General features: G+C 37.4%; 57 protein-coding genes (2 of these 57 cut by a window edge). 51 read left to right on the forward strand and 6 right to left on the reverse strand.

Annotated elements, in window-relative coordinates; genetic code table 11:
• The 19 genes from NST46_RS15510 to NST46_RS15600 all read left to right on the forward strand — a co-directional run.
• Positions 1 to 439, forward strand: partial view of an ABC transporter permease/substrate-binding protein gene (locus NST46_RS15510; RefSeq protein ID WP_303449752.1) — the 3' portion only. 1,088 nt of this gene lie to the left of the window's left edge; only the last 439 of its 1,527 coding nucleotides appear in the window; its start codon lies off the left edge, out of view; the stop codon is at positions 437 to 439.
• Between the two features lie 13 nt (positions 440 to 452).
• Entirely contained in the window at positions 453 to 872 is a 420-nt protein-coding gene (locus tag NST46_RS15515; RefSeq protein ID WP_341137449.1) for a CoA-binding protein, read from the forward strand.
• A gap of 405 nt (positions 873 to 1,277) precedes the next feature.
• On the forward strand, positions 1,278 to 3,233 hold the full coding sequence (gene parE, locus NST46_RS15520; RefSeq protein WP_341137450.1) for a DNA topoisomerase IV subunit B: 1,956 nt from the start codon (positions 1,278 to 1,280) through the stop codon (positions 3,231 to 3,233).
• Between the two features lie 243 nt (positions 3,234 to 3,476).
• Complete coding sequence (gene parC, locus NST46_RS15525) at positions 3,477 to 5,927, forward strand: DNA topoisomerase IV subunit A (RefSeq protein ID WP_095308844.1); 2,451 nt, start codon at positions 3,477 to 3,479, stop codon at positions 5,925 to 5,927.
• 594 nt (positions 5,928 to 6,521) lie between these two features.
• A complete protein-coding gene (locus tag NST46_RS15530; protein ID WP_341137757.1) occupies positions 6,522 to 7,148 on the forward strand; it encodes a TetR/AcrR family transcriptional regulator in 627 nt (208 codons plus the stop codon).
• A 42-nt stretch (positions 7,149 to 7,190) separates the two neighbouring features.
• Positions 7,191 to 8,333 (forward strand): acyl-CoA dehydrogenase family protein, encoded by a 1,143-nt coding sequence (locus tag NST46_RS15535; protein WP_095308853.1) that lies wholly within the window; start codon positions 7,191 to 7,193, stop codon positions 8,331 to 8,333.
• A 24-nt stretch (positions 8,334 to 8,357) separates the two neighbouring features.
• On the forward strand, positions 8,358 to 9,992 hold the full coding sequence (locus NST46_RS15540; RefSeq protein WP_118890418.1) for an AMP-binding protein: 1,635 nt from the start codon (positions 8,358 to 8,360) through the stop codon (positions 9,990 to 9,992).
• Between the two features lie 10 nt (positions 9,993 to 10,002).
• Complete coding sequence (locus NST46_RS15545) at positions 10,003 to 11,343, forward strand: acetyl-CoA carboxylase biotin carboxylase subunit (RefSeq protein WP_341137451.1); 1,341 nt, start codon at positions 10,003 to 10,005, stop codon at positions 11,341 to 11,343.
• Positions 11,344 to 11,366: 23 nt separating this feature from the next.
• Entirely contained in the window at positions 11,367 to 11,579 is a 213-nt protein-coding gene (locus tag NST46_RS15550) for an acetyl-CoA carboxylase biotin carboxyl carrier protein subunit (RefSeq protein ID WP_095308858.1), read from the forward strand.
• 200 nt (positions 11,580 to 11,779) lie between these two features.
• A complete protein-coding gene (locus NST46_RS15555) occupies positions 11,780 to 12,562 on the forward strand; it encodes an enoyl-CoA hydratase (protein ID WP_095308860.1) in 783 nt (260 codons plus the stop codon).
• A 15-nt stretch (positions 12,563 to 12,577) separates the two neighbouring features.
• Positions 12,578 to 14,107 carry an acyl-CoA carboxylase subunit beta gene (locus NST46_RS15560; RefSeq protein ID WP_341137452.1) on the forward strand — a complete coding sequence of 510 codons (1,530 nt, stop codon included), beginning with the start codon at positions 12,578 to 12,580 and terminating at the stop codon, positions 14,105 to 14,107.
• Between the two features lie 244 nt (positions 14,108 to 14,351).
• Positions 14,352 to 17,981: a dynamin family protein gene (locus NST46_RS15565; protein WP_341137453.1), complete on the forward strand. Its 3,630-nt coding sequence runs from the start codon at positions 14,352 to 14,354 to the stop codon at positions 17,979 to 17,981.
• 15 nt (positions 17,982 to 17,996) lie between these two features.
• Positions 17,997 to 18,860, forward strand: coding sequence for a 5'-3' exonuclease (locus NST46_RS15570; protein ID WP_341137454.1), 864 nt, complete (start codon positions 17,997 to 17,999; stop codon positions 18,858 to 18,860).
• Between the two features lie 355 nt (positions 18,861 to 19,215).
• Positions 19,216 to 19,629 carry a PH domain-containing protein gene (locus NST46_RS15575; RefSeq protein WP_118890422.1) on the forward strand — a complete coding sequence of 138 codons (414 nt, stop codon included), beginning with the start codon at positions 19,216 to 19,218 and terminating at the stop codon, positions 19,627 to 19,629.
• A 26-nt stretch (positions 19,630 to 19,655) separates the two neighbouring features.
• Positions 19,656 to 20,579, forward strand: coding sequence for a cysteine synthase A (gene cysK, locus NST46_RS15580; protein WP_341137455.1), 924 nt, complete (start codon positions 19,656 to 19,658; stop codon positions 20,577 to 20,579).
• 184 nt (positions 20,580 to 20,763) lie between these two features.
• Entirely contained in the window at positions 20,764 to 21,405 is a 642-nt protein-coding gene (locus tag NST46_RS15585; RefSeq protein ID WP_341137456.1) for a helix-turn-helix domain-containing protein, read from the forward strand.
• A gap of 45 nt (positions 21,406 to 21,450) precedes the next feature.
• Positions 21,451 to 22,599, forward strand: a complete 1,149-nt coding sequence (rodA, locus tag NST46_RS15590) for a rod shape-determining protein RodA (RefSeq protein ID WP_341137457.1) — start codon at positions 21,451 to 21,453, stop codon at positions 22,597 to 22,599.
• A 26-nt stretch (positions 22,600 to 22,625) separates the two neighbouring features.
• Positions 22,626 to 23,744, forward strand: coding sequence for a putative lipid II flippase FtsW (gene ftsW / locus NST46_RS15595; RefSeq protein ID WP_341137458.1), 1,119 nt, complete (start codon positions 22,626 to 22,628; stop codon positions 23,742 to 23,744).
• A gap of 169 nt (positions 23,745 to 23,913) precedes the next feature.
• Positions 23,914 to 24,630 (forward strand): hypothetical protein, encoded by a 717-nt coding sequence (locus NST46_RS15600; RefSeq protein WP_341137459.1) that lies wholly within the window; start codon positions 23,914 to 23,916, stop codon positions 24,628 to 24,630.
• 138 nt (positions 24,631 to 24,768) lie between these two features.
• Here NST46_RS15600 and prli42 read toward each other — a convergent pair whose 3' ends face one another.
• Positions 24,769 to 24,906, reverse strand: a complete 138-nt coding sequence (gene prli42 / locus NST46_RS15605) for a stressosome-associated protein Prli42 (RefSeq protein ID WP_095308872.1) — start codon at positions 24,904 to 24,906, stop codon at positions 24,769 to 24,771.
• Positions 24,907 to 25,079: 173 nt separating this feature from the next.
• Between prli42 and NST46_RS15610 the strand changes: the two genes are divergently transcribed.
• Both NST46_RS15610 and NST46_RS15615 read left to right on the forward strand, forming a co-directional pair.
• Positions 25,080 to 26,207: a M20/M25/M40 family metallo-hydrolase gene (locus NST46_RS15610; protein WP_303449720.1), complete on the forward strand. Its 1,128-nt coding sequence runs from the start codon at positions 25,080 to 25,082 to the stop codon at positions 26,205 to 26,207.
• A 93-nt stretch (positions 26,208 to 26,300) separates the two neighbouring features.
• Entirely contained in the window at positions 26,301 to 27,554 is a 1,254-nt protein-coding gene (locus NST46_RS15615; RefSeq protein ID WP_095308875.1) for a DNA polymerase IV, read from the forward strand.
• A gap of 34 nt (positions 27,555 to 27,588) precedes the next feature.
• On the opposite strand, the gene NST46_RS15620 is transcribed toward NST46_RS15615, so the two are convergent.
• The 3 genes from NST46_RS15620 to NST46_RS15630 all read right to left on the reverse strand — a co-directional run bounded on the left by NST46_RS15620 (position 27,589) and on the right by NST46_RS15630 (position 30,810).
• The gene (locus NST46_RS15620) at positions 27,589 to 28,959 is read right to left on the reverse strand and encodes an aldehyde dehydrogenase (RefSeq protein ID WP_251658866.1); all 1,371 of its coding nucleotides are present in this window, start codon (positions 28,957 to 28,959) and stop codon (positions 27,589 to 27,591) included.
• A gap of 14 nt (positions 28,960 to 28,973) precedes the next feature.
• Positions 28,974 to 29,900, reverse strand: coding sequence for a ribonuclease Z (gene rnz, locus NST46_RS15625; protein WP_118890429.1), 927 nt, complete (start codon positions 29,898 to 29,900; stop codon positions 28,974 to 28,976).
• 184 nt (positions 29,901 to 30,084) lie between these two features.
• Positions 30,085 to 30,810, reverse strand: a complete 726-nt coding sequence (locus tag NST46_RS15630; protein ID WP_340001956.1) for a glycerophosphodiester phosphodiesterase — start codon at positions 30,808 to 30,810, stop codon at positions 30,085 to 30,087.
• 177 nt (positions 30,811 to 30,987) lie between these two features.
• Between NST46_RS15630 and NST46_RS15635 the strand changes: the two genes are divergently transcribed.
• Positions 30,988 to 31,800 carry an SDR family NAD(P)-dependent oxidoreductase gene (locus tag NST46_RS15635; RefSeq protein ID WP_341137460.1) on the forward strand — a complete coding sequence of 271 codons (813 nt, stop codon included), beginning with the start codon at positions 30,988 to 30,990 and terminating at the stop codon, positions 31,798 to 31,800.
• A gap of 38 nt (positions 31,801 to 31,838) precedes the next feature.
• Complete coding sequence (locus NST46_RS15640; RefSeq protein WP_095308881.1) at positions 31,839 to 32,162, forward strand: iron-sulfur cluster biosynthesis family protein; 324 nt, start codon at positions 31,839 to 31,841, stop codon at positions 32,160 to 32,162.
• A 77-nt stretch (positions 32,163 to 32,239) separates the two neighbouring features.
• Here the strand turns inward: NST46_RS15640 and NST46_RS15645 are convergent, their stop codons facing one another.
• On the reverse strand, positions 32,240 to 33,160 hold the full coding sequence (locus NST46_RS15645; protein WP_341137461.1) for an aldo/keto reductase: 921 nt from the start codon (positions 33,158 to 33,160) through the stop codon (positions 32,240 to 32,242).
• A 138-nt stretch (positions 33,161 to 33,298) separates the two neighbouring features.
• On the opposite strand from NST46_RS15645, the gene NST46_RS15650 reads away from it, so the two are divergent.
• The 20 genes from NST46_RS15650 to NST46_RS15745 all read left to right on the forward strand — a co-directional run bounded on the left by NST46_RS15650 (position 33,299) and on the right by NST46_RS15745 (position 50,631).
• Positions 33,299 to 33,844 carry an NUDIX hydrolase gene (locus NST46_RS15650; protein ID WP_095308884.1) on the forward strand — a complete coding sequence of 182 codons (546 nt, stop codon included), beginning with the start codon at positions 33,299 to 33,301 and terminating at the stop codon, positions 33,842 to 33,844.
• A 2-nt stretch (positions 33,845 to 33,846) separates the two neighbouring features.
• A complete protein-coding gene (locus NST46_RS15655) occupies positions 33,847 to 35,013 on the forward strand; it encodes an endonuclease Q family protein (protein WP_251658868.1) in 1,167 nt (388 codons plus the stop codon).
• Between the two features lie 87 nt (positions 35,014 to 35,100).
• Complete coding sequence (gene spoIIM, locus NST46_RS15660) at positions 35,101 to 35,739, forward strand: stage II sporulation protein M (protein WP_303449709.1); 639 nt, start codon at positions 35,101 to 35,103, stop codon at positions 35,737 to 35,739.
• A gap of 104 nt (positions 35,740 to 35,843) precedes the next feature.
• Positions 35,844 to 36,299: a ferric iron uptake transcriptional regulator gene (fur, locus tag NST46_RS15665; protein ID WP_095308886.1), complete on the forward strand. Its 456-nt coding sequence runs from the start codon at positions 35,844 to 35,846 to the stop codon at positions 36,297 to 36,299.
• A 598-nt stretch (positions 36,300 to 36,897) separates the two neighbouring features.
• Entirely contained in the window at positions 36,898 to 37,095 is a 198-nt protein-coding gene (locus NST46_RS15670) for a DUF4227 family protein (protein WP_095308889.1), read from the forward strand.
• A gap of 5 nt (positions 37,096 to 37,100) precedes the next feature.
• Positions 37,101 to 37,991, forward strand: coding sequence for a site-specific tyrosine recombinase XerD (gene xerD, locus NST46_RS15675; protein WP_095308890.1), 891 nt, complete (start codon positions 37,101 to 37,103; stop codon positions 37,989 to 37,991).
• 94 nt (positions 37,992 to 38,085) lie between these two features.
• Positions 38,086 to 39,264, forward strand: coding sequence for a phosphopentomutase (deoB, locus tag NST46_RS15680; RefSeq protein WP_095308891.1), 1,179 nt, complete (start codon positions 38,086 to 38,088; stop codon positions 39,262 to 39,264).
• Positions 39,265 to 39,279: 15 nt separating this feature from the next.
• Positions 39,280 to 40,101 carry a purine-nucleoside phosphorylase gene (locus NST46_RS15685; RefSeq protein WP_095308892.1) on the forward strand — a complete coding sequence of 274 codons (822 nt, stop codon included), beginning with the start codon at positions 39,280 to 39,282 and terminating at the stop codon, positions 40,099 to 40,101.
• Between the two features lie 38 nt (positions 40,102 to 40,139).
• Positions 40,140 to 41,444, forward strand: a complete 1,305-nt coding sequence (locus tag NST46_RS15690; RefSeq protein ID WP_303449704.1) for a pyrimidine-nucleoside phosphorylase — start codon at positions 40,140 to 40,142, stop codon at positions 41,442 to 41,444.
• 223 nt (positions 41,445 to 41,667) lie between these two features.
• On the forward strand, positions 41,668 to 42,855 hold the full coding sequence (locus NST46_RS15695) for a D-alanyl-D-alanine carboxypeptidase family protein (protein ID WP_445321740.1): 1,188 nt from the start codon (positions 41,668 to 41,670) through the stop codon (positions 42,853 to 42,855).
• 105 nt (positions 42,856 to 42,960) lie between these two features.
• The gene (spoIIAA, locus tag NST46_RS15700; RefSeq protein WP_095308895.1) at positions 42,961 to 43,314 is read left to right on the forward strand and encodes an anti-sigma F factor antagonist; all 354 of its coding nucleotides are present in this window, start codon (positions 42,961 to 42,963) and stop codon (positions 43,312 to 43,314) included.
• Positions 43,311 to 43,751, forward strand: a complete 441-nt coding sequence (spoIIAB, locus tag NST46_RS15705) for an anti-sigma F factor (protein ID WP_095308896.1) — start codon at positions 43,311 to 43,313, stop codon at positions 43,749 to 43,751. Before spoIIAA ends, spoIIAB begins: the two co-directional genes overlap by 4 nt.
• A 10-nt stretch (positions 43,752 to 43,761) precedes the next feature.
• On the forward strand, positions 43,762 to 44,520 hold the full coding sequence (sigF, locus tag NST46_RS15710; RefSeq protein WP_095308897.1) for an RNA polymerase sporulation sigma factor SigF: 759 nt from the start codon (positions 43,762 to 43,764) through the stop codon (positions 44,518 to 44,520).
• Between the two features lie 544 nt (positions 44,521 to 45,064).
• Positions 45,065 to 45,754, forward strand: a complete 690-nt coding sequence (locus NST46_RS15715) for a stage V sporulation protein AA (RefSeq protein ID WP_341137463.1) — start codon at positions 45,065 to 45,067, stop codon at positions 45,752 to 45,754.
• Positions 45,732 to 46,160, forward strand: coding sequence for a stage V sporulation protein AB (locus NST46_RS15720; protein ID WP_340001949.1), 429 nt, complete (start codon positions 45,732 to 45,734; stop codon positions 46,158 to 46,160). The genes NST46_RS15715 and NST46_RS15720 overlap by 23 nt, the downstream gene beginning before the upstream one ends.
• A 31-nt stretch (positions 46,161 to 46,191) precedes the next feature.
• Complete coding sequence (locus NST46_RS15725) at positions 46,192 to 47,655, forward strand: spore germination protein (protein WP_340003278.1); 1,464 nt, start codon at positions 46,192 to 46,194, stop codon at positions 47,653 to 47,655.
• Between the two features lie 97 nt (positions 47,656 to 47,752).
• Entirely contained in the window at positions 47,753 to 49,060 is a 1,308-nt protein-coding gene (lysA, locus tag NST46_RS15730; protein ID WP_340001948.1) for a diaminopimelate decarboxylase, read from the forward strand.
• A gap of 83 nt (positions 49,061 to 49,143) precedes the next feature.
• Complete coding sequence (locus tag NST46_RS15735) at positions 49,144 to 49,581, forward strand: peptidylprolyl isomerase (protein ID WP_095308902.1); 438 nt, start codon at positions 49,144 to 49,146, stop codon at positions 49,579 to 49,581.
• 25 nt (positions 49,582 to 49,606) lie between these two features.
• Positions 49,607 to 50,056, forward strand: coding sequence for a site-2 protease family protein (locus tag NST46_RS15740; protein ID WP_303449695.1), 450 nt, complete (start codon positions 49,607 to 49,609; stop codon positions 50,054 to 50,056).
• A gap of 191 nt (positions 50,057 to 50,247) precedes the next feature.
• Positions 50,248 to 50,631 carry a GNAT family N-acetyltransferase gene (locus tag NST46_RS15745; protein WP_095308905.1) on the forward strand — a complete coding sequence of 128 codons (384 nt, stop codon included), beginning with the start codon at positions 50,248 to 50,250 and terminating at the stop codon, positions 50,629 to 50,631.
• Positions 50,632 to 51,183: 552 nt separating this feature from the next.
• Here the strand turns inward: NST46_RS15745 and NST46_RS15750 are convergent.
• A complete protein-coding gene (locus NST46_RS15750; RefSeq protein ID WP_095308906.1) occupies positions 51,184 to 51,276 on the reverse strand; it encodes a YjcZ family sporulation protein in 93 nt (30 codons plus the stop codon).
• 285 nt (positions 51,277 to 51,561) lie between these two features.
• Between NST46_RS15750 and NST46_RS15755 the strand changes: the two genes are divergently transcribed.
• The 8 genes from NST46_RS15755 to resB form a co-directional block, all read left to right on the forward strand.
• Positions 51,562 to 52,311, forward strand: a complete 750-nt coding sequence (locus tag NST46_RS15755) for a segregation/condensation protein A (protein ID WP_095308907.1) — start codon at positions 51,562 to 51,564, stop codon at positions 52,309 to 52,311.
• Positions 52,312 to 52,396: 85 nt separating this feature from the next.
• A complete protein-coding gene (scpB, locus tag NST46_RS15760; protein WP_095308908.1) occupies positions 52,397 to 52,996 on the forward strand; it encodes an SMC-Scp complex subunit ScpB in 600 nt (199 codons plus the stop codon).
• Positions 52,997 to 53,241: 245 nt separating this feature from the next.
• Positions 53,242 to 54,342, forward strand: a complete 1,101-nt coding sequence (locus NST46_RS15765; RefSeq protein ID WP_303449689.1) for a D-alanyl-D-alanine carboxypeptidase family protein — start codon at positions 53,242 to 53,244, stop codon at positions 54,340 to 54,342.
• A gap of 1 nt (position 54,343) precedes the next feature.
• A complete protein-coding gene (locus NST46_RS15770; RefSeq protein WP_095308913.1) occupies positions 54,344 to 54,928 on the forward strand; it encodes a nucleoside recognition domain-containing protein in 585 nt (194 codons plus the stop codon).
• 2 nt (positions 54,929 to 54,930) lie between these two features.
• Entirely contained in the window at positions 54,931 to 55,461 is a 531-nt protein-coding gene (locus NST46_RS15775; RefSeq protein ID WP_095308914.1) for a spore maturation protein, read from the forward strand.
• 70 nt (positions 55,462 to 55,531) lie between these two features.
• Positions 55,532 to 56,275, forward strand: a complete 744-nt coding sequence (locus NST46_RS15780; RefSeq protein ID WP_118889601.1) for a pseudouridine synthase — start codon at positions 55,532 to 55,534, stop codon at positions 56,273 to 56,275.
• A gap of 52 nt (positions 56,276 to 56,327) precedes the next feature.
• Entirely contained in the window at positions 56,328 to 56,897 is a 570-nt protein-coding gene (resA, locus tag NST46_RS15785; RefSeq protein WP_095308917.1) for a thiol-disulfide oxidoreductase ResA, read from the forward strand.
• A gap of 36 nt (positions 56,898 to 56,933) precedes the next feature.
• Positions 56,934 to 57,671: the start of a cytochrome c biogenesis protein ResB gene (resB, locus tag NST46_RS15790; protein WP_341137464.1), read on the forward strand. 900 nt of this gene lie beyond the right edge of the window; the window shows 738 of its 1,638 coding nt (coding positions 1-738); it begins with the start codon at positions 56,934 to 56,936; its stop codon lies beyond the right edge, outside the window.

A 57,671-nucleotide genomic window follows, 5' to 3' on the forward strand; every position in this document is an offset into this window, starting at 1 on the left:
ACAAATTGAGAATGAGATTACTGCTGGGTTTACATTAGAATTTAACGATCGTTATGATGGATACGTGGGAATGCAAGACTTATATAATCTTCAAATCGCAGACGTAAAAACAATGGAACCAGGAATAAGAGAATCTGCGCTATCAAACGGTGAGGTTGACATCATTGATGCTTATGCCACGGATAGTTATATGGTAGAATTGGATTTAGTAACATTATCCGATCCAGAGAATCTATTTCCACCATATCAAGGTGCTCCTCTATTGCGTGAGGATACATTAGAGGAATACCCGGAACTACGAGATATTTTAAATCAGCTCGCTGGAAAAATAACGGATGATGAAATGCGTGAAATGAATTATCAAGTGGATTATGAAGATGAATCGCCAGAAGAAGTTGCAAGGGAATACTTAATACGAGAAGGTTTGATAACAAATTAAGGAGGGTGTTCAGGTGGCTTGGGAAAATCCAGCAAATGATGAATTAAAAGAAATATTAGAATCAGCAAAAACGATTGCAGTAGTAGGACTATCTAATAATCAAGATAAAACAGCCTATCAAATTGCAAAAATTATGCAGGAGGTCGGATATCGAATTATTCCTGTTAATCCGACAGTGGAAGAGGTGCTTGGTGAGAAGGCATATTCTTCGCTAACGGCTATTCCAGACAAGATTGATATTATAAACATTTTTAGAAGACCAGAGTATTTACCAGAAATTGCGAAAGAAGCAGCAGAGACTGATTGTCGTATTTTTTGGGCCCAGCAAGGAATTGTCAATGAAGAAGCCTATCATTACCTAAAAGAAAGAGATTTTACCGTAATTATGGATCTTTGCATTAAAGTGGTGCATGCTGTGCTTGTTAAAAAATAATGGTCAACAATTTAAAAAATGCTTGAAAAGGATGACGAACTTATGTCATCCTTTTTATTGGCAATTAAGCAAATAAACATTCGTCCACAGGGTTTCAAATGCGATTATAACTAAGAAAAAAACAATGCAAGTACGGGGGATATATTTACTTTTTCTTCCAAATTTAGTATGTTTACAATTTCACACGATTTAAAATTACGTAGGGAATATATAGCACGTATAGAATGTTTTTTAGCTGTTTTATGCATTAAAATGGCAATTGTAGTATACTTATTAGCATATTCTGCGATATGATGATTGAATAGAAGGTGTCTTATAAAAAAATGATTAATTTACAATTACGAACAATTGTTCTATTATAAAGAAAGTGGATTGTTTTTGTTTTTGAAAGGAGTAGTGGATTGATTGAATAATGAATTCCAATATTCGGATGATTCCATCCAAGTTCTAGAGGGTCTTGACGCTGTTAGAAAAAGACCAGGAATGTATATAGGAAGTACAGACAGCCGTGGGCTGCACCACCTTGTTTTTGAAATTGTGGATAATGCTGTTGATGAAGCTTTAGCAGGCTATGGAAATGAAATTAAAGTAACGATACATAAAGATAATAGTATTTCTGTTCAGGACAGTGGACGCGGTATACCCACCGGAATGCATAGCACTGGCAAACCGACAACCGAGGTTATTTTTACGGTGCTCCATGCAGGTGGAAAGTTTGGACAAGGTGGATATAAAACAAGTGGTGGATTACATGGTGTAGGATCATCCGTAGTAAACGCATTATCCGAATGGTTGGACGTAACAATACATCGGGACGGGTTTATATATTATCAGCGTTTTGAGGCTGGTGGAAAACCAGTTAGCTCGCTTGAAAAAAGAGGTCCAACAAGGAAGAAAGGAACTACTATTCATTTTAAGCCAGACCCGACGATTTTTAGTACAACAGATTATGATTTTGAGACCATTTCGGAACGTTTGCGTGAGTCTGCATTTTTATTAAAAGGTTTAAAAATAGAACTTATTGATGAGCGAAATAATGAAAAGGAATTATATGAGTTTCCAGATGGCCTCGTTTCCTTTGTCGAATATGTAAATGAAGAGAAGGATACATTACATCCAGTTGTATCTTTTGAAGGGGAACAGCATGGGTTAGAGGTCGAGTTTGCGTTTCAATTTAATGATGGTTATGCAGAGAGCATGCTTTCTTTCGTTAACCATGTTCGTACAAGAGATGGTGGAACACACGAATCTGGTGCGCGAAGTGCCATTACGAGAACATTCAATGAATATGCTAGAAGAATAGGTACATTAAAAGAGAAGGATAAAAATCTAGAAGGTACAGATATACGAGAAGGACTTACTGCAATTATTTCTGTTCGAGTGCCTGAGGATAAGCTTCAATTTGAAGGGCAAACGAAAGGCAAATTAGGCACTATTGAAGCTCGATCTGTTGTTGATGCAGTCGTATCTGAAAATCTAAATTATTTTCTAGAAGAAAACCCAGATGTATCTGGCATGCTCGTTAAGAAAGCAATAAAGGCGAAAGAAGCCCGCGAAGCAGCTCGTAAAGCACGTGAGGATGCAAGGTCAGGTAAAAAACGTAAAAGAAAAGATACGATTCTTAGTGGAAAGCTCACACCGGCACAATCGAAAAATCCACAAAGAAATGAACTCTACCTTGTTGAGGGTGATTCAGCAGGGGGTTCTGCTAAACAGGGAAGAGATAGAAAATTCCAGGCTGTTTTACCTTTGCGCGGAAAAGTAATTAATACAGAAAAAGCTAAGCTGCAAGACGTGTTTAAGAATGAAGAGATTTCAACTATTATCCATACAATTGGAGCTGGAGTTGGCGGGGACTTTGACTTGGATGATGTGCAATACGATAAAATTATTATTATGACGGATGCGGATACAGATGGTGCTCATATTCAAGTACTTTTATTAACGTTCTTTTATCGTTATATGCGTTCCCTTGTAGAAGCAGGAAAAGTATTTATCGCACTGCCGCCTCTATTTAAAATCTCTAAGGGTAAAGGAAAAAGTGAAAAAATTGTCTATGCTTGGGATGAGGCTGAAATGAAAGAAGCTCTTAAAGTGTTTAAAAATGGATACACGATTCAGCGTTATAAAGGTCTTGGTGAAATGAACGCTGACCAACTTTGGGAAACGACAATGAATCCAGAAACAAGAACATTAATCCGGGTAACCATTGAAGATATTGCAAGAGCAGAGCGTCGTGTAACAACATTAATGGGGGATAAAGTAGAGCCAAGAAGGAAATGGATAGAGGGACATGTTAAATTTGGTTTGGAAGAGGATACTAACATTTTAGAAAATGAAAGGATACATTCCGAACATTAAGTATATCGAATTTATTACGTATTAATGGGTTGTAATACCCCACGCTAAAATGGAGAGAAGTAAAAATGTGATGATGGGGTAAACATTCCGTAAGTTCCTGATTTTTTTCAAGGGCCTGCGGTTCTCCCTAGTGGTGCTGACATTAGTGGGAGAGAAAGTGAAACTCCCACTGAATTAAAGTTTCACTTTATAAAGCGATCCCAAAACAAGAATATAGATGGAAACAAGTAAGGGGGGATTGATTTGTCACAAACAGAAAAGTTTTTAGATCTTCCATTAGAAGAAGTAATTGGTGACAGATTTGGACGATACAGTAAATATATTATTCAAGACAGGGCTTTGCCAGATGCAAGGGATGGGCTAAAGCCAGTACAGCGAAGAATACTTTATGCGATGCATGAAGAGAAGAATACACATGATAAGCATTTCCGGAAATCAGCTAAAACGGTGGGTGTCGTTATTGGTAACTATCATCCACATGGTGATTCTTCAGTCTACGAGGCAATGGTTCGTTTAAGTCAAGATTGGAAAGTAAGAAATGTTTTGATTGAAATGCATGGGAATAACGGAAGTATTGATGGAGATCCACCGGCAGCTATGCGTTATACAGAAGCTAGGTTATCCAGTATCTCGTCAGAGCTTTTACGTGATATTGACAAGGAAACTGTTGAATTTATCCCAAACTTTGATGAAACGAGTTCTGAACCAGTTGTTCTACCAGCGAAATTTCCTAACCTGCTTGTGAATGGCTCGACAGGTATCTCTGCAGGTTATGCAACGGATATTCCCCCGCATAATTTAGCAGAGGTAATTGATGCTGTTATTATGCGTATGGATAATCCAGAAGTTACTGTTCAGGAATTGATGCAAGTAATGAAAGGTCCTGATTTTCCAACCGGAGGAATTATTCAAGGTATTGATGGTATCCGAAAGGCATATGAAACAGGTCGCGGTAAAATTATTATTCGTGGAAGGGCAGAGATTGAAGCTGTTCGAGGTAATCGAGAACAAATAGTCATTACGGACATACCGTATGAGGTCAATAAGGCCAATATGGTTAAGAAGATGGACGAGCTGCGAATCGATCGTAAAGTAGAAGGTATTGCAGAAGTACGAGATGAGACAGATCGTACTGGTTTACGTGTTGTTATTGAATTGAAACGAGATGCAGATAGTGAAGGCATTTTGAATTATTTTTATAAAAATACGGATTTGCAAGTGACCTATCATTTTAATATGGTTGCCATTCAGGACAAAACTCCGAAACTATTGTCATTACCTCAAATGCTAGATGCGTATATTGGGCATCAGAAAGATGTAGTTACAAGACAAACCAAATTTGATTTAAAAAAAGCCAGAGATCGTGCCCATATCGTAGAAGGCCTGATAAAGGCAATCTCTATTCTAGATGAATTAATTGCGACAATCCGTGCTTCAAAAGATAAATCTGATGCGAAGAAACAAATTATGGAAGCATACGGTTTTACAGAAGCGCAAGCAGAGGCAATTGTTACACTACAATTATACAGGCTGACAAATACGGATATTACACAACTACAAAGTGAAGCTGCCGAATTACTAAAAAGAATTGAACAATTAGAGGGTATTCTTAATAGTGAAAAGAAGCTACTTCAAACAATCAAAAAAGATTTGAAACAAATCAAAAAGACATTTGCTGAAGGTCGACGTACGATGATTGAAGCAGAAATTGAAGAGCTGAAAATCAATATTGAAGTAACTGTTGCAAGTGAGGATGTACTTGTTTCAGTAACGAAAGATGGATATATTAAACGCACAAGTTTGCGATCGTATAGTGCTTCAAATGGCGAAGATTTGGCCTTGAAGGAACATGATTATCCGATTAGTTTACTAGAAGTAAATACGACTGACAAAGTGCTTCTATTTACGAATAAAGGGAAATATTTGATCACTCCAGTTCACGAGCTTCCAGACATTCGTTGGAAAGACACTGGACAGCATGTATCAAATATTGCCCAGCTTGACAAGGATGAACGACTCATTCAATGTATTCCAGTACGCGATTTTAATGAGTCAATGAATTACCTGCTGTTCTTTACAAAAAACGGTATGGTAAAACGAAGCGAATTCAGTCTTTATGATGCGCAGCGGAAATCGAAAGCACTTATCGCATTAAATCTGAAAAATGGTGATGAGGTAGTTAATGTTTGTCAAACAGACGGAAATATGGATGTGTTCCTTGTTTCGAATAAAGGGTATGGATTATGGTACCATGAATCGGAAATCTCAGTAGTTGGACAGAGAGCTGCTGGCGTAAAAGCAATGATGCTCAAAGATGAGGAATTCATTGTTAATGGACAGGTATTTAATGAACTAACTAACCCTTCAATTGTTATTATTACACAGCGCGGAGCTTGCAAACGAATGAGAATGAGGGAATTTGAAAAATCAACTCGTGCTAAGCGTGGGTTAACCATGTTAAGAGAATTAAAAAGTAAGCCACATCGAATCAAAGGGTTTTTCGCAATAAATGAAAATGATACAATATGTTTTGAAACAAGTAATGGCAGTCTGCACAACTTATTCCCGCTTGAGTTATCTGCAAGCGATCGATCTAGTAATGGATCCTTTGTTATCGATTCGGATAACGAAGGTGAAGTAACTGAAGTGTGGAAAGAAGCGGTTTATCAAAAACCATTTGATGAAATAGAATAAAATTTCAGGGGTAGCTTTTAAGCTGCCCCTATTTAATGTTGTTTAACATTATTATTTCTAGTACTGAAAATATATAAACTGTGGATTAGTGTATTTAAATGGATTGTGCGTCTACCCGCTCCGGAAATATAATTCGCGCATCCAAAGGGGAGCTGGTGAGCCTCCTTGTGCTGCCGGACTGCGTAGTCTCACCGATGCTCTTCTTCCCACAGGAGTCTACGTATATTTCCTCCGCTAGTATATGCTCACCAATTATTACTTGTGGAATTAAAAACAATATCGATGCGCTACCAGTCCGGGTGAGCGGAGGGCGGTGACTCCAGTGGGAACAGCACGTGTCTGAAGACTCACCGGAAGCGGGTTTCTTCCGGAGCCGTGCCCACGGAAAGCATCCGCCCGAAGCGGTCCCGGAAGGCGATTATTGCACATACTTGAAGCAAACAGCCGGGAAGTTAGTTTGGAGTTTCTTTCAAATCTAATTCAATGAACCAACTTTATTTATAACTATGAAAACACTTTCTAAATTCAGATTAGTATGGTAAAGTAAGAGTAAATTTATTGAAGGAGGGCTTATAAACGGAATTACGAAATAAAATCATCCAGTCGTCTTTAATTTTATTTGAACAATACGGGTTTCATGGAGTTAGTGTGAATCAGATTGTTGAAAATGTAGGTACTTCTAAAGGTGGATTTTATCATCATTTCACCTCTAAAGATGAATTATTATTTGAAATTCACGATACATTTATAACGCATGTATTAGAAAAAGGGGTTTACGCATATGAAACGCATCATTCACCAACCCAAAAATTAAAAGCAATTGTGAAAGAATTTGTAAACGTTTTCGGCCTGTATAAAGCACATATTTCTGTCTTTTATCAGGAGAGTACGTATTTAAAGCAACAATATCAAAGGTCAGTGAAAGACAAAAGGGATCAATTCAAACAAATTGTCATGCGAACAATTGAAGAGGGAAAGAAGTCTGGTGAGTTTCGAGAAGAACTGTCCGTTGAAATTACAACAATGGCAATCTTAGGAATGGTGAACTGGATTTATAAGTGGTACCGGCAATCAGGTGCAAACACGATGGATGAAATTGGAGATATCTTTGTTGATTTAATTTTGCATGCAGTTCTCCAAACAGAAACGATTTCTAAAGATAATTATAAAGAAATACTGTTAGACTTGCCATTCTTTGCAAAAGGGAATCGAAATGGCTAAAACAGACCAACTAGTCGGTCTTAACTTATGAGGGGGAATAGCATGAATTTCGAATTAACGAAAGAACAAGCGATGATTAAGAAGATGGTTCGAGACTTTGCTGAAGAAGTCATCCGACCAAGAGCAGTTGAAATTGACACGAAAGCAGAATTTCCAAGCGATATTTTTGATCAAATGGGGGAGCTTGGCTTACTAGGAATTCCGTTTCCAGATGAGTATGGTGGATCTGGGGGAGATACAGTTTCTTATGCGTTAGCAGTGGAAGAGATTGGGCGTGTATGTGGAAGTACTGGATTAAGTTATGCTGCGGCAGTTTCTCTTGGTGCAAGTCCACTCTATTATTTCGGAACTGACGAGCAAAAAGAAACCTATTTAAAGCCCCTTGCTTCAGGGAAAGCGCTTGGATCATTTGGATTAACCGAACCAAATGCTGGATCAGATGCAGGAGGAACGAAAACGACCGCGATAATTGATGGAGAAGATTATATCATTAATGGTGAAAAATGCTTTATTACGAATGCAAGCTTTGCCAAAATCATTATTGTAACCGCTGTCACTGGTAAAAATGAACAAGGAAAAAGCATGATCTCTTCAATTATTGTTCCTGCAGATACGAAAGGGGTTACGATAACGAGCAATTACGATAAGATGGGGGTTCGCGGGTCGGATACGGCTGAAATTGTACTTGAAAATGTTCGTGTGCCAAGAACAAATGTATTGGGAGAAGAACATAAAGGTTTCAATCAATTTCTCTATACCTTAGATGGAGGGAGAATTTCAATTGCAGCACTTGGACTTGGAATAGCGCAAGCATCACTTGATAAAGCACTAGCATATGCAAAAGACCGGAAGCAGTTCGGTAATTCAATTTCTAAATTCCAAGCGATCCAATTCAAGCTTGCTGATATGGCAATGGAAGTTGAGCTTGCAAGAAATATGGTGCATAAAGCTGCATGGTTAAAGGATCAAGGAAAGCCTTTTGGAAAAGAAGCCGCATATGCCAAACTGTTTGCGAGTGAAACAGCATTCCGCTCAGCAAATCAAGCGATCCAAATTCATGGGGGCTATGGTTATATGCGTGAATATGAGGTGGAACGCTATTTACGTGATGCAAAGCTACTAGAAATTGGAGAAGGAACGTCTGAGGTTCAACGATTGGTTATTGCTAGAGAACTAGGCTGCTAGTCCAGATTAGAAAGGGGAGAATTCATGTCATTATTAGGCTTAACTGTTGGTGAGCTGCTTGAAAAACAGGTGGATTTATATCCAAATCATGAAGCAATCGTCTATCCAGAATTAAAATTACGGAAAACATATTCGGAATTTAATGAAATGGTCAACCAAGCCGCAAAAGGATTGATGGCCCTAGGTATTCAAAAAGGGGAAAATGTAGCAATATGGGCTGATAATAAACCAGAATGGATTACATCGCAATTTGCAACCGGCAAAATGGGAGCTGTCCTTGTAACGGTAAATACAAATTATCAAGCGAATGAATTAACATATTTACTAAAGCAGTCTGAAGCAACAACCTTAATAATGGCCGAAAGCTATAAAGGAACATCCTATGTTGATATTTTAAAACAGCTATGCCCCGAGTTAGGAGTTCAGGAAAAAGGAAAATTACGGTTAGAAACATTACCAAACTTAAAAAATATCATTGTAATTAGTGATGCGGAATATCATTATGCCTATACGTGGAAGGAAGTCATTGCAAAAGGTAATGGTATCAATAATGTTCATTTAGAGCAACGGAAACAATCGCTGAACGAAGATGATGTCATTAACATGCAATATACATCAGGAACTACTGGATTTCCAAAAGGGGTTATGCTAACACATCGAAACATTGTCAACAACGGCAATCAGATTGCTGATTGCATGAAGCTTACTCCTAACGATCGATTATGCATACCAGTACCGTTTTTCCATTGTTTTGGCTGTGTATTAGGCATACTTGCTGCGGTATCCAAAGGTACAACGATGGTTATACTGGAGCAATTTCACGCAGAGAAGGTATTGCAAGCTGTTTCAGAAGAAAAATGCACGGGACTTCATGGCGTTCCTACAATGTTCATTGCAGAATTAAATCATCCTCGTTTTCATGAATTTGATCTGTCCCATTTGCGAACAGGTATTATGGCGGGATCAACTTGTCCAGTAGAAGTAATGTCCAATGTGATGAATAAAATGGGCGCAAAAGAAATTACAATTGCTTATGGTCAAACAGAATCGTCACCGGTGATATCACAAACAAGAACAGACGATCCAATTGAATTGAAAGTAAATACGGTTGGAAAACCACACCCTAATGTGGAAGTAAAAATCGTTATACCTGGAACGGATACAGAACAAGAAATCGGTGTTCCAGGTGAGCTGCTAACTCGAGGGTATCTTGTGATGAAAGGCTATTACAATAATCCCGAGGCAACGAGGGAAGCCATTGATAAGGAAGGTTGGCTTCATACCGGTGATTTAGCGGTGTTGCATAAAAATGGCTATATTGAAATAACTGGACGAATGAAAGATATGATTATACGCGGCGGAGAGAATATTTACCCACGAGAGATTGAGGAGTTTTTATATCAGCATCCAGACATTCTAGATGTACAAGTAATCGGAGTACCTGATGAAAAATATGGAGAGCAAGTCATGGCTTGGATTATTTTAAAGGATAATAAACAGATAACAAGCGAAGAAATTAAAGATTATTGTAATGGGAAAATATCGAGGCACAAGATACCCAAGTATATCGAATTTGTCGATGTATATCCAATGACAGCTAGCGGGAAGATACAGAAGTTTAAATTAAGAGAGATTGCGATGCAGCAACTTCAATCCTAGGGGGGAGCATATGATAAAAAAGGTGCTTATTGCAAATCGAGGAGAAATTGCAGCACGAATTATTCGCACATGTAAGAAATTAGGAATTCAAACAGTAGCTATTTATTCAGAAGCAGATCAAGAGGCTCCATATGTATCGATGGCGGATCAGAGCTTTTTGGTTGGAGCTCCACGTGTAAATGAGAGCTATTTAAATGTTGAACGGATAATTGCTGTCGCAAAAGAAGCGAAAGCCTGCGCGATTCATCCTGGATATGGTTTTCTTAGTGAGAATGAAGCATTTGCTAATCGCTGTTTGGAAGAAGGATTGATATTCATTGGACCAACAGGGAGCGTCATAAAGCAGATGGGAAGTAAAATAGCGGCAAGAAATGCAATGAATAAAATTGGCATTCCTGTTGTGCCCGGAACGGATGAAGCGATTGCGGCGATAGAGGACGCAGTAAAAATGGCAGAGAAAATTGGTTATCCAATTATGCTCAAGGCCTCGGCTGGGGGTGGCGGAATCGGTATGCAGGTTGTTTACTCAGAAGAAGAGCTGGCCAAAGCATTTGAAGGGAATTCAAAGCGTGCACATACATTTTTCGGTGATGGATCCATGTTTATGGAAAAGAAAATTGAAAATGCCCGCCATATTGAAATACAAATTTTAGCAGATCATCACGGAAATGCAATTCATTTATATGAACGTGAATGTTCGATACAGCGTCGAAATCAGAAAGTTATTGAAGAGGCTCCGTCACAGTTTATTTCAGAATCCACAAGACAGCGTATGGGCGAAGCTGCAGTTAAAGCTGTCAAGGCACTTGAGTACACCAATGCAGGGACGATTGAATTTCTAGTTGATGAATTAGAAAATTTTTACTTTTTGGAAATGAATACAAGAATTCAAGTTGAACATCCCATAACTGAAGAAATTACAGGAATTGATATTGTGGAAGAGCAACTACACATTGCTTCCGGTAAGGCATTAACAATTAAACAAACAGATTTGCAAATAGATGGTCATGCGATTGAAGCGAGAATTTATGCAGAAAATCCAGTTACGTTCTTCCCTTCACCAGGTCATATTTCTCATATTGAATTACCTGAGGGACCGAATATACGGAATGAAGTAGGTGTGACTGCCGATTATGATGTAACACCGTTTTATGACCCAATGATTGGAAAATTAATTGTAAAAGGGTCTAATCGCAAAGAAGCAATCGCTATATTAAAGGAAGCTTTATCCAGTTATAAAATCGATGGAATTAAAACAAATATTCCTATGTTGCAAGAGATTGTACAGCATGAACAATTTATAAAAGGAAACACAACGACAGCTTTTATTGAAAAATTCTATCATAAATAAAGGAAACTGAGGAGGATACGGATATGCAAGAAGTGAAAGCGAGTATGGCAGGGAATGTATGGAAAATTGTAGTGGCTGTAGGAGAACAAGTGGAAGAAGGTCAGGATATTGTAATACTTGAGTCCATGAAAATGGAGATACCAATTGCAGCGGAAGCATCTGGGGTAGTAAAAGAATTAAAAGTTGCAGAGGGTGATTTTGTAAATGATGAAGATGTTCTTGCCGTTATTGAATAGGTTAGAAAATAACTAGGCTGCTTCATAGAAGTGAAACTTCATTCTTCACACATATTATTTCCCTCTTGTTTAGAGGTGGGAGTATAACAGACCATTAATGCATGAAAAAAAATGGCACGGACAGGTTGTGAAGGAAATGCAGATGATTGCGATTAGAATAAAAATAAGCCTAAAATAAACCTTCTAAAGGATGAGGATAAATGTCGGATTTAATTACGATCAACATACATGAGGAGCATGTAGCTGTCCTAACGCTGAACCGACCAGAAGCTGCGAATGCGCTATCGCATGCATTATTAGTTGCATTAAACGAAGCAATAAAAGAAATTAACCAAAACAAATCGATTTATTGTACGGTTATTACGGGGGCAGGCGAGAAAGCTTTTTGCGCTGGTGCAGATTTAAAAGAACGAAAGGGAATGTCAGAAGATGAGGTAATGAAGGCGGTTCGTTACATAGGGGAAACCGTAACCGCAATTGAAGGGATGAATATGCCCGTAATTGCGGCAATTAATGGTGCTGCTTATGGTGGTGGTTTAGAATTAGCCCTTTCATGTGATATCCGAATTGCTGCACAAAATATTAAACTAGGCTTGACGGAAACATCTCTAGCCATCATTCCAGGCGCAGGCGGCACTCAAAGGTTGCCTCGTCTTATTGGAACAGGGCATGCTAAGCGTTTGATATTTACTGCGAAACCAATCGATGCTTCAGAAGCCATCTCTATTGGCCTGGTTGAACAAACAGCTGAACAAGCAGACCTGTTAACAGATGCATTGGTGTTAGCGAAAACCATTGCTTCCAACGGGCCGATTGCTTTAAAACAGGCGAAAATAGCTATTAATAATGGTACGCAAACAGATATAAAAGAGGGATTAGACATTGAACGTGCATGCTATGCGGAAACCATTCCGACAGTAGATAGAGTGGAAGGGCTTCAAGCATTCAAGGAAAAAAGGAAGCCATTATATAAAGGTATTTAGTGAGGAGGATGCAACATGTCTTATTTAGAAGAATTGCAGGAGAGAATGCGTAAAATAGAAAAAGGCGGAAAAGACAAGTACCATAAAAGCAATGAAGAAAAAGGGAAGCTTTTTGTCCGAAAACGATTAGAGATTTTATTTGATAGCGGGATGAACATTGAAGATGCATTTTTTGCGAATTGCCTGGACGACGATTTACCATCTGATGGGGTTGTTACAGGAATTGGAAAAGTCAACAATCAGGACGTTTGTGTGATGGCCAATGATTCGACAGTAAAGGCCGGCTCGTGGGGGAAGCGAACGGTTGAAAAGATATTGCGGATTCAAGAAACAGCAATGAAGCTTGAGCTGCCAATGATTTATTTGGTAGACTCTGCAGGTGCCAGAATTACCGACCAAATCGAAATGTTTCCAGGCAGACGTGGTGCAGGACGAATTTTCCATAATCAAATTAAATTATCGGGAAGAGTACCACAAGTATGTTTGCTGTTTGGACCATCTGCGGCTGGAGGAGCATATATACCAGCGTTTTGTGATATTGTGATCATGGTTGATGGGAATGCCTCCATGTATTTAGGTTCACCAAGAATGGCAGAAAAAGTAATCGGAGAAAAGGTATCATTAGAGGAAATGGGTGGTGCAGTCATGCATTGTTCAGTTTCTGGTGTTGGTGATGTGTTAGTGAAGACGGAAGAAGAGGCAATACACTATGCACAGAACTATTTAAGCTATTTTCCGGCTAATTTCAGGTCGAAGCCGACTAATGTTGAAGCGAAACCTGTTCCAGCATTTGAAAAGTCGATCACTGATATCGTACCAGAAAACCAAAATGCTCCATTTAATATGTATGATTTAATTGACCGAATTATTGATGAAGGCAGTTTCTGCGAAATCAAGAAGAAGTTTGCAGCTGAATTAATTACCGGGCTTGCACGGATTGAGGGCAGCTCTGTCGGCATTATCGCAAACCAGCCACGCGTAAAAGGCGGCGTTTTATTTACGGATTCTGCTGATAAAGCAGCAAAGTTTATCCAGCTCTGTGATGCCTTTAATATTCCGCTATTATTCTTAACAGATGTACCAGGATTTATGATAGGAACAAAGGTAGAGAGACAAGGTATTATTCGGCACGGTGCTAAAATGCTTTCAGCGATGAGCGAAGTAACGGTACCAAAAATATCGGTCATTGTTCGGAAGGCATATGGTGCAGGTCTTTATGCGATGTCAGGACCAGCGTTTGATCCAGATTGCTGTTTAGCTTTCCCAAATGCACAAATTGCGGTAATGGGACCAGAAGCAGCAGTAAATGCTGTGGAAGCTAATAAAATTGCCCAATTACCGGAAGAGGATCGTGCCGCATTTATTAAACAAAAGCAAGATGAATATAAAGAAAATATTGATGTTTACCGACTTGCATCTGAAATGGTAATCGATGCCGTAATCGATCCAAATACATTAAGACAGGAGCTAGTGAACCGTTTTTCCGTTTATGCAGCTAAAAATGTAACATTCACCGAAAGAAAGCATGGTGTATATCCTGTATAAACAGGTGATTATAAAATTGAGATGACAAATAAAACCTAGAAACTAAGATAATCATGTTTCTAGGTTTTTAACTATGAATTCCTAATCATTTAGATTACCATAATAATATTATGTAAACTAATAAACAAACTTATCTTTGCGAATCAATAATAACCTTATTTGTGAAATCGCTTTTATAATTTGTGGCAATCCAATGACTAATTTCGTATAATAGACTTTAAATTGGGATGTGGAAGAAGGGGACATGAATACCGTGATCGTAAAAGATAGAAAAGAGTCGTTAAATGCAGAACAGCTAGTTGCTTTGTATGCCCAGATGAAACAAAACGGGGATCATTTAAATGCATCTAAAATCCTTGACATTTATGAAAAGTACCAAAAACAGGAGCTGATAATAAGTTTTGCTGGACACTTTTCAGCCGGGAAATCTTCAATGATTAATGCATTGTTAGAAGAAGAAATTTTACCGAAGAGTCCAATACCTACCAGTGCAAACGTTGTTAAAATTACTTCAGGTGATGCTGTTGCAAGGGTGTTTTTTACGACAGAGCAGCCTGTTGAATACAAAGAACCATATGATATTGAAATGATTAAGGAATATTCAAAGGATAAAGAGGCAATTAAAAAAATAGAAATAAGCACTGGTAAACAAATCGTACCTGTTGGATCTGCACTTATTGATACACCTGGTATTGATGCTGCAGATGATGCAGATCGAATTATGACAGAGGCATCCTTACATTTAGCTGACGTTTTATTTTATGTGATGGATTATAATCATGTACAATCAGAGGTTAATTTACAATTCTTGAAGTCAATTCAAGAGAAAAAATTGCCTTATTTTGTTGTTATTAACCAAATTGACAAGCATGATGAACAGGAACTACGTTTTGTATCGTTCGACAAAAGTATTAAACAAACGTTTGATCAATGGAACTTAAAGCCAAATAATATCTATTATACTTCACTAAAAGAACCGAATATAGCGCATAACGCATTTGAGCAAATCAAAGAAAAAATATTTATTATGATGGGGCCAGACCGTCCAAAATATCTTCATATTCAACAATCCGTACGACAAGTAATGGATGAGCACCGGTCATTTCTTGCAACAAAATATGAATCCCTGATTGATGATCTAACAGCCGGTGAAGCGACGAGATCCGATGATTCGTATTTAGATGAACTTGAAGCAACAGAAGAAAAATTATTATACCTAGAGAATGAACCGATAAAATTTGAGCGGGAATTTTTTGAAGAGCTGCAACAAACATTAAATAATGCCTATTTGATGCCAGCAAATCTTAGGGATAAAGCACAATTATTTTTAGAATCACAGCAATCCGATTTTAAGGTCGGGCTATTTGCATCGAAAAAGAAAACGAAAGAGGAAAAAAATACACGAGCAGAACAATTTCTCGCTCTATTAAAAGAAAACATGCACAAGTCTATTGAATGGAAGTTTCGCGATAAGCTACTAGTATTGTTGAAAAAATATGCTATACATGATACTTCCCTTCAAAATGAAATTAATGGGATGGTGGTTACATACGAGCTTGACCATCTACTGCAATTAATGAAGCCTGGTGCGAAAGTGAATGGAGATTATGTATTAAATTATACGAATGATGTATCGGCAAATATTAAAAGCATATATAAACAGCTTGCAAGAAAACAATTGCATGTTATGCAATCATTAATTGTTAAAAAGAATGAGGATGCAAAGAGAGTCCATGAGCATAATTTTACTCATTTCAAAAAACAACAGAATATAAGTGAAACAATAAAACAGCTGCAATCAGAATGGCAAGCAGCATATGCGAAGTTAGAGAGACAATATAGTGAACCAAAAGTTGATGCGTCCGGATGGGAATTAGTTAAGCAAGCATTAGAAAGGAAGCCCAAACCAATTAGGGTAGTGGCAGACAAAAGGACAGTCTCGACTATAGAATACAATAAACCTAGCGAAAAGGATTTCAAGAATAATGGTTTTACGAAGGAAATGAAAATGGAGGATGTCGTTGAGAGCATTGAATCGACGATAAAACTGATTCGTGAGTTGCCAGGATTTGAGTCTTTAAAGACAGACTTATCGGAGAAAGCAAATCGACTGAGAAACCGCTCCTATACGATAGCTCTTTTCGGGGCATTTAGTGCTGGTAAATCATCGTTTGCAAATGCGTTGATGGGTGAGAAAGTATTGCCTGTCTCACCAAACCCAACAACTGCAACAGTGAACAGAATTTGCCCTGTTAATGATAAACACCCGCACGGTACTGTTGTCGTTACCTTAAAAGATCAAGCAATGTTAGCCCGAGACTTACAAATGATTACAAAGAAGTTATCACCAAAAGGTTCAGAGTTTGACGAACTAATTGAATGGGTTAAAGCAAATGAACTTGAGAAGAGTGAGCAATTAAACAAGATGTATCAAGCTTATTTACATGCTATGTTAAAAGGTTACGAGGTTCATCGAAACTTTATCGGGAAAGATATTACGATTAACCTTGAACAGTTTGCAAGCTATGTAACAGACGAGACGAAAGCTTGTTATATCGAATCCATTAGCCTATATTATGATTGTGCACTTACAAGAGAAGGGATTACACTTGTTGATACACCAGGAGCAGATTCCATTAATGCACGGCACACGAACGTTGCCTTCGAGTATATTAAGCATGCAGATGCAATTCTTTATGTAACCTATTATAACCACGCTTTATCACGCGCAGATAAAGACTTTTTGATGCAATTAGGACGTGTAAAAGAAGCATTTCAGTTAGATAAAATGTTTTTTATTGTCAATGCGTCGGATTTAGCCGCTGACGAAGCAGAATTAAAGCTCGTAACGGATTATGTGCAAGGACAATTATTACAATTAGGTATCCGACTTCCAAGGCTCTACCCGGTTTCAAGCAAAACATCATTGGAACAAAAAATAGCAAAACAATCGCTTAACAAACAAATGCAGCAACTGGAAGCTGATTTTTACCAGTTTATATATCATGACCTTTCGTCTCTCACAATTGAATCAGCAATTCGTGATATGGGAAGAACGAGCCACACACTAGATAATTATATCCAATCCATAAACATGGACCATCAGGAGAAAGAAACTAGGGCAAATGATATAAAAACGAAGGCAAATAAACTGGTATCAGAAATTAATGCCTATGATGCTTCAGTTTATCAGGATCAAATTGCTCAAAAAATAGAAAAGCAATTGTTTTATGTTTTAGAAAGACTATCAATTCGTTTTCATGATATGTTCAAAGAAATGTATAATCCGACAACCATTACCGAATCAGGGAAGAAAGCACAAAATCAGCTAAGAGAAAGCTTGGATAATTTGCTCGAATACATTGCTTTTGAGCTTCATCAAGAGCTGCAAGCTGTGTCGCTTCGAATAGAGTCCTATATGCACGAGCAATTAAATGAATTCTTCCAGGCTTTGGCCGGTAAAAGTGTAGAGAGCGATTCATTATTTGAACTGCCAGATATGAAACAGCTGGAAATTGATACACCAGCCTTTCAAAAAGGTTTATCTGACATTGATTCCAATCAATTTAATGCTGTATTTTCTAAGTACAAAGGCACGAAAGCTTTCTTTGAAAAAAATGAAAAAGAATTTATGAAGGAACAGATGTATGCTATAATAAAACCTTGTGCACAGCAATATTTAGATACAAATCATTCTTTCATGCAAAGCTCTTACCAAAATCAATTGGATAGCCTTGTTGAAAATATTCGTGCGCAAGCGGAACGAAATGCCCACTTGCAAGTAGATAATTATTTAAAAATGCTGCAATCTACAGTGGATATACCAGTTCTGCTAGAAAAGCAGAAACAGTTAAAGTCGATTATAAAGCATTAGAGGAAGTGTTAAAATATGGATAAAAAAAATGTATTGCTCGTTGATGGAATGGCCCTTTTGTTTCGTGGCTTTTTTGCAACATCTTTTAGAGGGAACTTCATGCGAACGAGTAAAGGAATTCCCACAAATGGTATTTATCAATTTATGCGTTACTTTTTAGATGCAGTCGATACATTTAAACCATCACATGTAATATGCTGCTGGGACATGGGCAGCAAGACTTTTCGTACAGAGTTGTATGAAGGCTATAAAGCAAACCGAGATGCGCCGCCAGAAGAACTTATTCCACAATTCGATTTGGTTAAAGAAGTAGTGGAAGCATTTGATATGCCAAACATTGGTTTAGTAAACTTTGAAGCAGATGATTGTATTGGAACTCTCGCGCGCATCTATAGCAAAACAGATGAAGTAATAATTCTTACTGGTGATCAGGACATACTGCAGCTTGTTGATGAGGGCATCCGTGTTGCGATCATGAAAAAAGGACAAGGAAACTACGAAGTGTTTGATCGTCATAATTTTTATGAGAAAAAGGGAATTTCTCCAGAGCAAATTATTGATTTAAAAGGACTAATGGGTGATACCGCTGATAACTATCCAGGTGTTAAAGGCATTGGCGAAAAAACGGCATTAAAGCTCTTGCAGGAATATGAAACAATTGATAATTTGCTAGATAATATAGATAAGCTTCCAAAAGGTGTTCAAACAAAAATTAACAACAATTTGGACATGCTTCACTTATCAAGGTCATTAGCTCTGATTAAATGTGATGTTCCAATCAGCTGTTCATTAGACACGGCATTATGGAAATATGATAAAGATAGAGTTTCAATGAAATTTGAGGAATTAGAATTTAAAAATTTAGCAAAATTAATATAAAGCTTTATTTCGAATCAATCCTCTGTATGCAAATATACAGGGGATTTTTTTGACCTTTTACATTTCCGGTATACGGCAGTGGGGTATATAACAAAAAAGCTGGGGTATTTATTTCTCTGAAGAAAATGGTTTCTGTTGTAGTTAAGCGGGGTTGGAATGTTTTAAACCAAATTCGTTCTTTATTAAGAAACAAACTATTTTTCCAGATAGTTCGTTATAAAGAAATTATTTGTAATGAAGTAAGATCAAAGATTTTCATTAGATATAAATAATGGTAATGGCTGCAAGAAATGTCTATAATAAAGATTACAAAACAATAATTATTTAAGTACTACGTAGTGGAGGAGGAAATGGAATGTATTTCCCTTCGAAAAAGGATAAATGGTTAACGATTGTAATCTGGGGAATTGCTTTGCTCGGATTTATCACACCACTAATAAAAGCACAGCTGATTTCCGCTTTTATCATGCTGCTTTTAGGGCTATTTCTTTTATGGTTTTGGTTTAAAACTGGTTATAAAATAGAGGGTGGAAAAATTAAAATTCATTATGGTCCAATCCGCCAAACAATAAAAATAAATGAGATTGAAGTTATCATGAAATCGAAGTCACCTTTAACAGCGCCAGCACTATCGATGGATCGTATTCAAATTAGATGTGGAAGGTATGATATATTTTCGATTTCTCCACAAAATCAAGATCGATTTTTAGAGGTTATTACGGATATGAATCCAGATATTTCACTTGATACGAGGTTACTAAATAAATAATTCAGAATGGAAAGTAGAGGTTAATTATGCAAGTAGTACATAATGTAACAGAATTAATCGGTAATACGCCATTAGTAAAGCTCAATAAGCTAGTTCCACAGGGCGCAGCAGATATTTATATTAAGCTGGAAATGTTTAATCCAAGTAAGAGTGTGAAAGATCGTGCAGCAGCTAATATGATTAAAGTTGCAGAAGAGAAGGGACTTATTAAGCCTGGAGACACGATTATTGAGCCGACGAGCGGAAATACAGGAATTGGCCTTACGATGACTGCAGCTGCTAAAGGGTATAAAGCAATACTCGTCATGCCCGATAATAGTACAATGGAAAGAAGGAATATTTTAAAAGCTTATGGTGCAGAGGTTGTATTAACTCCAAGTGAAGAGAAGATGCCAGGTTCCATTAAAAAGGCACTGGAGATACAAGCGGAAATCCCTGGAAGCTTTATCCCGCAGCAATTTGAAAACACTGCCAATTCGGATATTCATCGAACGACAACTGCGCTGGAAATTATGGAGCAGACCGATGGGGAACTGGATGCATTCGTCTGTACAGCTGGAACTGGAGGGACAGTAACCGGAACTGGCGAAATATTGAAGCAGAAAATTCCTGGAATTCATATAGCAGTTGTAGAGCCAAAAGGATCACCAGTCCTCTCGGGAGGGAAGCCGGGCAAGCATAAATTAGTCGGAACCAGTCCTGGTTTTATACCAGATATATTGAATACAAGTGTGTATGACGAAATTATTCAAATCAGCGATGAAGAAGCGATTGGTTTATTACGGAGATTGGCACAGGAAGAAGGTATTTTTATTGGGCCTTCTGGTGCGGCAGCAGTTTATGCTGCAATAGAAGTGGCTAAAAAGCTAGGTGAAGGAAAAAGAGTAGTTTGTATTGCGCCTGATACAGGTGAACGCTATTTAAGTATGAATCTTTTCGATGGCGTTTAATAATCATTGTTAATATCTTATCGTGATAGAGACCCTTGAAAAGTTCAAGGGTCTCTTAATTATGCCTTAAAAACCGTTGACCCTTGTGTTGACTTTTTGTCAACGTGAAGGTATAGTACAACATAATGTGTATCCTTAAACACAGAATTTAATATGATTATTGATTGATAGAGAGGATGAGAGAATGGACATAAAAAGTGCAAATAATGAATTAGGTAAACGAATAAGAGAATTGTTACAGGATAAATCAATGTCAATGCGTCATTTAAGTAAGTTGACGGATATTGACACAGCGACAATATCACGAATTATTAATGGGAAAAGAAAAGCTAATTTAAATCATTTAGAAAACTTTGCCAAAGGCCTTGAAGTTCCAGTAGTCGATTTAATTGAAGCTGCTGGTTATCGTTCAAAAGATAACGAAGAAGAAAATCGTACTGGTGTTGAGGAGGAGCTTAAATATACCAAAAAATTACTTGCCGCATATCAGATTGAAGAGGAAAGACTGACAATGGAAAATATCGAGCAAGAATTAAAAGTGCATCAGGAATATAGTCAAACTGATGAGGGGCGAAGAATGATTATTACAAGCTTTAAAGAAAAGCTTAAAAAAGCTGGCTCTGCAAATTCGTTTGTTCAGCAATTGGAAGACATGTACCATCGATTTCGTCTGCAAAAGGGTACAAAAACAGAGGTTACACTTTTGGGTGGAGCTTTGATTTATTTTATTTTGACGATTGATATGATTCCTGATTATATGTTTGCTATCGGTTTTCTTGATGATGTACTAATTGTTAAATATACAATGTTTCTATTGAAATTTTAAGATGCTTTTTTGTTTTAAATTTTTGAAAGGGTAAAAGATTAGAACATGCAGAAAAAAAATAGTCCATTAGACTATCAGTTATTATTCATTATTTTAGTTCTTTTAATTTTTAGTTGTTTCGCTGTGTACAGTGGGTCTGGACAATATGGGGAATCAGGATACTATGTGCTTCGGCAAATTATCTGGTACTGCATCGGGATAGCAATCATGTTTGGAGTAGCAGCTTTTGATTATGAGCTGTTGGAGAAATTGGCAAAACCACTATATTGGATCGGGGTCTTTTCTTTACTGCTGGTTCATTTATTTGGTGTAGAAAAGAACGGATCACAACGATGGATTAGCCTAGGTTTCATTGAATTGCAGCCATCAGAATTTATGAAAATATTCTTGCTCGTGTATCTAGCTGTATATTTGAAAAAAATAGGTGAAGATAGAATTTCCTTCAAAAAGAGTATTCCGGTAGTAATAAGAATCGGCATCATAACCATTATTCCTATCTTATTCATTTATACACAGCCTGATTTGGGCTCTTCTCTAATAATAATCTCCATTGCTTTAACTTTATTTTTTATTTCCAGTATCTCGTTTAAGATGATTATGTTAAGTGTTACGGTTATGACAAGTGCTATTGGATTTCTTATGTATCTTTACACGTACAAAAATGATCTATTTACACAAATTTTTAAGCCGCATCAGCTTGGGAGGATTTATGCTTGGATAAGTCCAGATAAATATTCTTCGGGATACGGATATCAACTAAAGCAATCAATGCTAGGTATTGGATCGGGGCAATTAACTGGTACTGGGTTTAATCAAGGTGTACAGGTAAATATGGGGAAAATACCTGAAGCGCATACCGACTTTATTTTTGCTGTAATTGGTGAGGATTTCGGATTTGTAGGTGCAAGTTTACTTCTCTTTACATATTTCTTATTGTTTTATCGGATTTTAAAAATTGCTCACAAATCGAACACTTTGCTTGGTGTTTATATATGTGTAGGGGCTATTGGTTTAATTGCCTTTCAAGTATTTCAAAATATAGCTATGACAATCGGTCTAATGCCAATAACAGGGCTTGCTTTACCATTGATTAGTTATGGGGGAAGCGCTCTAATAACGAACATGATTGCATTAGGCTTAGTTTGCAGTGTTCGTATGCGGTCTAAAAAATATATATTTAGTGATGGTGTTTAATTCATCTGAAAGATATGGTGGTAATCATGACAACTTTTATTAGAAACAAATTTAGAAAAATAGATTATTCATTGCTAATCAGCATTTTATTATTGGCTGGGTTTGGTGTAATCATGGTATATAGCGCTAGTTACCCAATCTCATATGTCCATTATGGAGATGCCAATTATTTTTTTTCAAGACAGATTCAATGGTTGCTGATCGGCCTGTTCTTTTTTTCTATTGCAGCAATTTTGCCTTACCGGCTTTATGGTAAGTTAAGCCCAGCTTTCATATTCATGTCCATTTTATTGCTAATCATTATCTTAATGCCTGGAATTGGTGTTGAACGTAATAATTCACAGAGATGGATACAGCTTGGAGGGTTTGTTTTTCAGCCTACTGAGCCGATCAAGTTATTCATGATCATTTATTTTGCTTATTTTTATTCACAGAAGCAAGCCTATATCAATCAGTTTAAAAAAGGTGTTTTACCCCCGCTATTAATTTTGGGGGTTATGTTTTTATTAATATTGAAACAACCTGATTTAGGATCCGCTGCATTAATTTTATTCGTATGCGGAATAATTGTCGTTTGTTCCGGCGTAAGAAAAATTCATTTGTTTATTTTAGGCAGTGTTGGATTAATTGGAGTTATTTATTTCGCTTTTACATCAGCTTACCGTTTTGAACGCATTACCTCCTTTTTAAATCCGTTTGAAAACCATTTAGGTTCAGGCTACCAACTTGTGAACTCTTATATTGCTATTGGAACAGGTGGAATATGGGGAGCAGGTCTTGGTAACAGTGTTCAGAAATTAGGTTATTTACCAGAGGCTCATACGGATTTCATTATGGCTATTATTTTGGAGGAAATAGGAGTATTTGGCCTGATTATTGTTTTGGGTTCTTATTTGTTCATCATGCTTCGAGGAATAAGGATTGCGAAGGATTGTAAAGATATGTTTGCAAAGCTATTGGCGATAGGGATTACATTTCAAATTATGATCCAAGCCATTTTTAATTTAGGTGCGGTTTCTGGAATGCTTCCAATTACAGGTATCACGTTGCCACTCGTAAGCTACGGAGGATCTTCTTTATTATTTACACTAATTTCTGCCGGTATTTTGGTTAACATATCTACTTTAACTAAAGGTGCTGGCTAATATAGGGATACGATTTTGCTTTATTGGTTTTGGGTAATTCTCTTAACCGATAAAGCTTTTTTATTTTGTTACTCATGCGTCTCACAACTTTATAAAAAGTCATTTATTTTTCAACCTCAACTGGGCAACCTATAGAATGGCAAAAATAATGAAAGGGTGTTTATAAAGAATGATGAAAAAAATCTTGTTAACAGCCGTATTTATGACTGGTATGATTTGGCAGATGCCAAGTATTTCAGCTTCCTTCCATGAGGATGTGGTTTGGAAATCGTTTGGCAATCACAATGAAAAACAGGAAACGGATAAGCGTTTTTTCAAAAGTAAAGCATTGTTAAAGCTGCACGCTAAAGAATTAGGGATTGATATGGCGGGGAAGGACGATGAAACACTTGCCAAGGAAATATATGAGGCAATGGTTCTTCAAGCTGCTAAGAAGTTAGATATTGAATCAGAGGGGAAATCAACGGAAGAATTAAAAGAGGAAATTTATCATGCTAAAGTAATGGAAAAAGCTAAAGAACTTGATGTTGAGTTGAAGGGGAAAGAGCCGGATGCATTGGCTCGGGAAGTGCATGAAATTCTAATGAAGCAAAAAGCAATTGAGCTAGGAGTTTCTGTGCAAGGAAAGGATTCTAACGCATTGAAAACTGAAATTAGGAAAGCTGCGCTAACAAAGAAAGCGGCAAAATTAGGAATTATGACAAAAGGAAAAGAAGTACATGAAATTAAAAATGAGATATATGAGGCAAAGATTATTCAATCAGCTGAAAAGCTAGACATTGATATAGCGAATAAAGATGCGGAGCAGCTTTTAGATGAAATTATTTCGGAGCACTTTGAACAAGCAAAGGAACTTCAAATCTACCCATTTAAAGCTTCATCATAAAAAAACAGGCTGGAAAAATCCAGCCTGTTTGGCAGATAGGAAGCTATGACACTTTTGATATCTGCATCAGTATAGCAGAGGAAGAAAACTTGCTTTCCAAGGAAGCAAAACACTTTCCTAAAAAATGCCTTTATCAAATTAGATGATAAATGCCAATCCAGCAGTCAAGGTCGACACGAGCATTAAAATAATCATGATATAAACAATAATTTTATTTCTTCGTTCACGTTTTGATTTTTTTCTTGGAGCCGATTTATAATTTGAATTTGCAGCCATTAGAGAACCTCCTTCTAAAAACACATTCCTATTGAATATTTTAACTTGAAAACCTATTATGGACAAGTCATAAAAAGAGCCTACCTGTTTTTCATTAGAAATGGATTGGAATATCTCGCTGTAAAAAATGCTCAACTTATAGTAGCCTATATATTAGGATAGGAGGATTTTATATGATAACTGTAAATCAAGAAAGATTAGTAGAAGAATTTATCGAGCTTGTAAAAATTGATTCCGAGACGAAATTTGAAACGGAAATTGCTGAAGTATTAAAAGATAAATTTACAAACCTAGGTGTAGAAGTGTACGAAGATGGAAGCAAAGACATGACCGGCCATGGTGCAGGGAATCTAATTTGCACATTAAAAGGAAATGTGGAGGGCGCTGATACCATCTACTTCACATCCCACATGGATACCGTTGTACCTGGAAGAGGAATACAACCATCAATTAAGGACGGCTACATTACTTCAGATGGCACGACTATTTTAGGAGCGGATGATAAAGCAGGCCTTGCAGCTATGTTGGAGTCAATACGTGTTATAAAAGAAAATAATATTCAGCATGGGGATATCCAATTTGTCATAACGGTTGGAGAAGAATCTGGTTTAGTCGGAGCGAAAGAGTTAGACCGCTCTCGCATTAAAGCTAAATATGGTTATGCGCTTGACAGTGATGGTGAAGTTGGTGATATCGTTGTAGCTGCACCGACACAAGCAAAGGTGTTTGCTGTTATTAAAGGGAAAACAGCACATGCAGGATTAGAGCCTGAAAAAGGTATATCAGCGATTACACTTGCTGCAAAAGCTATTTCGAAGATGCCGCTCGGAAGAATTGATGAGGAAACGACGGCTAATATCGGTCGATTTGAAGGTGGGAAACAAACGAATATCGTTGTGGACCATGTTGAAATCCTCGCAGAAGCAAGATCACTCGTACCTGAAAAAATGGAAGCCCAAGTAGCTAAAATGAAAGAGGCTTTTGAAAACACTGCAGCAGAATATGGCGGATCTGCTGAGGTTAATGTGAAAGTAATGTATCCGGGTTTCAATCAACGGGCTGGTGACCAAGTAGTAGAAGTAGCTCGTCAAGCTGCTGAATCAATTGGTCGAGAAAGTAAACTGCTAAAAAGCGGTGGGGGAAGTGACGCGAATGTAATCGCGGGTTTTGGTATCCCAACCGTAAACTTAGCAGTAGGTTATGAAGGGATACACACAACAAACGAGCGCATTGCTGTGGCTGATCTAGTCAAAGTAGCCGAACTCGTTACCGCAATAATAAAAGAGGCAGCCAATAGCTAGAATAGTCAACCTCCTATGTGTCGTCAACACATAGGAGGTCTTTCTATTTATGATATACTAGAGTAACAATGCTAACAAAGGATGGAAAAAATAATGGCAATTTCTGAACAGAAAAAAGGAAGAGTCATTTTTCATATTGATATGAATTGCTTTTATGCATCAGTTGAAATGGCTTATAACCCGAATTTAAAAGGAAAGCCACTAGCTATCGCTGGAAACCCTGAGGAGCGCAAAGGAATTATCGTGACAAGCAGCTACGAAGCAAGAGCAAAAGGTGTAAAAACAACGATGACGATTTGGCAAGCAAGAAAGCTTTGTCCAGAGCTTATTATTATGAAGCCTAATTTTGATCGTTATCGGCTTGCTTCTAAAGAAATTTTTAAAATGCTTGCTGAAATTACTCCTTATGTTCAGCCTGTTTCGATTGATGAAGGGTATATGGATGTTACAGATACAGATGCACTAGGAACGCCGCTGGAAATTGCACAAAATCTCCAGCAAAGCATTTTAAATGAATTGGATATACCTTGCAGTATTGGAATCGGGCCCAATAAATTTTTAGCTAAAATGGCATCGGATATGAAAAAACCACTGGGAATAACGGTCTTGCGAAAGCGAGAGCTAGACCAAACATTATGGCCTTTACCAGTTGGAGAAATGTACGGTATTGGAGAAAAAACAGCGAATAAATTAAATACGATTCATGTTGAAACAATTGGAGATTTAGCTAAAAAGGATGTCTATGAGCTGAAGCAGTTGCTTGGGATTAATGGAGAGCGATTGAAAAACAGAGCGAATGGTATCGATTTAAGACCTGTTGATCCTGATGCAATTTATGAATTTAAAAGTATTGGAAGTTCACAAACCTTACCAGATGACACGATAGACTGGAATGAGATTAACAGCTTAATGCGTCTGCTGGCAGATAATGTGGAAAGGAGAATGAAACGTAAAAACGCAGCCGGAAGAAGTGTGCAAATTACAATTCGCTATCATGATCGTAAAACCATTACAAGAAGCAGGAAGCTGCAAACGTACATTGATCAGAAGGCGGATATTCTTTTTATAGCGAATGAATTATTCGAACAGCATTGGAATGGGGAGCCAATACGTCTATTAGGGATTACGGTTCAAGATGTAGAGGAAAAACAGCAGCTTGGCCAGCAGCTTGACCTATTTACTTATGAGAATGAAGCAAAAAAAGAGAAACTTTACGCTGTTATTGATGATTTGGCAGAAAAATATGGGAAAAATCCTTTCAAGCAATTGGAAGGTAACGAAAAAAAAGATAATGCACAGCCGAGAACAAGTTTTCAAAAAGACTTTCTCGATGACTATAAAAAGTAAATCCCGCAACCTTAAAGGTGCGGGATTTTGCATGCTATTTTATCATATTTTTCACTACTGTTTCTGCTAGTTTGCTTCCAGGGTAACGGAAAGGTAAATCGAATTTTGTTGTTTGTTTTAAGATACCTTTCTTGTGGGAGAAGGTATCAAAGCTGTGTTTCCCATGATAAGCCCCTATTCCGCTATTACCAACTCCCCCAAATGGAAGGTGAGGATTTGCTAAGTGATATAATGTATCATTTATGGATCCACCACCGAAGGAAACATACTCCATAACTTGCTGCTGCATTTTTTCATTATCACCAAAATAGTATAGTGCAAGTGGTTTTTCCATTTTTTTAATTTTATAAAGTGTATCTTCAATATTTGTGAATGTGAGCACAGGCAGAATCGGTCCGAAAATTTCTGATTTCATAACAGAGTCTTCCCAGGTGATTTTGTCCAATATCGTCGGTTCAATCATGAGTGATTCCCGGTCTGAATTACCGCCATGTAATACCGTGCCATCTGTCAGGAATGCTTCAAGACGATTAAAATGCTTTTCATTGATGATTTTCGTATAATCACTGTTCCGAAGTGGATCTTTCCCGTAAAATGATTTGATATACTTTTTCATTGCCTTAAGCAGCTTAAACTTAACGGACTCATGGACATATACATAATCTGGGGCAACACAGGTTTGCCCAGCGTTCGTAAATTTCCCCCAAATAATCCTTTTCGCTGCAAGGTTAATATTTGCATCCTCATCAACAATAGCTGGGCTCTTACCACCAAGCTCAAGTGTAACTGGTGTTAAATGCTCACTTGCCGCACGCATGACGATTTTTCCAACTTCTGAACTACCAGTAAAGAAAATTGAATCAAAACGTTGTTTCAATAATGCAGTACTTACTTCCTGTCCACCTTCAATAACGGTTACGTACGAACTATCGAATGCGCCCTCTATCATATCTGCCAGAAGCATGGAAGTTGCTTTTGCATGCTCTGACGGTTTTATAATAACACAGTTTCCGGCAGCGATTGCTCCGATAACAGGGGCTAAAGCTAGCTGTAACGGGTAATTCCAAGGTGAAATCACTAACACTACTCCATAAGGCTCTTTCATAATATAACTTTTGGAGCCCTTATGTGTAATTGGGGAAGGCACTTTCTCGGCAGCCATCCAGTACCTGAGATTTTTAATAGCTACATCAATTTCAGAGTAAAGAAACCCAAGTTCCGTTGTTAATGTTTCATGTTTTGATTTATTTAAATCCTTTTTCAATGCCATATAGATTTTGCTTTCATGCTTTTTTAGCATTTCTCTTAGCTTTTCTAATCTATCTTTGCGAAAAGTATAATCTACGGTATTTCCGTTTTGAAAAAAAGCTCGTTGATTATTTACAATTGTTTCGATGTATTCCATAAAAAAACGCTCCTCTAGTTTTTGGTTGCTATAAGAAACCGGGAAAAATCTTTTGCTAGATAGGTCTCGGAAAAAATTTCCCGAGCTTCCTCAATTATTTGTTGATCATCTTCTGTTTGATAACGCGAAGAAATATGTGTTAATAGTAGCTGTTTTACACCACTTCTAGCAGCAAGTGTTGCAGCCTCTGTATTCGTGGAGTGAAAGTAGCTTTGTGCTAACTCTGCTTTATCACTCGTAAAAGTAGCTTCGTGGATTAGTAAATCGGCGCCTTCAACGAACTCACCATAGTCCTTTTGACTTCGTGTGTCGCCAAGTATACAAATAACCCGTCCTTCTTTTTTAGGACCGATAAAGTCTTTTTGATATAAAGTTTGGCCGTCTTCTAATTGTACCATTTTATTGTTTTTAATTTGACTATAAATTGGCCCTGGTTCAATCCCGGTATCCATTAGTTTGTTAACGAGTAGCTCTCCGGTTTTATCTTTTTCTGTTATGCGGAATCCATAACTTGGAATACCGTGATCCAGCAGTTTAGCATGGACAGTGAACTTTTCATCTTCTAAAATAATGCCTTCATTAATTTCTACTGTTTTTAGTGGATAGTTGAGATGTGTACCACTGATGTCTAAGCATGTATGAATATATTCTGAGATTCCTTTAGGGCCGTATACGGTTAATAATCCTTCTCCAGCTTGAAAGGAGCGACTGCTTAAAAGACCAGGCAGACCATAAATGTGGTCTCCATGTAAGTGGGTAATGAAAATTTTATTTATTTTTCTAGGTTTAATGCTAGTCCGTAAAATCTGATGCTGTGTAGCTTCTCCGCAGTCAAACAGCCAAATGCTGTTTAACTCCTGTAATAGCGATAATGCTATTGCTGATACATTGCGCTCTTTAGAAGGAACCCCTGCGCCTGTACCAAGAAATATTACTTCCATAATAATCCTCCATCTAACATTCCGTTTCGTGCTATTTTAAGTGCGTGTTCAAAAAGAAGGATAAAAAGAACCGAGGTCGTCAAAGATCGAAATGTCCTTTTGCGACGCCGACACTGGCACGTTCTGTGCGAAGGTCTACTGATCTCGATTTGTGTCATTTTTACCGGACTTATTGAACAACCCTTTAAAATTTATTTCGATATAGTAGTGCTTTATTTGGTACATCTGTAAATATCCCATCACAGCCTAGCCGGAAGCATCGCATCATTGGTGAAAAATGATTAACAGTATAGGCACGAACTCGCATGTCCTCCTGCTGGCATTTTTGAATTAATGCTTTATTTAATAATCGATATTTAACATGAATTGCTTTTGCACCTAACTCTTTTGCATAACGTGCTAAATTATTGATTTTACGCGATGTCAGCAATCCAATTTCAATCGTTGAGCTTAATTGGCTAAAACGTTGTACACTTTTTGGGTTGAAAGTTGAAATAGTTGTCCGATCTACAACATTGTATTGATTAAGCAGTTCAAACACGATTGGTTCCAAATACATATAGTCTATTTTATTATTTTTCAGTTCAAGATGTAAGTGCAGAGGCGTATCACTCATCCATTGCAGAAATTCTTCCAGTGTTAGAATTGTTGCGCCTGCAAACTTTTTCGAAAACCACGAGCCCGCATCTAATTGTTTTAATTCTGCAAGGTGATAATCTTTTATGTAACCATAACTGTTTGTTGTTCGTTTTACATGCTCATCATGAATTAGAACCGGGATATTATCTTTTGTTAACTGTACGTCCGTTTCAATTGCCTCAGCCTTCATACGAAGCGCTAGCTCGAATGCTGGCATCGTATTTTCTGGAGCAAGTTTGCTAGCGCCGCGATGCGCGATGATCATTGTCATACATTTCACCTCTTTATAATTGTGTTAGATTTTACGCTAAAAGTCAATTTAGACAAGCAAAGACTGCCTTACTAAAAATCGTTAAAATTGAAGTATGTAATGAAGGACGGTAGAATTAGTAATAATAAAAAGTTATGACTCTATTTAACTATATGGTATTGAATTTCAATTAAAAGATTGGAACGATTTGATATGATTCATACGGCACTTAACTCTAAAAAGATTATTGTTACAGGAGCATCAAGCGGTATTGGTGAACAGTTGTGCAAGAAGATAGCAGAAAATGGTGGTATACCAATTATGCTAGCACGTTCTGAAGATAAACTATTAGCAATTCAAATGGACCTAAAATTGGAATTGCAAACAGAAAGTTATATCTATAAAGTTGATTTACAAGATAATGATGACATAGACTTCAATATCCAAACCATTTTAGCTGAGCATGAACAAATACATGGCTTGATTAATAATGCAGGGATTGGTGTCTTTGATGCTGTGGAAGATATGAAATGGCTAGATTTGCATGAGATGTTCCAGTTAAATGTTTTTTCGTTAATGCGAATCACGCAGTTGTTAATTCCTCACTTCAATCAATATAAGCTAGGGCATATTATAAATGTCGCTTCGCAAGCAGGGAAAATTTCCACACCAAAATCAGCTGCCTATGGCGCATCCAAACACGCTGTAATTGGTTTTACCAATACATTGCGTCAAGAAATGGATAGCAAAGGGATTTATGTAACAGCTGTTAACCTCGGTCCTGTCCGCACTAATTTTTTTAAAGTGGCTGATCCGAGCGGAAGCTACAGGCAGAGTGTGGATCGTTATATGCTTGATCCTCAGCAAGTTGCTAATACCATTGTTCGTTATTTATTTACAAAGAAGCGGGAAATTAATATGCCTTTCTGGATGGAAGCAGGAAGTGTTTTTTATCGATTATTTCCTGGCCTTATGGAGAAACTCTTGCGTAGCTCTTTTAATAAAAAGTAAAAACGGGATGATTATAATATGAAAAGGGGAACTTAACCATGAAGTTAACAATTACACTTGAAGCTGAACAGAAACTAATGGATATAAGAACAAATGATAGTAGCCTAGTTTTATGGTACGATACAGAGGGATGTGGATGTGGTGTGAATGGACTTCCTACAATTCAATTGGTTTCCGAAAAACAGGATTATTATCAAGAGCTTGCGAGTAATACAATAATTCCAACATTCATTGATAGCAGACAAGCTGTTTTCTTCTCGGAAGACATGAAACTAGATATTCGAAATGGTGTTTTCCGACTTTCAAGTCCGGAAGGTATTCTAAATCCGTTTATTTCTATTCAACAAGCAATACACAATTGAATTATATTGAATAATGAAAGAGCGAAAAGCAATCACGGATGATTGTTTTTCGCTCTTTTTATAAGTGGTTTTAAGATTTATCGATGACTCGTATACACATTGGCTTTTGTCAGTTGTTTTAACTTGTTATATTCCGCTGTTGTTAATTGCTCTGTGTATTGGTGTTCGACATTTTCTTTTATCTGTTCCACCCGGCTAGCCCCGAAGACAGCTGTTGCTATTGCAGGGTGTTTTTGAACATACTTTAATGCAAGTGTATTCTGAGATAATTTATGCTGCATTAAGTGTGAAATACCTTGCTGTACCTCCAGTAACTCTGTATAGGAATAATCAAGAAACCCTTCATTTCCTTTTCTTTCAATAACCTTCCCGGCATCGTTGCTTAGCATTCCTTTGGCTAGTGGTCCACGCGCCAGTACGCTAACCTCGTTTGAATGAAGGAGATCTAATGTCGTTTCTTCTGGCCTGCGATCGAGCAAACTATATTGTGTCATTACACCATCAATAGACGAATGCTCAATATATTCATGGATAACATTTGGACGTATTGAAGAAATTCCATAGGCACGAATATGGCCTGCCTTTTTTAATTCTTCGAAAGCGTCAATTGTTTCATGGATCGGGTCATCAATTGTTCCACCATGCAACATATAAAAGTCGATATAATCTGTCTGCAGCCGTTTTAAACTATCCTTAACTGCTTGTTCGATATATTTTTTCGACGGATCCCAAAACCAAGTTTTCTTTTCTTTATCAAAATGATTGCCGACTTTTGTCGTCAGTACAATTTGATCTCTTTTATTTTTAACTGCTTCACCAATAAGTTCTTCATTTTTACCGAAATCATATAAATCCGCAGTATCTAAATGATTAATCCCATAATCAAGCGCAACATCGATAATTTCCTTCGCTTTATTTACATCGGTGCCAAGTGACATACAGCCTAAAGTTAGCTCTGAAATCATAATATCGGATTTTCCTAATCTGTTTTTCTTCATTATCTCCACTCCGTTTCTACATTGCAGTATTTATTTTAATTGTAAGGAGAGCTGTGATAGAAGACAAACTTTTTATACCGGCTACCTGAGATTTCGTATGCTACAATAGGGGAAGAATGTTAATAAGGGTGGTAAATAATGAAGAAGTTTGAAGAGAAAACAATTAAAAGCGAAGAAATATTTAACGGAAAAATAATCAGTTTGCAAGTGGATGATGTAACGTTACCGAATGGTAAAACAGCAAAAAGAGAACTCGTCAAGCATCCAGGTGCTGTAGCGGTTATTCCAATCACGAAGGATAATAAAATAATTTTTGTTGAACAATATCGTAAGCCATTGGAAAAATCGCTAATTGAGATTCCTGCCGGTAAACTTGATCTAAATGAAAATCCACTGGCTGCAGCAGTACGTGAACTAGAAGAAGAGACTGGGTATACGACAAATGATCTTTCATTTGTAACTTCCTTCTATACATCACCAGGGTTTGCTGACGAATTAGTTCATATTTATGTTACAGATCAGTTAGTCAAAATGGAGAATCCACCAAAAGGGGATGATGACGAGTTCGTTGAAGTGCTAGAATTAACACTAGACGAAGCGAAAGAATATGTCGTTGAAGAACGCATCCATGATGCCAAAACAAATTATGCGATACTCTATTTGCATGCCTTAGGGAGGCTTTAGGATTGAACGTCTACTTTGCTGATATGCATATTCATATTGGCCGTGATAAATACGGAAAGCCAGTAAAAATAACAGGCGCAAAAAGCCTAACATTAACGAATATTTTAATGGAGTCAAGTAGAAATAAAGGAATAGATATGATAGGGGTGATTGATTGTCACGCTCCTGCTGTCCAGGAGGAGATAAAATCACTGATTGATAATGGGGAGGCGAGCGAATTACCAGAAGGTGGTATTCGCTTTGAACGAGTAACGCTTATACTCGGTTCGGAAATTGAAATTTACGATGAAAATTGTCTCGGCCCGATTCATGTACTTGTGTATTTACCGACACTTTCCAGTATGGAGGCCTTTTCTAAGTGGTTGTCAACTCGAATGAAAAATATAACGTTAAGTTCACAGAGGTATTACGGATCAGCAAAGCAGCTCCAATATAAAGTAAAGGAATTAGGTGGATTGTTTATTCCTGCCCATGTGTTTACGCCGTTTAAAAGTTTATACGGAAAAGGCGTACGCTGCTCCTTAGGAGAAGTATTAGATCCTGATTTAATTGATGGAATTGAATTAGGACTAAGCTCAGATACTCAAATGGCAGACCAATTATCCGAGCTTCACCGATACACATTTGTGACGAATTCAGATGCGCATTCACTTCCGAAAATTGCTAGAGAATACCAGGAAGTCGTCATGCAGAATCCGACTTTTAAAGAATTTAACTGGGCTTTACATCGTGTTGACGGCAGGCAAATTAAACGTAACTTTGGGATGAATCCACTGTTAGGAAAATACCATACGACAGTGTGCAGCAACTGTTTTGAACAGGTAACAACAGATATTACAAAATGTCCAAAATGTGGTTCTACAAAGATTATTAAAGGTGTTTCTGACCGTATTGAAGAATTAAAAAATACGGATAAACAGGAGGTGGAACGACCTGACTATTTGTATCAAGTTCCACTTGAATATTTGCCAACACTCGGACCAAAAACATTTCAGAAGCTTTTAAATGCATTTGGAACGGAAATGGAAGTTATTCATCATACACCATATCAGAATTTAATAGAAGTTGTACCAGAGAAGCTAGCGAATTCTATTATACAAATGCGTGAGGGAAAATTGCCTATAAAAGCAGGTGGTGGAGGGAAGTATGGAAGCATAGGTCCTTCCTAATTCATTTGGAAATCTAGGATAATTGGTATTTTTATCTCGGAATCCTCATAGTTTTTAACTAAAGACTATCTTAGCAGGAGGATTCCGATGTATAAAAACAGCTTTCTTGTATGGGAACATATTAAAAATCATGCTACTATCTATCTATTTATGATTATTTTATTTTTAACAGGAATTATTTTTGGAGCAGTAATTGTCAACAGTATGGGTTTCATACAGAAACAGGATCTGTTTTTTTATCTGGAACGTTTTTTTGGACAAATAACGGAAGGTGTATCTATCGATAAAATTGATATCCTCTGGCAAAGTTTCACGTACCATGCCAAGTATCTTTTACTACTGTGTATATTAGGATTATCAGTAATAGGATTACCACTTGTATGGGTGCTAATTTTCGTAAAAGGATTGGTTATTGGCTTTTCAGTAGGCTTTATTGTGAACCAACTTGGATTACAAGGACTTTTATTAGCTTCATTATCAATCGCGCCCCAGAACATATTGGTAATACCAATTTATATTACAGCTGGTTCCATTTCAATGATATTCTCATTAACTTTGATAAATAAATTATTTTCTCGCAAAAATCATCAATTATTACTGCAGCCACTAGCAAAGTATAGTATTATCTTCGTAATATTGCTGGTCGTTTCGTTTGCCGCAGCTCTAGTTGAGGCCTATGTATCCAATCAAGCAATGCAAGAATTAATTAAATCGCTTTACCTATAATCAATGTTATATTATAATTATTATTATTAAAAGGTGAGAATATACTTTGACATAGAAATCAAAGGTGCATATAATAAAGATGGGAAATGAGGAGGCGAACTGCCGTGGAACATCGAATAGAACAAATAAAAAAGCAGCTGCATGCACAGAGCTACAAGCTGACTCCACAAAGAGAGGCAACGGTTCGTGTCTTATTGGAGCGAGAAGAGGACCATCTTAGTGCAGAAGATGTATATCTGCTAGTAAAGGAAAAATCTCCGGAAATTGGTCTGGCAACAGTGTACCGGACATTGGAGCTACTCTCTGAATTGAAAATTGTTGATAAAATTAATTTTGGAGATGGTGTGTCACGCTACGATTTACGAAAAGAGGGCGCGAAGCACTCCCATCACCATCTTGTATGTATTGAATGTGGATCCGTTGAAGAAATTGAAAATGATTTACTAGAAGATGTTGAAAAAATTGTATTAAATGATTGGGGATTCCAAGTAAAAGATCATCGGTTAACCTTTCATGGAATATGCAAGCAATGTCAAGAAGCAGCAGTTAAAGCAACATAAGTAGAGACCTTTTTCCAAATGGAGAAAGGTTTTTATTTTTTGCAGTATGAACTTAGCATGAGTTCAGTTTATACCTACATAAATATAAACTGTGGATTAGTGTATTTAAATGGATTGTGCGTCTCCCCGCTCCGGAAATATAATTCGCGCATCCAAAGGGGAGCTGGTGAGCCTCCTTGTGCTGTCGCACTGCGTAGTCTCACCATTAATAAAAACGATATCGATGCGCTACCAGTCCGGGTGAGCGCAGGGCGGTGACTCCAGTGGGAATAGCACGTGTCTGAAGACTCACCGGAAGTGGGTTTCTTCCGGAGAGGCTGAAGCCGTGCCCACGGAAAGCATCCGCCCGAAGCGATCCCGGACGGCGATTATTGCACATACTTGAAGAAAACAGCCGGGAAGTTAGTTTGGAGTTTCTTTCAACTCCTGATTTATTAAATACTTTCTCATATTTTGGTTTGAAGTTGGGTTGGACTTTATTTTTGTTATAATTTACAAATTGCTTGAAAAAGGTTACATTTGAATAGTATATTGTGATTCTAACCTAGCATATCTTTAAATAAACAACTATTTTAGGGAGTAGTGCTAGGTGAATAGAATGATACGAGATACGATAAAAGTGTTTGTGATTTTTACAATGTGTACCGTCATATTTTATGTAGGCTTACAAATTATGCATCGGGAGTATGAAGAAATTCATCGTTATGATCCTCCCGAAGGCCCAGCTGTTAAGGTGTTTCATTCACAAACGAAGCTATTGGAACGATTTCAATTATTTTTTAAAGCAGGGGAGTAGTATGTATGTTGAAATACGCATTGGAGGATTTTATTCACTTTCTGCAAATCGAGCGCGGTTTATCAGAAAACACACTTGGCTCCTACGGACGTGATCTTAAACATTATATCGAACATATCGAAAAGGAAGCAAAGAAACAATCATGGGATCAGGTAACTAGAAATGATATCATAAGCTTCTTATATGTGCTTAAAGATAGTGGGAAGTCGACAGCAACCATTACAAGACATGTTTCATCTATTCGCAGCTTTCATCAATTTCTAATTCGCGAACAGATTGTGACGCATGATCCTAGTTTACATATTGAAACACCGAAAAAAGAAAGAAAGCTTCCTGATATTCTGTCTCAGGCAGATGTGGAAAAATTACTCGATATTCAAACGAACTCTTCACTTTCCATACGTAATAAAGCAATGCTCGAGTTGCTTTATGCAACAGGACTTCGTGTATCAGAACTAATTTCATTGAAGGTTGGTGATTTACATTTAACAATGGGATTCGTTCAATGTTTTGGAAAGGGCTCAAAGGAAAGAATTGTTCCATTAGGAGATGCAGCAAGAAATGCTTTAGAGCAATATTTAGATCTTGCAAGAGGGAAGCTTGTTAATAACAAATCTGAATCAGCATTGTTTGTTAATCAGCATGGCAGAGCCTTATCGCGACAAGGATTTTGGAAGATCCTAAAGGGGTTAGCAAGAGATGTAGGCATAAATAAAACGTTAACACCACATACGCTAAGACATTCCTTTGCAACTCATTTATTAGAAAATGGCGCCGACCTACGTGCGGTTCAGGAAATGCTAGGACATGCTGATATTTCGACAACCCAAATTTATACGCATGTCACGAAAGCGCGATTAAAAGACATGTATAAGGCATACCATCCAAGAGCTTGAACTTGATTTAACAGTGGTCTGACATCCTACATCATAAAAATGAAACATATATTCATAGTGATGCGGGAATATAGTTACAGGAGGTTTGATAGAGATGAATCAATTTAAACGTGTATTTTTAGTTGTTTTAGATTCAGTAGGAATTGGCGAGGCACCAGATGCAGCACAATTTAATGATGTTGGTGCTGATACGCTAGGGCATATTGCAGAACATATGAGTGGATTGAATATGCCTCATATGGGTGAATTAGGATTAAGTAATATTAAGGAAATAAAAGGAATTGGCAAGGCTATTCATCCGAAAGCACACTATACAAAAATGCAGGAAGCTTCAAATGGTAAAGATACCATGACTGGCCATTGGGAAATTATGGGCCTTCATATAAGCAACCCATTTCGAACGTTCCCGGACGGATTTCCAGATGAGTTATTAAATGAATTGGAAGAAAAATCCGGAAGAAAAATTATTGGGAATAAGCCCGCATCAGGTACTGAAATATTGGATGAGCTTGGTGAAGAGCATATGAAAACTGGTGCGCTGATTGTTTATACGTCTGCAGATTCAGTACTGCAAATCGCTGCACATGAAGAAATTGTACCGATTGAAGAGCAGTATCGTATTTGTGAAATTGCTCGCGCGCTAACATTGGACGAAAAATATATGGTTGGCCGTATTATTGCACGACCGTTTATTGGTAAACCTGGTGCATTTGAACGAACATCAAACCGCCATGATTATGCATTGAAGCCATTTGGCAGGACTGTAATGAATGAACTGAAAGATAATAAACTGGACGTGATTGCTCTAGGGAAGATTTCCGACATTTATGATGGAGAAGGAGTAACCGAAGCAGTTCGAACAAAGGATAATGATGATGGCATGACAAAGCTAGTAGCGTCAATGGATCAGGATTTTACCGGTATTAGCTTTTTGAATTTAGTTGATTTTGATGCAAAATATGGACACCGAAGAGATCCAGAGGGTTATGGAAAAGCATTGGAAGAATTTGATGCAAGATTGCCTGAGGTTTTAGAAAAATTGCAGAAGGATGACTTGTTAATTATTACTGCAGATCACGGGAATGACCCGACACATCATGGTACAGACCACACGAGAGAATATGTACCGTTGCTCGTACATCATAAAGCGATTTCAGAAGGAAGAGCATTGCCAATTAAAGAAACTTTCGCAGATATCGGTGCTACAATCGCAGATAATTTTAACATACCGATGCCTAATCACGGAAAAAGCTTTTTAAATGAAATTAAATAGAGGGGAATCAGCAAAATGAATCATATAGCAATTAAAGAAGCGAGCAATTATGTGAAAAGTAAACTAAAAGAGACACCAGAAATTGGCTTAATTCTTGGTTCTGGTCTAGGAGTTCTTGGTGAAGAAATTGAAAATCCGATAACCATTGCTTATAAGGACATTCCACACTTTCCAGAATCAACAGTATCTGGACATAAGGGGCAACTTGTAATTGGAACGTTAGAAGGTAAGCAGGTTATCGCGATGCAAGGACGTTTTCATTACTATGAAGGCTATTCCATGAACCAAGTAACATTTCCAGTACGCGTCATGAAGGATTTAGGAATCGAGTCCATTATCGTAACGAATGCCGCTGGGGGAATAAATGAGGAATTCAACCCCGGAGACCTCATGCTCATTACAGATCACATTAATAATATGGGTGATAATCCTTTAATCGGAAAAAACGATGAAGACTTAGGTGTTCGTTTTCCTGATATGTCCCAAAGTTATGATCGAGAATTCATAAAGCATGCAGAAAGCTGTGCAGCTTCACTTGGTATTTTCGTTCAAAAAGGAGTGTATGTCGGCAACACTGGACCAGCATATGAAACGCCTGCAGAGGTTAGAATGCTGAGAACGCTTGGTGGAGATGCTGTAGGAATGTCTACCGTACCAGAAGTTGTGGTAAGCAGACACGCTGGCATTCGAGTGCTTGGTATTTCTTGTATTTCAAATATGGCTGCAGGTATATTAGATCAGCCGTTAACACACGATGAAGTAATAGAAACAACTGAAAAAGTAAAAACAAATTTCCTGCAATTTGTTAAGAAAATTGTAAGTACATTGCCAGCGTAAATATGTACGAACTAAAATAATAAAAAAGGTGATTATAAATGAGAATGTATGACATCATTGAGAAAAAGCGAAACGGTGGGGAATTAACCAAGGAAGAGATAACATTTTTTATTGATGGCTATACAAACGGTGAAATTCCAGATTATCAAATTAGTGCTTTATTAATGGCAATTTATTTTCAGGACATGACAGAAGTGGAACGTGCAAGCTTAACGATGGCTATGGTTGAATCGGGCGATCAAATTGATTTATCGGCGATTGAAGGGATCAAAGTAGATAAGCATTCTACTGGTGGAGTTGGTGATACAACAACTTTAATACTTGCACCTTTAGTTGCATCACTTGGTGTACCTTTAGCTAAAATGAGTGGAAGAGGCCTTGGGCATACAGGGGGAACGATTGATAAATTAGAGGCTGTTCCAGGATTTCATGTAGAAATAACAAATGAGGCGTTCATCGACTTAGTGAATAAAAATAAAGTTGCGGTAATTGGTCAGTCTGGAAATTTAACCCCGGCTGACAAAAAATTATATAGTTTAAGAGATGTCACAGCAACCGTAAATTCAATTCCACTAATTGCCAGTTCAATTATGAGTAAAAAAATCGCTTCTGGTGCTGATGGCATTGTCCTAGACGTTAAAACCGGTGCTGGAGCTTTTATGAAAGATCTTGAGGATGCTAAAGAGCTCGCACATGCAATGGTTTCTATCGGGAATAAGGTATCAAGAAATACAATGGCTGTTATATCTGATATGAGCCAGCCGCTAGGGTATGCAATAGGGAATGCGCTTGAAGTAAAAGAAGCAATTGATACACTTCAAGGAAAAGGTCCTGAGGATCTAACCGAATTATGTCTTACATTAGGAAGCCAAATGGTTGTACTTGCTAAAAAGGCGAAAAATATTGATGAAGCACGACAGCTATTACAGGAAGCTTTAACAAATGGAAAAGCGTTCGATAAATTTAAACAATTTTTAGAGTCACAAGGCGGAAATGCAGAAGTAGCTGATAATCCGGAGTTACTGCCACAGGCGAAATTTAAAATCGATCTACCAGCTAAATCTGCTGGTAAGGTAGCAGCAATTATTGCTGATGAACTAGGTACTGCTGCAATGATGCTTGGTGCTGGCAGAGCAACAAAAGAGTCTGAAATTGATTTAAGTGTCGGAATTGTGCTCCATAAGAAGATTGGTGATTCTGTTACAGAAGGAGAATCCTTACTTACGATTCATTCTAATCAGGAAAATGTAGATCAAGTCATTGAAAAGTTGTATGAAAGTATAACGATAACGACCGAGCATATTGAAGCTCCAACATTAATTTATCAGTCAATAACGGATTAACAAAAGGAAAAAGCGCACGGTTGTGTGCTTTTTCTTTTTTATTATTTTCGGTGTATGAAAATGCCAATATTCGGCAATCCTTTCATTATAGAGGATGTTCAAAAAGTCTGGACAAAAACGACATTTTGGCGTTATCAAATTGGAAGATAAAAAAGTATGGTTACTAGCCAATTTGCCTTCTCTTTTTTGAACACGCTTTTATATTGATTGCTGGAGGTAAAAGATGATGAATAAGTTTTTAAGACTCATTACAATTATGATGGTAATAGCTTTTGCAGTGCCTGTTTCTGCTTTTGCAGAAGAAAATAACTCGGAGGAAGAGAATAATGGACTAGCTCTTGCTCCAGATGCAAAATCAGCTATTTTACTGGAACAGGATACCGGCGAAATACTTTTCGATAAAAATGCTCATGAAAAGTTACCGCCAGCAAGTATGACTAAAATAATGACGTTACTGCTCATTATGGAAGCGTTGGATAAAGGGAACTTACAAAAAGATGAAATGATACGTGTAAGTGAACGAGCTGCTTCCATGGGAGGGTCGCAAATCTTCTTGGAAGCAGGAGAGGAAATGTCTGTTAATGATCTATTAAAAGGGGTAGCCATCGCATCTGGTAATGACGCTAGTGTTGCTTTAGCAGAGCGCCTTGCTGGAAGTGAAGAAGCATTTGTGAAAAAAATGAATGAACGCGCAAAGGAATTAAAGCTTGAGAACACGCATTTCCAAAATTCCACGGGCTTACCTGCAGATAATCACTACAGCACATCCTATGATATGGCGATGATTGCAAATGAACTATTAAAGTATGAAGCCATAACAGATTATACGTCGGTCTATGAAGATTATTTAAGAAAAGGACAGGACAATGAGTTCTGGTTAGTAAATACAAATAAGCTTGTTCGTTTCTATCCTGATGTAGATGGATTAAAAACAGGGTATACAAGCGAGGCGAAATATTGTTTAACTGCTACAGCTAAGCGAGACGATATGCGCGTTATTGCTGTTGTAATGGGTGCAGAATCTCCTAAGGAAAGAAATACGATGGTATCCGGTTTACTTGATTATGCATTCAATCAGTTTGAGACAAATAAGCTTTTTGATAGGGACGAAAAGATTACCGATATCCATCTCTTGAAATCAAAGCAAAAGAATGTTGATATTGTAACAAAACAAGCGATTAGTACCCTTCATAAGAAAGGCGAAGAGGAAAAGGATATCCAGACAGAGGTGAAGCTTCAAGACACCTGGAATTTACCAGTTAAAAGAGGAGATGAAGTTGGTAAATTATATGTGAAGGATGGGGAGCAGGTACTATATGAAATACCTTTAACAGTTGAAGAAGATATTGAGAAAACAACCTATTTTTCACTATTAAAGCGCACGGTGCAAGAAATGGTGAAATCACGCTAATTTCATCTAATTTAAGTGAATAGACACTTCTTTTGTCAAGTAGCAGGAATTAGACCTCCCAATAAAGAAATAGATTCAATACAGTTCTTATAAGGAGGAATAAATATGGGGCTTCATTCAATATTTGATGTGAAGGGTGACGTCTTAATAGTAAGACTATCAGGTGAATTGGATCATCATGAAGCAGAATTGTTACGTGATAAGTGGAAAGATATGTTGTATGTAAATCCAGTTAAGCATATCATACTCAACCTTGAAGAAGTAACGTTTATGGATAGTTCCGGACTTGGTGTTGTACTCGGCCGATATAAAGAGGTTATTCAATTAGGTGGTGAAATGGTAGTATGTTCCATTTCACCACCTGTAAAGCGCTTATTTGAAATGTCAGGCCTGTTTAAAATTGTCAGACTTGAGGAGAATGAAGAATTTGCATTAGCAACACTGGGGGTGGCTTCATGAAAAACGAAATGAATTTGGAATTCTCAAGTGTGAGTGAGAATGAAGCTTTTGCTAGAGTGACTGTCGCGGCTTTTATAGCACAGCTGGATCCGACAATGGATGAACTGACAGAAATTAAGACTGTCGTTTCAGAAGCGGTAACGAATGCGATTATCCACGGCTATAATGGGGAAGCACATCATAAAGTTTATATTACATGTACATTGAATGATGAGGAAATTGAATTAACAATTAAGGATAATGGAATTGGAATTCCAAATGTAACAGAGGCATTAGAGCCGCTGTATACATCAAAACCAGAAATGGAAAGATCAGGAATGGGATTTACAATCATGGAAAACTTTATGGATTCTGTTGAGGTCATTTCGAACCCTAACGAGGGAACTGCAGTATATATGACAAAGCAGCTATCAAAGACCAAAACAGTCTATAACTGAGGGGGCTGCCATGAATGTAAATGTTAAAAACACCCGCCAAAAGGAACAGCTGTCAGATGAGAAAGTGAAAGAATATATATTAAAAAGTCAACAAGGCGATAAAGAGGCAAGAGACCTTCTTGTAGAAAGAAATATTCGCCTTGTGTGGTCGGTTGTTCAACGATTTATTAATAGGGGCTATGATCCAGATGATTTGTTCCAGATTGGCAGCATTGGGCTGATTAAGGCGATTGATAAATTTGATTTGTCTTATGATGTACGGTTTTCAACGTATGCAGTTCCAATGATTATCGGTGAAATTCAACGGTTTATTAGAGATGATGGAAGCGTGAAGGTAAGTCGCTCACTGAAGGAGACAGGAAATAAAATTCGTCGAAAAAAAGACGAGCTAACAAAACAATTGGGAAGGTCACCGACAGTGAAAGAAATTGCTGATGCATTAGAGATCTCATCGGAAGAGGTTGTCCATGCGCAGGAAGCTGCGAAATCACCTCATTCCATTCATGAAACCGTTTTTGAAAATGATGGCGATCCGATAACGCTTTTGGATCAAATTGCCGACCAGGATACAAAATGGTTCGATAAACTTACATTACAGGAAGCAATCCAGAATCTAACTGAACGTGAACGGTTGATTGTCTACTTACGCTATTACAAAGACCAGACACAAACAGAAGTAGCAGAAAGGCTCGGAATTTCCCAAGTTCAAGTCTCAAGGCTGGAAAAAAAGATTCTGGAGGATATGAAGAAAAATATGGATTCTTCCTAATAGATCTTTCTTTAAAACATCACATCTGTGGTGTTTTTTTGTTCGATTTAATATGACTTCTAATTAATGTGCATTGAGAGATTGTGCGACTAACCGCTCTGGAAACACACTACGCTCTTCGCGGGTGACCCGACGCTCTTCGTACTCCGTTCTACAGTGTCTCACTCTGGCCGCGTATCCCGAAGAAGTCTACGTGTGTTTCCTCCGCTAGAATTGGCTCATTAGCTATTTCTAACATAATTTACCGAAACAAATTTTTTGCTCAAACCAGTTCGGGTGAGCGTATGGCGGTGACTCCTCAAAAATACAAAACAATTTTCTTCGTGCGATGTAAAAGCTTGTCCTGCTGGAACAGCACGTGTCTGATGGCTCGTAGGCTGGAGGGGTTAAAGCCGTTCCCTTAGGTGCCCGGACGGCGATTATTGCACATACTTGAAGAAAACAGCCGAGAAGTTAGTTCGCCAGTTTCTTTCAAAAGAAAATTTAATAAAAATCATGATATGAAAGCGAAAAGTCATTTTGAAAAAGGTTTTACCACATTTGTATGATAAATTTATCACAACTGACAAATACTAAACGAAACAGTAATAGCTTAAATGGAAAGGAAGTTATTCCATTGGCAGAGATTATCTATCTTCGAATGAAAAAAACAGTGGAATTAAATACGCTTAAACAGCTTCTGCTGAAGGATATTGCACATATATCTGCTGCAAATATCCGGAAGTATAAGCTGGAAAACACGCCTGTATACAGACTTACCAAAAAGGATAAGAACATTGTTATTATCGACAGCTTCCTAATCATAGATCATTTAATAAACGAATATGAAGGGTTAGAAATCCAAATCTCTGGGCCGGAACAAACCATTGTACGAATAAACACGCAAAAAAAACCCTTAAACATATTGGTTGCATCATTTGTATGGATTTTGCTATTCATTGGTACAGCGATGACAATTATGAACTTCCACTATGATGTTAGTATGCAGGAGGTACAACAGCATCTTCATTTCCTGCTAACTGGCGAAGAAAATGAATTCCCATTATGGATCCAGATTCCGTACTCTTTTGGTTTAGGAATTGGAACATTGTTATTTTTTAATCATTGGTTTAATCGGAGGTTTAATGAAGAGCCTAGCCCGCTTGAAGTAGAGATATATAATTATCAACAAGACCTTAATAATTACTTAAATCATCATGAAAACAAGTTAAATGATACAGAACCTTTTCGTTAATTTCCTGCAAATACTCATTGGTTTTAGTGGGGGTCTTGCTGTGGGGGCTGGTTTTGTCGCGTTTATAACGGTGCTTGGTATTATCCCAAGGCTTGTTCAATTAAGTAAAACAGAAAAACTAATAAAGGTATATAGTGCAAGCGTCATATTGGGACTTTTGATGGGAACTTACTTTTCATTTGCGGCAGTAAATTTGCATCAGCCGATTGTAGTACTACTGATTTGGGGACTGTTTCATGGAATTTTTAATGGAATGCTTGCGGCAGCTCTAACGGAAGTATTGAATGTTTTTCCAATTTTATCCCGCAGGGTACGATTGGACCATTATTTATTAATTCTGTTGATGGCTATTGTATTCGGAAAGATATTCGGATCCTTATTCCAGTGGACCTATTTTGTTAAATAAGAGGTGAAAAAATTTGGGAAATAAAACTTCTATGAAAAAAATATCACCAAAAATTGAAGAAAATAAAGCCTATATGGAAGATAGACTAGGAATGGGTCTTTCCTTTGATGTAGGGTATAGGGAATTAATTATTTTGAAGAGGAAAGTCCATATTTATTATGTGACTGGATTATGTGATACGTCTGTTACCCAGGAAATCATGGAAATGCTAATTTATATAAATGATAATGAAACGAATTACAAAAAGCTACCGGAGATTATTGAAAATCGATTACTCCACCAGCAGGTTGAAAAGGTAAAAACAATGGATGAAGCTGCAGATCAGGTTCTTTCAGGTTTAATTACTGTTTTTATCGATGGAGAACAATTTGCATTTGTGGTTGATGTTAGGAATTATCCAGGAAGAAGTCCAGAGGAACCTGATACAGAGAAGGTAATTCGAGGATCAAGAGACGGATTTACTGAAAACATAATTGAAAATACTGCGCTAACACGAAGAAGATTACGTGATGAACGAATTCGCAATAAAATGTTAAAAGTTGGAGAGCGCTCTAAAACAGATGTGTGTATTACTTACTTACAAGACATTGCTGATGATGACTTGATTGCATTAGTGAAAGAGAAGATGGATGCAATTGATATTGATGGAATAACGATGGCTGAAAAAACAATCGAAGAATTTATTATTGGACAAAACTGGAATGTATTTCCACTTGTCCGCTATACGGAAAGACCTGATGTAGCTGCGAGTCATTTGCTGGAAGGACATATTATAATCTTCGTTGATACGTCTCCAAGTGCCATTATCCTGCCTACTACTTTTTTCCATCATTTACAGCATGCGGAAGAGTATAGGCAAGCACCGGCAATAGGTACCTTTATACGATTCATCCGATTTTTAGCAGTATTTGCATCCATGTACCTATTGCCAGTTTGGCTGTTATTTACGCTCGATCCTAGCCTTCTGCCAAAGGAATTATCATTTATTGGTCCAAATGAAGAAGGAAACATACCAGTTATGATACAAATTATTCTTGCGTATGTTGGGATAGAATTTCTCCGAATGGCAGCAATTCATACACCGACACCATTATCAACTGCTATGGGATTAATTGCTGCAGTATTAATTGGCCAAATTGCTATTGACGTTGGTTTATTTAGTCCAGAAGTGATTCTTTACGTGTCTGTTAGTGCAATCGGTGCTTATGTTACTCCGAGCTATGAGCTAAGCGTTGCCAATAAAATAATGAATCTATTCCTCGTCCTGCTTGTTGGTTTGTTCGCACTGCCAGGATTTGTGATTGGGATCGTAGTAAATGTTCTGTTTTTAGCAAATATCAAATCACTTCGAACACCATATCTATGGCCATTATTGCCATTTAATGCAAAAGCAATGTCCCATATTCTTTTAAGGAAGCCCGTTCCAGATATGTATACTCGACCAAGTATTGTGCATCCAAAGAATAATTATAGGCGGTCTAACAAAAAGAACTAACAATGTATTTAGTTCTTTTTGTTACTTGCGCTTTTATGTTTCAATATGATAAAGTATTCCTATTATTTCATACATTAAAAGTGGAGGAATACATATTATGATAATTAATCATCATCCGTTTCAAACGAACGAAAACGGACATCTTGAGATTGGTGGAGTAGATACGATAACACTTGCTGAAAAATATGGTACACCACTTTATGTTTACGATGTTTCCATGATTCGCGAAAATGCAAGAAGCTTTGTCAATACATTTAAGGAACTGAACGTACAGGCAAAAGTTGCATATGCTAGTAAGGCCTTTTCTTCCATTGCAATGCTGCAAGTAGCGAAGCAAGAAGGTTTATGTCTAGATGTTATCTCGGAGGGAGAATTATATACAGCCTTACAAGCTGGATTCCCAACAGAACGAATCCATATGCACGGAAACAATAAAAGTGCTGAAGAAATCGCAATGGCAATTGAACATGACATCGGTTGTATTGTTATTGATAACTTCCATGATATTAAGCTCTTGGACAAGCAGCTACGTGCCCATAATAAGACAATGGACGTTCTTATGCGTGTCACACCAGGGGTAGAGCTGAAAACACATGAGTATATTATGACTGGTAATGAAGACTCGAAATTTGGATTTAACCTTCAAAACGGTCAAGCAGTTCAGGCTATAAAACAACTCTATAATCATAAAACCATTCGACTGAAAGGGCTCCATTGTCACATCGGTTCACAAATTTTTGAAACAGAAGGTTTTCGGGTAGCTGTAGATATCTTGTTTAATGAACTTGCTAAATGGAAAGCAGAATATGATTATGTACCAGAAGTGCTTAATCTAGGAGGCGGTTTTGGAATTCGTTATACCAAGGCTGACCAACCGTTAGGGCATCACGAGTATGTAGAAGCAACGGTACAAGCTGTCCAAAAGAATTCGGAAGAGTTAGATATCCCGATGCCCGAAATTTGGATTGAACCAGGTAGATCCATTGTTGGTAATGCTGGAATAACGCTTTATACCATTGGCGCGATGAAAGATATTCCTGGAGTAAGGGAATACGTTTCCGTAGATGGCGGTATGACAGATAATATCAGACCTGCACTATATCAAGCGAAATATGAAGCTGTTATTGCTAATAAACCGTTGGAAAAAATAACGAGGGAAGTATCAATCGCGGGTAAAGCCTGTGAATCAGGTGATATGTTAATTTGGGATCTACCAGTTCCAGATGTAGAACCAGGTGATATACTAGCTGTATTTTCTACTGGAGCATATAGTTATTCAATGGCAAGTCATTACAACCGATTCCCGAATGCTGCAGTTGTGTTTATTGAAGATGGAATCGATAAATTAGTCGTAAAACGGGAAACGTATGAGGATGTAGTCAAAAATGACTTGTCCTATGAATAAAGAAGCGGCGATTCTTTCCAATCTAAATAATTAATGATAAAATAGTTTTGGATTTTACTAAATCAATGAGGAGATGTTGTTATATGTCTAAAAAAGGATATTTTCTATTAGAAAATGGAAATAAAATTGAATTTGAACTTTACCCAAACGAAGCACCAAATACGGTTGCTAACTTTGAGAAACTTGCAAATGAAAATTTCTATGATGGTTTAACGTTTCACCGTGTCATTCCAGGATTTGTAAGTCAAGGCGGATGCCCTATTGGGAATGGCACTGGGTCAGCAGGGTATACTATTAAATGTGAAACAGAAGGAAATCCACATACACATGTAGAAGGTTCTCTATCAATGGCACATGCAGGCAAAGATACAGGAAGCAGTCAATTTTTTATTGTTCATGAGCCACAACCGCATTTGAATGGCGTACATACTGTGTTCGGACAAGTAACATCTGGAATCGAGCATGCCAAATCCATGCAAAATGGCGATGTGATGAAAGAAGTTCGAGTAATCAGCGAATAAATACATTATTATCTAGGCAACTTCCATGAGTCTTTATTTATTTGTGTGCCTTGTTTTGATCATTGCACCAATTTGTACTTTCATTCATGAGCTTGGTCATGCATGCGGTGCAAAGTTGGTAAAAGCAGATCGTATTAAAATAAATTTAGGAATAGGTAAAAGACAATGGACAAGCGCAATGAATAACCTTGAGCTGACATGGCGTTCTGTTTACTTCATAGGTGGAGTAACCAAAACCGAGAGGGAAAGACCTTATAATAATTCAGAAATTATTTGGATTACATTTTTTGGCCCTATGTTTAATGGAGTGGCTGCGACGTTTATCTATATTATACTGGAAGTAAATACAAATGGTCTTTTACAGTTATTCTTTTGGTTTAATGTATGGATGGCTGTTGTGAATCTAATTCCTTTTAAATTCAAAGGGAAGCAAACAGATGGATTTACAATCTTTAGATTGATCAGCAGAAAATAATCTATTATACAATCGTATGATTTATGTGAAAATTGTCAATGCTTGAAACTGGAAACCTTTTTCCAGTATGTATATTTGACAAACACATTTAATAGTGCCATAAATATAATATAAGTATGTTTATAAAACAGTTTTCCATGTTCACAGATCATTTCTTAAAGATCAAAAGGTTTTATTAATGAGGGGTAAATATGTTAATTCGTTATAAAAAAAATCATGAAAAGATTGCAATGGGTCTATTGTCTTTTATGCCTGAAGAAAAGAAAGACGTTAAGAAATTGCAACAGACCATTAAAGAGTATGAATCCAATGATGACTGGCATCTTCATTTATGGAAAGAGGAAGATGATGTATTAGGTGCGATTGGAATTAGGATTGAAAATGGTATAGACGCAATCGTGCAGCATGTTTCAGTCAATCCTTCTCACCGAAATGCTGGAATCGGTCAAAAGATGGTCAATGAAGTCATTCGTATCTATCAGAACAAATATGCTGTTAGTACGACGGATGAAATACAGGATTTTTATAATAAATGTACACTAGCAGAAGACAGCGCAGATGCTTCTGATAGCTAAGCACAAAAGCGGAAGTGCCCAGTTAGGGACGTATGGACTGCGCCTCGAACATTCCTACGTAGGAGATTTACTCCAAAGTATAAGATGAACGATAACTTTCACCTTATGGGAGAAAAGTCAAGTTCATCTAAAAGAAAACATGCCTCAGTAAGGGGGATGCTGACGTTAGGCTTGAGCCTGATTTAGTCGGCCATCCTTTACCTGGAGTCGGTGAACTGATTTGACCACAAGGGCATAAGTGCGACTAAGCCTCATATGTCTTTGACAGTATGCAAGTCTTCTTTATCGCGTCATGAGGAAAGTCTCGCTGGGTGCTATAGCTGAACGTGGCTGCTCTCGTATAAGAAATCAGTCGATTTTATATTTCCTAACCAATAAGAAAAACCAGCCCCCTTTTCATAAGGGCTGGTTTTTCTTTGAAGCTACAAATTTTTATCTTACATGAACACTTAGCAGAGTTTCGGTTTTGTTCTAATTTATGATAACCGTAGTGCATTAGTAGCCTTCATAATTCCAGTGCTTTATATGCTATATAATTTTTCGGCTATCTAATTAGAACCAAGCACAACCGACAATAATCAAGAGAATGAACAAAACTACAATTAACGCAAAGCCTCCACCATAACCACCATAACCTTGACTCATAACGAACTTCCTCCTTTTTCTTCTTTCCAGAAATGTTTTGTGGTAACATTTATCTTACGCTAATAGCTTATGTTAAAAAAAAGTGTGTTGTATGGGCGCATATGCCAAACTATAAATAAATTTGTAACAAAAGAAAGTCAAAACACTTGCTGCGCTTGCCTTCAGGGTAGATCATGGTAAACTTAAACTTTCTATATTTTAATTGATACAGAAATATTGCAACGCTTCACCTGGGAATTATTAGTAAAAAGACTCAAATTGTACAAATGAAAGGAAGGAACTACTGTGAATCAAGCATACGAGGTAAAATTAGACGCATTTGAAGGTCCGCTTGATTTATTGCTGCATTTAATCAATCAGTATGAAATTGATATATACGACATTCCGATGGCACAGATAACGAAACAATACATGGAGTATATACATACCATGCAACAGCTTGAATTAAATATTGCAAGTGAATACCTAGTTATGGCCTCCACGTTAGTAGCGATTAAAAGTCAGATGCTACTGCCTAAACAAGAAATTATTGAAGATAATGAGATGGAAGAATACGCAGAGGATCCGAGAGAAGAACTGATGCAACGACTGATCGAATATCGGAAATATAAAGAAGCTGCTGAACGGTTGAAGGAAAAGGAGGTAGAAGCAAATCAAATATTTACAAGACCACCAACTGTTTTCGATGAATTAACATTCGAAAAACAACCGGTAGTACAGGGAGATGTCTCCATTTATGATATGCTCGGTGCTCTGGGGAAAATGTTTGAACGTAAAAAGTGGAATAAACCACTAGATACTACTGTACAACGGATGGACATACCGATTGAGCAGCGGATGCAAGATGTGTTGACCAAAGTAAAGTCAACACAAGGTAAGGGGATTGAATTCGATCAGTTATTTCCCTATCCATCAAGAACTCATGTAGTCGTCACGTTTATTGCAATTTTAGAGCTTATGAAAGGTAAGGAAATCTATTGCAAACAAACGAAGCATTTCGATACATTGTATATATTTGCAGAAAATAAAGCATAAAGCTTTCTTTTCTGCTTCATTACATAGAAGGCATCGCTTAAGGATAAGCCCATGCCGATTTTTCTAATATTTGGAGGAATAGATTGTGGAAATAGAAGAATTAAAAGCCGTTGTCGAAGGATTACTTTTTGCTAGTGGAGATGAAGGCATTACGATAAAGCAAGTGTGTAAGGTACTAGAAGTGTCAGAATCAGCAGTTGAACACATTCTTGAAGAACTGACATATGATTATGAACGTAAAGACCGTGGCTTAATGATTATGAAGTCGCATGAAGTACTTCATTTAACAACAAAGCCAGAGCATAGTAATTATTTCAAAAAATTACTTGAACTACCACAGACCAGCAGAATGTCACAAGCTGCTTTAGAAACATTGGCAATTATCGCCTATCAACAGCCAATAACAAGAACAGAAATTGACGAAATCAGGGGTGTTAAAAGTGATCGGCCAGTTCAAACACTGACGGCGAGATCGTTAATTGAGGAAGTAGGTCGTAAAGATAGTGTTGGACGGCCAATACTTTTTGGAACAAGCAAAGATTTTTTAACCTATTTTGGTTTAACTTCTCTTGGCGAACTTCCACCGCTGCCTGAACCTTCCGAAGAGGATAATACAGACAGTAACGAAGCTGATTTATTTTTTGAGCGATTCAGTGATGAAATTGAGAATAATTTTAATGAATAAAAATTTGAGCCTTACATACTGGCATGTAAGGTTTTTTTATTGTTCTTAAATCATCTAGCATAACAGCGTGTCCCGTGCATAAAATGTAAGGACATCTTTTTTGATAAATAGAAATAAAACTTTTTGATGTAAAAGTGCAGCGAATACTTTCACCTAAAAGCTTGCAATCCAAAGTATACATGTTATTAAAAAACAAAGAATGATCCTTTAACGAATGCTAAAGATTTCTAAGGAGGCATTAAACGATGCGATTTCTCATACTCATCCTTATTCTCTTAGTTGTGCAACTTGGTTTTCCAATTACAGGACAAGCAACCCCTGTTGTTTCTGCCAACAACGCCATCTTAATCGAACAATCCACAGGCAGGGTGCTTTATGAAAAGAAGGCACATGAAGAAGCGTCTATAGCAAGTATTACGAAAATAATGACCGCAATTATAGCAATTGAATCCGGGAAAATGGATGAGATGGCTACCGCCTCGAGAAGCGCAATTTATACAGAAGGATCATCCATTTATTTGGAGCAAGGTGAAGAAATGAAATTAGAAGACCTTGTTTATGGTTTGATGCTTAGGTCTGGTAATGACGCGGCAATAGCGATAGCTGAACATGTAGGGGGAAGTGAGGAAGGGTTTGTCTATATGATGAATGAAAAAGCTAAATGGCTAGGGATGACAAATACACATTTCGATAACCCTCATGGTCTTGATTCAGAAACCCATTATTCAACGGCATACGATATGGCAATACTTACGCGCTATGCGATGGAAAACAATACATTTCAAGAAATAAGCGGTTCGGAAAATTATATCTCTGAAAATAGATCATATAGCTGGAAAAATAAAAATCGTCTGCTTACACAGTTTTATGAATATTGTACAGGAGGGAAAACTGGATACACGAAGCAAACAGGTAGAACCTTAGTAACCACTGCTGAAAAAGACGGTATGAAGTTAATTGCAGTGACACTCGATGCACCAGATGATTGGAATGACCATATCTCGATGTTTGAGTGGGGATATGAAAATTATCAGATGGAACCACTTTCAGACGAAGGACCAATAAAATACAGGTTGAATGAAACAAATTTAACGGTAAACGGTTTTGTAGAGGACGAAGTATCCTATCCGTTATCTGTTGAAGAGATAGAAGTATTGACTTCGAGTACGTTTCTGCTTTCAAATTATTTGACGACAGATGAGGAGATTATTGGGAAAACTGTTTTTTACTTGGATGATGAACAATTGATGGAAACACATATTTTCCAAAATCGATTGGAGCCTAACGATCATGACTTCAAACAGACTTTTACGTCAATTTTAATACAAATAATTGGATTGAAGTAAAATGATCAATATAATTTGGGCGTGTATGGCAATTGTAGGTATTGTTTTCGCAATGTTTAATGGAACAATGGATGAAGTTAACAAAGCAATTTTTGAGAGCGCAAGCGAGGCAGTAACATTAGCCATTAGTCTAATAAGCATTCTTGTTTTTTGGCTAGGTATTATGAAAATTGCAGAAAATGCTGGGATTCTAAAAGGAATTGCAAAGGTATTTCGGCCGGTTATCGTAAAGCTGTTTCCTGAGATACCAAAAGATCACCCGGCAATCGGCTATATCGTATCGAATATTACAGCTAATCTCTTTGGTTTAGGCAATGCTGCAACACCACTTGGAATTAAAGCGATGGAGGAAATGAAAAAATTAAGTGGATCAGAAACTGCATCACGTTCAATGATTACTTTTCTCGCATTAAACACATCTGGTTTGACATTAGTTCCAACAACTGTAATTGCAATCCGTATGCAATATAATTCTGTATCCCCGACTGAAATTGTTGGTACTACGATTATTGCGAGTGGAGTTGCGGTTACCAGTGCTATTTTAATTGATCGTTTTTATCATTATAAAAGTACATGGAGGAAATAGTTATGGAGATCATCACGCTTGTAAGCACCTGGCTTATCCCAACCTTTTTACTCGTCGTATTGTCCGTTGCAGTAATCAAAAGAGTTCCCGCATACGAATTATTTGTAGAAGGAGGTAAGGAAGGTGTCAAAATGGCATTTTCTTTGCTTCCTTTTTTAGTAGGTATGATTGTATCTATTGCGATACTTCGTAGTTCGGGAGCATTGGAAGCTTTTATTAACAGCATTACCCCATTGCTGCAGATGGTTGGTATACCAGCTGATATCATGCCACTTGCATTAGTGAGGCCAATTTCTGGCACAGCTGCATTGGGCATGACAACCGAATTGATCGCTACACATGGACCTGATTCGTTTATTGGCCGGTTAGCCTCAACAATGCAAGGAAGTACAGATACTACGCTCTATATATTAACAGTCTATTTTGGAGCAGTTGGAATAAGGAAAATGCGCTATGCTTTAAAAGTTGGGCTGCTGGCGGACCTAATTGCTATACTTTCAACCATCATTATTGTTAAAATAGTATTCGGGTAACTAAAACTAGCGTTAATGCCATATTAACGCTATTATTGTGTAGAAAATAAAGTAGAAGTATGGTGATAGAATGGCAAATCAAAGTGAACGACTACAAAAAGTAATTGCACAAAGCGGCATAACCTCTAGAAGAAAAGCAGAACAGCTTATTATAGATGGGAAAGTCCGTGTAAATGGACAGACTGTAACAGAGCTTGGCACAAAAGTAACAAGTGATGATGAAGTTGAGGTGAACGGTGTCCCACTGGAAAAAGAATCACATGTATACTACATGCTATACAAACCAAGAGGAGTTATTTCCAGCTTGAAGGATGACAAAAATAGGAAAGTTGTAATTGATTTAATGGAGGAAGTGACAGAAAGAGTTTTTCCAATTGGCAGATTGGACTACGATACGTCAGGCATCCTGCTATTAACAAATGATGGGGAATTTGCTAATCTTTTAATGCATCCGAAGCATGAAATAGACAAGGTCTACGTCGCTAAAATTAAAGGGGTTCCTGATAAAAAAGAGCTCGGTAAGCTAAGAAAAGGGATTAAAGCAGATAAAGATATTTTAAAAGCAGTGAACTATACGATTTTATCTACGGATAAGAAAAAAAACACAATGGTGCTTGAATTAACCTTGCATGAAGGGAAAAATCGTCATATTAGAAGAATGATGGAGCAGTTAGGCTACCCTGTCATGAAATTAAAAAGAGAAAAATATGGTATGCTTACGTTGGATGGATTGAAACCAGGAGATTATCGCCCTCTGACACCGAAAGAAATAAAACAAATCAGGAACCAAGCTTCCAAAATTGTTAAAGAATAGTCAAATTTCATACTATATTTCGATGATATAATACGGTGTGGGAGTGATAATTTTGAGTTTGGATCAAATGAAGAGTAATAAACAAAAGAAAAAAAGAAACCGGTTCATTTTTAGAACAGCGATTCTTGCCGTTTTAGTAGCGGCGGTAGTTTTTGCACTCGTATCCCACTTAAAAGAAGATAACGGGGGATATAAGGTTGGAGATAAAGCACCAGACTTTAAGTTGCAGCAAATTAGTCAGAATCATGATGCAGAGGCAATTCAACTTAGTGATCTGGAAGGGAAAGGTGTCATGCTTAATTTCTGGGCAACATGGTGTAAGCCGTGTAAAGAGGAAATGCCCTATATGCAAGAGCTTTATCCTGAATATAAAGATAAAGGAATTGAAATCGTAGCGGTAAGTTTGGATGGAACAGAGCTTGTAGTTGATCGATTTATAGATGATTATGGCTTAACATTCCCAATCCTTCATGATAAAACAAGTGAAGTGAGGGATCTATATAAAGTCGTACCATTACCAAGCACTTTCTTTATCAACCCTGATGGAGAAATCCAAGAAGTCGTTAATGGAGCACTTAGCTTAGAAAGTCTTGAAGGGTATTTACAGGAAATACAGCCGTAAACAAATTGAGCATGAAAGCTATTGTGAGGGATTTAAATGAATAAAGTTAAATGTGAGTGTGGGCATGTTAACCCCGAAGGAACGGTTTTATGTGAAGCCTGTGGCAAGCCTATTGAAGGCAACCAGCACATAGATGGAAATGAAGGAAATAAATTACTGAATATGCGCTACGATGGAACTGCCCGTCGCTCACAAACCTACAACAAATCCATTATTGATAAAATATGGAGTTTCTTTTCTTCCGTTAAAGTGGGGGTTTGGCTAATTGTCATCGCACTAGTGGCGTCAATGGTCGGAACCATCTTTCCACAGGAAATTTACATACCAGCAGATGCAGTGTCTCGAGATCCTGCTATTTTCTATGAAGATCGATATGGCATTTTAGGATTAATTTACTATCAGTTGGGCTTTCATAATTTATACAGTTCATGGTGGTATATGGTATTAATTGCACTCATTGGTATTTCGCTTGTTATTTGTAGTCTGGATCGCTTTGTACCGTTGTATAAAGCGTTAAAAAGGCAGAAGGCAAAGCGCCATGAAACATTTTTAAATAGACAGCGCTTTTACAGTGAGTCAGAACAAGTCATTCCAGATGATATTGAGACAGTTAAAGAGAACTTAAAAAAACAGCGTTATAAAATTACAGACGAGAATGGGCATATCCTTGCCGAAAAAGGCAGGTTTTCGAGATGGGGTCCATATGTTAATCATATTGGGTTAATCATAATTTTAATTGCAGCTATACTACGGACTACTCCGTTAATGCATACA

This window comes from Oceanobacillus sp. FSL W7-1309 (assembly GCF_038002145.1).
Taxonomy (GTDB): domain Bacteria; phylum Bacillota; class Bacilli; order Bacillales; family Amphibacillaceae; genus Oceanobacillus; species Oceanobacillus profundus.

Excerpts from the sequence above, each read along its gene's own strand:
- NST46_RS15685 (WP_095308892.1), top strand. The coding sequence starts at position 39,280 with ATGAATCATATAGCAATTAAAGAAGCGAGCAATTATGTGAAAAGTAAA.
- rnz (WP_118890429.1), bottom strand. The coding sequence starts at position 29,900 with ATGGAAGTAATATTTCTTGGTACAGGCGCAGGGGTTCCTTCTAAAGAG.
- NST46_RS15630 (WP_340001956.1), bottom strand. The coding sequence starts at position 30,810 with ATGACAATGATCATCGCGCATCGCGGCGCTAGCAAACTTGCTCCAGAA.
- NST46_RS15775 (WP_095308914.1), top strand. The coding sequence starts at position 54,931 with ATGGAGATCATCACGCTTGTAAGCACCTGGCTTATCCCAACCTTTTTA.
- NST46_RS15750 (WP_095308906.1), bottom strand. The coding sequence starts at position 51,276 with ATGAGTCAAGGTTATGGTGGTTATGGTGGAGGCTTTGCGTTAATTGTA.
- NST46_RS15610 (WP_303449720.1), top strand. The coding sequence starts at position 25,080 with ATGATAACTGTAAATCAAGAAAGATTAGTAGAAGAATTTATCGAGCTT.
- NST46_RS15715 (WP_341137463.1), top strand. The coding sequence starts at position 45,065 with ATGATAAATTTATCACAACTGACAAATACTAAACGAAACAGTAATAGC.
- lysA (WP_340001948.1), top strand. The coding sequence starts at position 47,753 with ATGATAATTAATCATCATCCGTTTCAAACGAACGAAAACGGACATCTT.
- NST46_RS15720 (WP_340001949.1), top strand. The coding sequence starts at position 45,732 with ATGATACAGAACCTTTTCGTTAATTTCCTGCAAATACTCATTGGTTTT.
- deoB (WP_095308891.1), top strand. The coding sequence starts at position 38,086 with ATGAATCAATTTAAACGTGTATTTTTAGTTGTTTTAGATTCAGTAGGA.
- rodA (WP_341137457.1), top strand. The coding sequence starts at position 21,451 with ATGCAGAAAAAAAATAGTCCATTAGACTATCAGTTATTATTCATTATT.
- ftsW (WP_341137458.1), top strand. The coding sequence starts at position 22,626 with ATGACAACTTTTATTAGAAACAAATTTAGAAAAATAGATTATTCATTG.
- NST46_RS15545 (WP_341137451.1), top strand. The coding sequence starts at position 10,003 with ATGATAAAAAAGGTGCTTATTGCAAATCGAGGAGAAATTGCAGCACGA.
- NST46_RS15690 (WP_303449704.1), top strand. The coding sequence starts at position 40,140 with ATGAGAATGTATGACATCATTGAGAAAAAGCGAAACGGTGGGGAATTA.
- NST46_RS15650 (WP_095308884.1), top strand. The coding sequence starts at position 33,299 with ATGAAGAAGTTTGAAGAGAAAACAATTAAAAGCGAAGAAATATTTAAC.
- NST46_RS15695 (WP_445321740.1), top strand. The coding sequence starts at position 41,668 with ATGATGAATAAGTTTTTAAGACTCATTACAATTATGATGGTAATAGCT.
- NST46_RS15780 (WP_118889601.1), top strand. The coding sequence starts at position 55,532 with ATGGCAAATCAAAGTGAACGACTACAAAAAGTAATTGCACAAAGCGGC.
- NST46_RS15575 (WP_118890422.1), top strand. The coding sequence starts at position 19,216 with ATGTATTTCCCTTCGAAAAAGGATAAATGGTTAACGATTGTAATCTGG.
- spoIIM (WP_303449709.1), top strand. The coding sequence starts at position 35,101 with ATGTATAAAAACAGCTTTCTTGTATGGGAACATATTAAAAATCATGCT.
- NST46_RS15745 (WP_095308905.1), top strand. The coding sequence starts at position 50,248 with ATGTTAATTCGTTATAAAAAAAATCATGAAAAGATTGCAATGGGTCTA.
- NST46_RS15615 (WP_095308875.1), top strand. The coding sequence starts at position 26,301 with ATGGCAATTTCTGAACAGAAAAAAGGAAGAGTCATTTTTCATATTGAT.
- xerD (WP_095308890.1), top strand. The coding sequence starts at position 37,101 with ATGTTGAAATACGCATTGGAGGATTTTATTCACTTTCTGCAAATCGAG.
- cysK (WP_341137455.1), top strand. The coding sequence starts at position 19,656 with ATGCAAGTAGTACATAATGTAACAGAATTAATCGGTAATACGCCATTA.
- NST46_RS15670 (WP_095308889.1), top strand. The coding sequence starts at position 36,898 with ATGATACGAGATACGATAAAAGTGTTTGTGATTTTTACAATGTGTACC.
- NST46_RS15540 (WP_118890418.1), top strand. The coding sequence starts at position 8,358 with ATGTCATTATTAGGCTTAACTGTTGGTGAGCTGCTTGAAAAACAGGTG.
- prli42 (WP_095308872.1), bottom strand. The coding sequence starts at position 24,906 with ATGGCTGCAAATTCAAATTATAAATCGGCTCCAAGAAAAAAATCAAAA.
- NST46_RS15600 (WP_341137459.1), top strand. The coding sequence starts at position 23,914 with ATGATGAAAAAAATCTTGTTAACAGCCGTATTTATGACTGGTATGATT.
- NST46_RS15585 (WP_341137456.1), top strand. The coding sequence starts at position 20,764 with ATGGACATAAAAAGTGCAAATAATGAATTAGGTAAACGAATAAGAGAA.
- NST46_RS15535 (WP_095308853.1), top strand. The coding sequence starts at position 7,191 with ATGAATTTCGAATTAACGAAAGAACAAGCGATGATTAAGAAGATGGTT.
- NST46_RS15560 (WP_341137452.1), top strand. The coding sequence starts at position 12,578 with ATGTCTTATTTAGAAGAATTGCAGGAGAGAATGCGTAAAATAGAAAAA.
- NST46_RS15550 (WP_095308858.1), top strand. The coding sequence starts at position 11,367 with ATGCAAGAAGTGAAAGCGAGTATGGCAGGGAATGTATGGAAAATTGTA.
- NST46_RS15570 (WP_341137454.1), top strand. The coding sequence starts at position 17,997 with ATGGATAAAAAAAATGTATTGCTCGTTGATGGAATGGCCCTTTTGTTT.
- spoIIAB (WP_095308896.1), top strand. The coding sequence starts at position 43,311 with ATGAAAAACGAAATGAATTTGGAATTCTCAAGTGTGAGTGAGAATGAA.
- NST46_RS15620 (WP_251658866.1), bottom strand. The coding sequence starts at position 28,959 with ATGGAATACATCGAAACAATTGTAAATAATCAACGAGCTTTTTTTCAA.
- NST46_RS15555 (WP_095308860.1), top strand. The coding sequence starts at position 11,780 with ATGTCGGATTTAATTACGATCAACATACATGAGGAGCATGTAGCTGTC.
- spoIIAA (WP_095308895.1), top strand. The coding sequence starts at position 42,961 with ATGGGGCTTCATTCAATATTTGATGTGAAGGGTGACGTCTTAATAGTA.
- NST46_RS15565 (WP_341137453.1), top strand. The coding sequence starts at position 14,352 with ATGAATACCGTGATCGTAAAAGATAGAAAAGAGTCGTTAAATGCAGAA.
- sigF (WP_095308897.1), top strand. The coding sequence starts at position 43,762 with ATGAATGTAAATGTTAAAAACACCCGCCAAAAGGAACAGCTGTCAGAT.
- NST46_RS15765 (WP_303449689.1), top strand. The coding sequence starts at position 53,242 with ATGCGATTTCTCATACTCATCCTTATTCTCTTAGTTGTGCAACTTGGT.
- NST46_RS15735 (WP_095308902.1), top strand. The coding sequence starts at position 49,144 with ATGTCTAAAAAAGGATATTTTCTATTAGAAAATGGAAATAAAATTGAA.
- NST46_RS15725 (WP_340003278.1), top strand. The coding sequence starts at position 46,192 with ATGAAAAAAATATCACCAAAAATTGAAGAAAATAAAGCCTATATGGAA.
- NST46_RS15640 (WP_095308881.1), top strand. The coding sequence starts at position 31,839 with ATGAAGTTAACAATTACACTTGAAGCTGAACAGAAACTAATGGATATA.
- NST46_RS15645 (WP_341137461.1), bottom strand. The coding sequence starts at position 33,160 with ATGAAGAAAAACAGATTAGGAAAATCCGATATTATGATTTCAGAGCTA.
- NST46_RS15770 (WP_095308913.1), top strand. The coding sequence starts at position 54,344 with ATGATCAATATAATTTGGGCGTGTATGGCAATTGTAGGTATTGTTTTC.
- NST46_RS15740 (WP_303449695.1), top strand. The coding sequence starts at position 49,607 with ATGAGTCTTTATTTATTTGTGTGCCTTGTTTTGATCATTGCACCAATT.